Genomic DNA, 56,370 nt, shown 5'->3' with positions numbered 1-56,370 from the left:
CCGGCGACCTCGGTGTCGAAGGCGCGCTCGTAGTCGCCATCGTAATGGGCGACATCGGTGGAGGTGCCGCCCATGTCGAAGCCTATGACTTTGCCGAAACCGGCGAGTTTTGCCGTCTCAACCATGCCGACGACGCCGCCGGCCGGGCCGGACAACAGCGCGTCCTTGCCCTGGAACATGTCGGCGGCGGTGAGGCCGCCCGACGACATCATGAACATGAGGCGAGGAGATTGGCCGATCTCCCCCCTTGTGGGGGAGATGCCCGGCAGGGCAGAGGGGGGCGCCGTAGGGTGCTTTGTGTCATGATTGGCGTCACTAAGATGCTGAGATGCTGGCGGGACAGCGCCCCCCTCTGTCGGCTTCGCCGACATCTCCCCCACGAGGGGGGAGATTGGAGCCACGCCCAGCTCACCGGCAACCCTTTGCACATACCTAGCCAGGATCGGCGACAGATAGGCGTCGACCACCGTGGTGTCGCCACGGCCGACCAGCTTGATCAGCGGCGAGACCTCGTGACTGATCGAGACCTGCGAGAATCCGAGCTTTCGACAGACTTTGGAGACCGCCTTTTCGTGCTCGGGATGTTTCCAGGCATGCATGAAGACGATCGCGACCGCATCGATGCCATCCGCCTTGGCTTGCTCAATAGCCGGGCGTACCGAAGCAATGTCGAGCAGGCGCTCGACACTGCCGTCGGCGCGAACCCTTTCGTCGATCTCGACGACACGCTCATAGAGCTGTTCGGGAAGGATGATCTGCTTGGCAAAGATATCGGGCCTGGCCTGATAGGCAATCCTCAGCGCATCGCGGAAGCCTTTGGTGATGAGCAGCAGCACACGGTCGCCCTTGCGCTCGAGAAGCGCATTGGTGGCAACCGTGGTGCCCATCTTGACATCGCCGATCAGAGCGGAGGGGATTGGAGCGCCGGGTTGGACGCCGAGCAAATCGCGAATGCCCTGGATGGCAGCGTCGGCATAGGCTTCGGGATTTTCCGAAAGGAGTTTCCTTGGATGCAGCCCGCCTTGCGGGTCACGGCCGATGACATCGGTGAAGGTGCCGCCACGGTCGATCCAGAAATTCCATTTTGCAGTCACTGCGGCGGCTCCCGGGATTTTTCCCTGTTCGATCTGTTAGCTTGCGAGGCCCTAACCGGCAATCGTCAAATGATTGGAATATGTTACAGGCAGAAATGCAACGTTACGAAACTCATGCGCAGCTTACGCATTGTGTCCTCGACCGCCGCCGGTAACGGAGGCGTGATTAGAGGAGAGATATCATGAAGAAACTCATTCTTGCGTCGGTGTCGGCGCTTGCGTTGCTTGGCCTTGCCGCCTGCAGCAACAGCGGCACCGACAACACCACGACGCAGAGCACCAACCCGCCGGCATCCGACCAGACGATGAAGCCGGCTGCTCCTGACGCCAACAAGCCTGCCGAGCCGGCTCCGGCTCCGGCGCCTGCGCCGGCTGCTCCGGCTCAGTAGTCAATGTGACAACCAAGGAAAGGCTGGCCTCACAGGCCGGCCTTTCTGCTGCTTACGATACCAGCGCCTGGCGGTCGAGTGCGACGACGTGAGCGCTGGCGCCAGCCGCCTCAGGCATTGCGCCAAATCGATTGGGCCAGCCCCTGCGGCACTGTCTTGGCTTGATAGCGATGGGTGGTTGGTCCTATGAAGCCCCCATGTCGATTTGGGACCGCCTTGGCGACTTCGTCACACGCGTTTCATCTTCAGCGTCGTCAGGCGTCGCCGAAGTGGTCGAGGCCGTGCGCACGGTTTTCTCCGGCGATGCCGATCTGCGCCGGCGCGTCGCCTTCTCGGTGGCGATGATCGCCCTGTCGGCCAAGATGGCCAAGGCAGACGGCATCGTCACGCAAGACGAGGTGCGCGCCTTCCAGGAAATATTCGAGGTGCCGAAGGAACAGAGGCGCAATGTGGCGCGGCTCTACGATTTGGCCAAACGCGACATTGCCGGTTTCGAGACCTATGCCGAGCGGATGGCGCAGCTTTGCGGTTCGGGCCATTCGAACTGCCTGATGCTCGAGGATATACTCGACGGGCTGTTCCACATCGCCAAGGCCGACGGGCTGGTGCATGAGCGCGAGGGCGAATTCCTGCATCGCATCGCCGAGATATTCCGCATCGATGAGGCGCATTACCAGAGCATCCTGGCCCGGCATGTCGATCTGGGTGCCGCCGATCCCTATGTTGTGCTCGGCATCGAGCGCGGGAAGCCGTTCGAGGAGGTCCGCAGGCGCTACCGCAAGCTGGTCTCCGACAATCATCCGGACCGGCTGATCGCACGCGGCCTGCCGCAGGAATTCATCAAGATCGCGACGACCAGGCTGGCGGCGATCAACGCGGCCTATGAAATGATCGAGCGAGGCCTGCGGCACGCATGAGCGGCTTTCCGCCCGATGAGCCGAGCGCCGAGGTCAGGGTATCGCCGAATTTCGGACCACGGCGCGGGACGCTCGGACCCGATATGATCGTGCTGCACTACACCGGCATGGCTACCGGCGCCGGTGCCGAGGCATGGTTGTGCGATCCGGCAAGCGAGGTCTCGTCGCACTACCTGGTCCATGAGGACGGCCGCATTGTTCAGATGGTAAGGGAAAGCGACCGCGCCTGGCATGCCGGCAAGAGCTCGTGGTTCGGACAGAGCGACATCAACTCCTGTTCGATCGGCATCGAGATCGTCAATCCGGGGCATACGCTCGGCTATCGCAACTTTGCAAAACCGCAGATCGGTGCGGTGATCGGCCTGTGCGCCGGCATCATCGAGCGCCATTCCATTCCGGCGCAGCGGGTGCTTGCCCATTCCGACGTGGCACCGGGGCGCAAGGTCGATCCAGGCGAGAAATTTCCATGGAAGGCCTTGTTTGCCGTCGGTATCGGCCATGTTGTGCCGGCAGCACCGATCCGGCGCGGCGCCGTGCTGAAGCCAGGCGATACCGGCGCCGAGGTAGAGGCGCTGCAGTCGATGCTGGCGCTCTATGGTTATGGCGTCGAGATCACCGGCGCCTTCGATCGGCAGACCGAAATCGTGGTAGAGGCATTTCAGCGGCATTTCCGGCAGCGCCTGGTCGATGGCATGGCTGATGGATCGACGATCCGCACGCTGGAAAGGCTGCTCGCTTCCGTAAGGATAGCCTCTCTCAAATAATCTTTTGCCAGCTTAAAAATTACAATCTGTTACTCAAAGTGACTTGCGTCGCCTTCTTTGGCGCCAATTCCGTCGTCAAAGGCGATCCGTACAGATTGTCGGACGTCTATCCCCCCAAATGTTCCGATGTTGATTGAGGGTATCTGCGCGAAGTTCTTTGTGCAGATCAAACAGAACAGGATCACATGCAGAAATTGACCGTTTTAACGGCAGCCATTGCTGCCGGCGTAATGACTTTTGCCTTCAGTTCGGCAAACAGCGCACCGCTGAGCCAGCGGGCCGATCAGGGCTTCAGTGCCGCAGCCGGCAAAACCGCCGTGCCGAAAGCCACCCGTGGTGTAAAACGTGGTGTAAAAGTAGAGAAGACCGCCACCGCAAAAGTGGAACAAGCAACCGCGGTAAGGACGAAAAAGCCGGCCCCTGCGAAAAAGCCAACCGCTGCAAGAAAGACAATCTCAAAACACTATGTGAAGCGTAACCGCAAAAGCATCGACCACATGGCAACGGCGTCAGTCGCTCCGAAGAGCAGGCCAGCGCCTCAGGCGGTGGTAGTCGGCGCCAGCGGACAGTATTCGGCGATCATTGCGCGTTATGCCGCCAGCTATGGCGTCCCGGTGTCGCTCGCCAACGCCGTCATCAAGATCGAAAGCAACTACCAACCGAACCAGGTCGGCAGCGCCGGCGAGATCGGCCTGATGCAGATCAAGCCGGCGACGGCGCGGATGATGGGCTATAGCGGTTCGGTTCAGGGCCTCTATGATCCAGATACCAACATCAAATACGGCATGAAGTACCTCGCCATGGCGCGGGATCTCGGCGGCGGCACGACCTGCGGCACGATCCTGAAATACAATGCCGGCCATGCCGCCACACGGATGAACCCGGTGTCCGCAGCCTATTGCGGCAAGGTCAAGGTCCAGTTGGCTGCACTTGGAGCGCCCGCCTGACAAGCGACAACTTGCTTTTTCGTTTGCGTTTTCGGGCCTGAACCCCTTTATACGCCTTGCCAGCTGGCCGGGCGGCCGCACCCGCGAAGCCGAAAGGCTGCGGGTGAGGAAAGTCCGGGCTCCATGGAGACACGGTGCCGGTTAATGGCCGGCGGGGGCGACCCCAGGGAAAGTGCCACAGAAAGCAAACCGCCACGATCCAATCGTGGCAAGGGTGAAAGGGTGGGGTAAGAGCCCACCGCGCGACTGGCAACAGGAGCGGCACGGTAAACCCCACCGGGAGCAAGACCGAATAGGGGCGGTGCGAGGGGAAACCCTCGAGGGCTGTTTCCGGCTCACCGTCCGGGTAGGTTGCGTGAGGCGTATGGCAACATGCGCCCAAGATGAATGGCCGCCACGTTCTCGCCGTGTAAGCGGCGAGGGCCATACAGAACCCGGCTTACAGGCCAGCTGGCAGTTTTCCCCGATAAAAGGAAATCTCCTGATATCAGCAGGTTGCGTCTTCGGGCGCAGCCGTTGGTTCAGTTTTCGACCCGCAATTAAGCGCGGCATTCCTTGAAAATGGTGCGATTAAATCGTACCATTTGGATGACGGTATTCAGGAGCGCGTCATGGGACAGGTCGATAAACGCAGCATCACGCTGTCGCCGGAATTGGCGGCGGTGGTCGACGACGTGGTCGCCGCCGGCGAATATGCCTCGGCGAGCGAGGTGATCCGCGACGCGCTGCGGCAATGGAAGGACCGGCGCGACCTGCTCGGCTACACGGTCGAGGAATTGCGCAAGCTGGTGCAGGAAGGGATCGACAGCGGGCCGGGGCTGGACGGGCCGCCAATCATGGAACGGCTGCGCGCCAAATATCTGAAAATGGCCGGAACCAAAGGCCTTGAGGAGTGAAATACCGCCTGCTTCCTCAGGCATTGATCGACCTCGAAGCCATCGGCGACTACATTGCCGAACAGAATCCAAATGCGGCGGTTCGGCTCGTGGATCTCTTGCAAAGGCGGTGGGATTTGCTGACCCTGCACCCCTTCTCAGGTGCGCCGCGCGAAGACATCGCAACCGGAATCCGTCACCTGATCGTCGGCGAATACCTCACCCTGTACCGCGTCAGTGAAGAGGCGATCGAAATCGTTCGCGTGCTGCACGGCCGGCGCAAGATTGATGCCGACGATCTGAATTCGTGATTGCCGATTCAGCCACCGATTGCGTCTAGCGACGCCTCGATCGCCTGCCAAAGCTCTTCCACCGGCTCGCAGCCGACCGACAGGCGAACGAAGCCGGGCGGAACGGCATCTCCCCTTTTTGATCGCCGTTCGGCCGAGGTGTGTACGCCGCCGAACGACGTCGCTGCCTGCATCAAGGCGCAGTTGTTGATGAAATCCTCGGCCTTGTCCTCCGAGGCGAGCACGAACGAGATGAGAAATCCGAAGCGCTCCATCTGGGCGCGGGCAAGATTGTGCGATGGGTCACTCTCCAGTCCCGGAAAGCGCAAGCCGCTGATCGCGCGATGGTTTTTCAGCCGTCGCGCTATCATTTCGGCGGAAGCGCACATGCGGTCGAAGCGCACGTCCAGCGTTTCGAGGCCGCGATGCACCAGCCATGCCTCGAACGGCCCGGGGATAGCGCCCGACGTCTCGCGCCAGTCGGTCACCCTCGAGATAATGTCCGCGTCGCGGCTGGCGACATGGCCGAACAGCACATCGGAATGGCCGTTTGGTGCCTTGGTGTCGGCGGCAATGACGATGTCTGCGCCGAGATCGAGCGGGCGCTGGCCGAAAGGCGTCATCGTCGTGTTGTCGACCACAAGCCCCGCACCCGCTTTGTGCACGGCTTCGGCGACGGCTGCGATGTCGCATATGTCCAGTCCCGGGTTGGCGGGCGTTTCGACGAACGCAAGCCGATACCCATCGAAGCCGCCGTCGAGGAAGCTCGATGTTGGCCGGACATCATAAGCGACGCCGAAGGACTTCAGGAAGCGCTCTGCCAGCGCTCTCGTCGTGTGATAACCGTCGGACGGCAGCAGGATACGGTCGCCGGCTTTGAGCAGGCCGAAAAATACTGCCGAGATGGCAGCCATCCCCGAGGGAAAGGCGACGCATGGGGCGTCTTCCAGATGCGCCAGCATGTGCTCGACCGCATCCCAGGTTGGATTGCTGAAGCGGCCATATTGATCATAGCCGGTGGCGTCGCCGGGCGCATGAAAGATGGCGGCCATGGTCAGGGGCAAGGGGATCGGGTCGCCCTTGGCCAGCCCGCCGCGGCGCAGATGGGGAAGTGCCGCGGCGCGTGACTTGGCTGTTTCGGACATGGTTTCAACCTCGTTACTGACCGGAAAAGGACATGCCGAGGCTATGCGCGGCAGCGATCCGCAGCAAGCCGGCTCCGGTTGGGCCACACGGCTCTAAACGCTTCGTTAGGCTTAATAGACGATAAAGACGGGAGTGCCGTCAAAGCTGCTCTCCCCAGTCGTGGCAGGCGCGTTTTGAAGACTGTTCCCGTTGACGCCCATAACACCCCATGATATCCCATTCCGATACTCAAGCCTTCGTTTCGTGTCAGGGTGAAGCGTACGCCAATCGGGCAGCCGCGGCGGCTGCGCGTTTGCCTGCGTTCGCCCGTTATAACGAAGTGGGTTTTGGACGCCGACCGGGCTGGGGCGGCGCGGACAGGAAGATGCAGAGGGGTGCGGCGGCGCAAGCGGCCGTAACGCGTAATGGACCGGTTTCTGTCGAACGCGGTGAACAGGATCGATGCGAAGGGACGGGTGTCCGTGCCGGCGCATTTCCGTGCCGTTGTGCAGAAACGCGGCTATTCGGAACTTTATGCGCTACGCTGCCTGGATCGCCCGGCGATGGATGTCGGTGGGCTCGACCTGCTCGATCGCTACGAGCAGCGCATCGCCCAGGAAGACCCGTTCCTGCAGACGGCGGACGACATGTCGTTCTTCTGCCATGGCGATGGAACGTTTCTGAAGCTCGACCAGGACGGCCGTATCACGATGAGCGATTTCATTCGCGAGCATACCGGCATTTCAGCGGAAGTGGCCTTCGTTGGCCGCGGCAATTTCTTTCAGATCTGGGAGCCGGGACGGCTCAGCGCCTATGGGACGGAAGCACGCGCCCGGCTGTTGCAACTTCGGCAGGGGACGAAGCCCGCGGAGCGGCCGGAATGATGGCGGGCGACGGCGATGAAGTTCATGCCGCTGGCGGACCAGCCCGTCACATTCCGGTCCTCCTTGCCGAAGTTCTGGAGGCGCTGGCGCCGACAAAAGGCGAGGTGATCGTCGACGGCACGTTCGGTGCCGGCGGCTACACGAAGGCCATTCTGGCAAGCGGAGCCTCGGTCGTCGCCATCGACCGCGATCCGGATGCGATCGCGGCGGGGCGGGCCCTTGAACAGCAGTCCGGCGGCAAGCTCAGGCTTGTCCAGGCACCGTTCTCGACGCTCGACGAACAGGTTGAAAGTGCCGATGGCGTCGTGCTCGACATCGGCATCTCCTCCATGCAGATCGACCAGCCGGAGCGCGGCTTTTCGTTCCGGGCCGATGGGCCGCTCGACATGCGCATGGCGCAGGCGGGCCTGAGCGCCGCCGACGTCGTGAACACCTTCAAGGTGGGCGATCTTGCCCGCATCTTCGGTTTTCTCGGCGAGGAACGCCATGCCGGGCGCATCGCCCGCATGATCGAGAGCCGTCGCGAAAAACGCCCCTTCGAGCGCACGCTCGATCTTGCCGATGCCATCGAGACGCATATCGGTCGCGCGCCAAAGGACAAGATCCATCCGGCCACCCGCGTTTTCCAGGCGCTGCGCATCTTCGTCAATGACGAACTCGGCGAACTGGCCAAGGCACTGTTTGCCGCAGAGCGCGTGCTGAAACCGGGCGGGCGGCTTGTCGTGGTGACCTTCCATTCCCTGGAGGACCGCATCGTCAAGCGCTTCATCGCCGACAGAGCCGATTCAGCGACCGGATCGCGGCATCTGCCCGAGGCGCAGGCGCGCGCCGCCACCTTCACCAAGAAGGGCGGCGGCGTGACGCCTGGCGATGCCGAGATAACGGCAAATCCGCGGGCGCGCTCGGCAAGGCTGCGCGCTGCGATCCGTACAGAGGCGCCGGCGCGCGCCGGCGATTTTTCGATTTTCGGCCTGCCAAAACTGCCTGGCCCAAAGCTTCCCGGCGCCGATCGACCGGGAGAGAGGTGAGCACGTGTTTCGTACCAGCGACATAGTCCTGATCGCCGTGATGGTTTCGGCGGCCGCCCTGACCTACAAGACCAAGCGCGAGGCCGAGGAGCAACTGGCGGCAGTGCACAAGATCCAGGCGCAGATCCGTTATGAGGAGGACACGATCGACCTGCTCAAGGCGGACTGGAGCCTGCTTACCCAGCCGTCGCGCCTGCAGAAGCTCACCGAAATCTACAAATCGCAACTCGGACTCGAGCCGGTCAATGCGCGGCAGATCGTCGGGCTGGACGATCTGCCGGCGAAACCCGTCAATATCGAGGACCTTTCATCGCAGCGGCTGGGCGGCATGGCCGATATCGGCGGCAAGGATCCCGTGGTGACCGGAGGCGTCGTCCAATGATCACCGGATTTCCAATGGCTGCCAGATTTCCAAAGATTGGCAGGCTGCTGAAGCGCGGTTCGAAGCCCGGTGCAGGCGGATCAATCGTGGTCGAAGGTGCCCGCAAGGCGACCGGTGGCAAGGGCAGGACCCGCATCGTCATGACGATGGCAGTGTTCTTCGGCATCTATTCGACCATTGCCGGGCGGCTGGTCTATCTGGGTTTCCAGAATCCCGACCTGTCGGGCGGCCCGCAGAGCCGGGTGACGGCATCGCGACCCGACATCGTCGACCGTAACGGCGAAGTGCTGGCGACCGACATCAAGACCGCGTCGCTGTTTGCCGAACCGCGCCGCATCGTCGATGCCGACGAGGCGATCGAAAAGCTGTCGACGGTGCTTCCCGAGATCGACTACGAGCAGACATACAACAAGCTGAAGAGCGGCGCCGGGTTCGTCTGGCTGCAGCGGCAACTGACGCCGAAGCAGCAGGCCGACATCATGCAACTCGGCATCCCCGGATTCGGCTTTCGCACCGAAAAGCGCCGGTTCTATCCGGCCGGTGAAACCTCGTCCTACATTGTCGGCCTCACCAACATCGACAATCAGGGCATCTCCGGCATGGAGAAATACATCGACGAACAAGGCTTGAGCGACCTTCAGGCGTCGGGTCTGGCGGTGGCCAAGGATTTGAAGCCGGTGCAGCTCTCGATCGACCTGCGCGTCCAGCATATCGTGCGCGATGAGGTCGCCACCGGCATGGAAAAGTACCACGCGATCGCGGCGGGCGCCGTCGTGCTCAACGTCAAGACCGGCGAGGTGCTGGCGATGGCGTCGGTTCCGGATTTCGATCCGAACAACCCCTATAACGCGCAGGACAAGGACAGGCTCAACCGTATGTCGGCCGGCCTCTATGAAATGGGGTCGACCTTCAAGAGCTTCACCACCGCCATGGCGCTCGATTCCGGCAAGATAACGCTGCAAAGCCGTTTCGACGCGTCGCGCCCGATCAGGATCGGCCATCAAACCATCCATGATTTCCATGGCAAGGGCCGGGTACTGTCGGTGCCGGAAGTGTTCATCTACTCCTCCAATATCGGCTCTGCCAAGGAAGCCGAAGCGGTTGGCATCGACGGACACCGCGAATTCCTGCATCGCCTGGGAATCCTCGAGAAGATGCAGACCGAACTGCCGGAAGTCGCTCGGCCGACCGAGCCCAAGGTCTGGAAGCAGGTCAATTCGATCACCATCGCCTTCGGCCACGGTGTGTCGACGACGCCGCTGCAGACAGCGGTCGGCTGCGCCGCGCTGATGAATGGCGGCTATCTGATGGACCCGACCTTCCTGCCGCGCACGCAGGAGCAGGCGATGGCGGTGGCCAAGAAAGTGGTCAGCGACAAGACGGTCGAGGGCATGCGCTATCTCTATGCACTCAATGCCGAAAAGGGATCCGGCCGCAATGCACGGGTGCCAGGATACCGGGTGGGCGGCAAGACGGGAACGGCGGAGAAGGTTGTCAACGGCCGTTACTCGAAGGAAAAGAATTTCAACGCCTTCGTTGCGGCTTTTCCGATGGACGATCCGCAATACATAGTGCTTACGATCGCCGACGAACCGAAGCCGGAAAAGCCCGGCATGGGTGGTACGGCCGCCTCGAACGCGGGCATCATGGCTGCAAACATCATCCGACGTGCGGCTTCCATGCTTGGCGTGAAGCCAGATTTCAGCCATGAAAATGGTGCAACGCTGGTTTCCTATCAGTGATTCTTGGGGCGCGCCGGCAACTGCGCGCTATTTTGTTGCGATGAACGGGGTTCGATGAAGCTGAAAAATCTAGCCGGTATCCTGCCTGTCGAGGGGACAGCTTCCTTCGACATGGAGGTTACAGGGATTTCGTCGGATTCCCGCCAGGTAACACGGGGCGTCGTCTTTTTCGCGCTCACCGGCTCCAAGGCGGATGGCGCAGCCTACGCAGCCGATGCCGCAAGCCGCGGCGCTGCCGCGATCGTGGTCGGCAAAGGCAGTGCGGTCGCCGGGCTGCCAGTCCCGGTTCTTGTCGTAGACGATCCGCGCCTTGCACTGGCGCTGAGTGCTGCACGTTTTTTCGGCATGCAACCGCAAACCATGGTCGCGGTGACCGGAACCAGCGGCAAGACCTCGGTCGCCGCATTCACCCGGCAGATATGGGAGCAGGCGGGTTTTGCCGCCGCCTCGATCGGCACGACCGGCGTGGTGGCGCCGGGCCGCAACGAATATGGCTCGCTGACCACGCCGGATCCGGTGGCACTGCACAGGCTGCTCAAGGAGCTGGCGGAGGCCGGCGTCACCCACGCCTCGATGGAAGCGTCCAGCCATGGCCTCGACCAGCGCCGGCTCGACGGCGTCAAGCTCGCGGCCGGCGGCTTCACCAATCTCGGCCGCGACCATATGGACTATCATCCGACGGTCGAGGACTATCATCGCGCCAAATTGCGTCTGTTCGACGCGCTGCTGCCGAAGGGCGCGCCGGCGGTCATCTTTGCCGACGACCCGTGGTCGGAGCCGACGATCAAGGCGGCGGGGGCAGCGGGACTGAACGTGCTGACGGTCGGCCGCCACGGCGATTTCCTGCGGCTGAAGCGGGTCGAGCACGAGCGCCACCGCCAGCGCGCCGAGGTCGAAGCGGACGGCGTTCTCCACGAAGTCGACTTGCCGCTGGCCGGCGACTTCCAGATTGCAAATGCGCTGGTGTCGGCCGGCCTCGCCATTTCGACTGGAACATCTGTTGCCAAGGCGTTGATGGCGCTGGAGAAATTGAAGGGCGCGCCGGGACGGCTCGACCTTGTCGGGACGGCCGCCAACGGCGCGCCGGTCTATGTCGACTACGCGCATAAGCCGGATGCGCTGGAAAACGTGCTGGCTTCGGTGCGCCCCTTTACCACCGGCCGCGTCATCGTCGTATTCGGTTGCGGCGGCGACCGCGACCGGGGCAAGCGGCCGATCATGGGCGAGATCGCCACCAGGCTGGCCGAGGTGGTCATCGTCACCGACGACAATCCCCGCTCGGAAGTACCCGAGACGATCCGCGCCGCGATCCTGGAAGCCGCACCTGGCGCCATCGAGATCGGCGACCGGCGCAAGGCCATCCACGAGGCGGTCGGGATGCTTCACGCTGGCGACACGCTGATCGTGGCCGGCAAGGGCCATGAGGAAGGCCAGACCATCGGCACCGAGACGCTGCGTTTTTCCGATCATGAGGAAGTTCGCTCGGCGCTGCGGGAGCAAGCGGCGTGAGCTATCTGTGGACCTCCGAGGCGCTGGTTGCCGCCATGGATGGCCGGCCGCTCGGTCCGATGCCTGAAGCCATCGCCGGCATTTCCATCGACAGCCGCAGCCTGCAGCCGGGAGACGCTTTCTTCGCCATCAAGGGCGAGGCCATGGACGGCCATGATTTCGTCACCGCCGCCATCAAGGCGGGCGCCGGCGTGCTGGTCGTCGCCGAGGGCAAGCTGCCGTCGCTGGGGCGGCTGACTGCACCGATGATCGTCGTGGAGGACGTGCTTGTCGCTCTGGAAAAGCTCGGCGTTGCGGCGCGCGCACGCTCAAAGGCCAGGGTCATTGCCGTGACCGGATCGGCGGGCAAGACCACCACCAAGGAAGCGCTACGCCACGCTCTCTCCGCGGTCGGTACGGTGCATGCATCGGCCCAGTCGTTCAACAATCACTGGGGCGTGCCGCTGACGCTGGCGCGCATGCCCCAGGATTGCGACTATGCCGTCTTCGAGATCGGCATGAACCATCCCGACGAGATCCGGCCGCTGGTCAAGATGGTCCGGCCGCATGTCGCCATCGTCACGTTGATCGCGGCCGCTCACCTCGGCTTCTTCCGCAACCTGGACGAGATCGCCAAGGCCAAGGCAGAGGTTTTCGAGGGACTGGAACCCGGTGGCGCCGCCCTTCTCAACCGCGACGATGCGCGCTGGAAGCTGCTGGAGAAGATGGCCAAAGAGGCCGGCGTCGAGCATGTCTACGGGTTCGGCGAGAACGCCCGGGCGACCTTCAAACTGATCAAATGCGAGCTCAATGCCGATCACTCGGTCATCACCGCCAAGATTGGCGGGCACGAGATTGTCGCCAGGATCGGCGCGCCGGGCCGCCATATGGTGCAGAACGTGCTCGCGGTGCTTGGTGCCGCGCATCTGGTCGGCGCCGACGTTAACAGGGTTGCGCAGGCGCTGGCCGATCTTTCGCCCGAACGCGGACGCGGCAAGCGCTATGTGTTGCGTCACCCCAACGGGCCGATCACGCTGATCGACGAGAGCTACAACGCCAATCCGGCGTCGATGAGCGCTGCAATGGCACTGCTCAACACGACGCCGGTGTCGGGCGAGGGCAGGCGCATTGCCGTGCTCGGCGATATGCTCGAGCTCGGCAGCCATTCGGCGAAATTGCATGCCGCGCTTGCCGGTCTGATCGTCGGCACCGACACGCGCACGGTCTTTCTCGGCGGTCCGGAAATGCGGGCGCTGGCCGACGTTTTGCCCGACGAGATCAAGACGGAATACCGCGCCGGTGCGGAAGATCTGAAACCGGTTCTTCTATCGGAATTGAAGCCCGGCGACGTGGTCATGATCAAATCGTCGAAGGGCATAGGCTTTTCAAAGCTGGTCGAGGCGTTGCTCGGCAAGTTTCCGGCGGAAGCCACAACCAGCAGACAGACCTAGGATCGGTCCGGGGGACGCAAGCGCATGCTAACACTGCTCGTCGAATTTGCGGACAAGATCTCGGTCTTCAACGTCTTCCGCTACATAACCTTCCGCACCGGCGGAGCGCTGATCACAGCGGCGCTGATCGTGTTCATCTTCGGACCGACCATCATCAATTCGCTGCGGCTGCGGCAAGGCAAGGGCCAGCCGATCCGGGCCGACGGGCCGCAGACGCATTTCAAGAAGGCGGGAACGCCGACAATGGGCGGACTGATGATCCTGTCCGGCATCGTCGGTTCGTCGCTGCTGTGGGCGAACCTGTCGAGCATCTACGTCTGGGTGGTCCTGCTGGTGACGCTGGGATTCGGCTCGATCGGCTTTTACGACGATTATCTCAAAGTAACCAAGCAATCGCATCTCGGCTTTTCCGGCAAGGCGCGGCTGGGGCTCGAATTCGTTATCGCCGGCATCGCCGCCTGGGTGATCATGCATAACGGCCAGGCGCCGTTCTCGTCATCGCTGACATTCCCTTTCGCCAAGGAGTTTCTCGTCAATCTCGGCTGGTTCTTCATCCCGTTCTCGTGCTTCGTCATCGTCGGCGCCGGCAATGCGGTGAACCTGACCGACGGTCTCGACGGGCTGGCGATCGTGCCGATCATGATCGCGGCCGCATCCTTCGGCGTCATCGCCTATCTCTCTGGCAACGCGGTGTTCGCCGAATATCTGCAGATCCATTTCGTGCCCGGCACCGGCGAACTTGCGGTGGTCCTTGGAGCGGTGATCGGCGCCGGTCTCGGCTTCCTCTGGTTCAATGCGCCGCCGGCGGCGATCTTCATGGGCGACACCGGCTCGCTGGCGCTGGGTGGGCTGATCGGCACGGTCGCGGTGGCGACCAAGCACGAGATCGTGCTGGTCATCGTCGGCGGCCTGTTCGTCGTCGAGATATTCTCGGTCATCATCCAGGTCGGCTACTTCAAGATGACCGGCAAGCGCGTCTTCCTGATGGCGCCGATCCACCATCATTTCGAAAAGCTCGGCTGGACCGAAAGCCAGGTGGTGATCCGCTTCTGGATCATCGCCGTCATCCTGGCGCTGGTCGGCCTGTCGACCCTGAAGCTCAGATAGGAGGCCGCTTGATCCCCGCCGCATCCTTTTCAGGCAAGCGCGTTTCGCTCTTCGGGCTCGGTGGCTCGGGGATTGCCACGGCGCGCGCGCTGATCGAGGGCGGCGCGGATGTGCTGGCCTGGGACGACAATCCCGACAGCGTCGCCAAGGCCGGCGCGGTCGGCATCACGACAGCGGACCTGCGCGGTGCGGACTGGGCGAGGTTTTCCGCCTTCGTGCTGTCGCCCGGCGTGCCGCTGACGCATCCCAAGCCACACTGGACCGTCGAGTTGGCGCGGGGCTCAGGCGTGGAGATCATCGGCGACATCGAGCTTTTCTGCCGCGAGCGGATGCTGCTGGCACCGGCAGCACCTTTCATTGCCATTACCGGCACCAACGGCAAGTCGACGACCACGGCACTGACGGCGCACATCCTAAAATCGGCTGGGCGCGACACGCAGATGGGCGGGAATATCGGCCGCGCAGTGATGACGCTCGATCCGCCGCAGCCTGAACGGCATTATGTGGTTGAGTGCTCTTCCTACCAGATCGATCTTGCCCCTTCGATCAACCCGACGGCCGGTGTGCTGCTCAACCTGACGCCGGACCATCTCGACCGCCATGGCACGATGCAACACTACGCCTCGATCAAGGAGCGGCTGGTGGCCGGCAGCGAGACGGCAATCATCGGTGTCGACGATTCCTGGTGCGCCCAGATCGCCGATCGGCTGGAGCGGGCCGGCCGGCAGGTCATCCGCATCTCCAAGCGCCTGCCGCTGACCGACGGCTATTTCGCTGACGGCACCAACTTAATGGAAGCCGTGCACGGCCGCTACAGCCGTATCGCCTTCCTCGAAGGCATCGGCTCGTTGCGCGGCCAGCACAATGCGCAGAACGCGCTGGCCGCCGCCGCCGCCTGCCTCAAGGTCGGGCTCGAGCTCGGCGAGATCCAATCCGGACTGGAGAGTTTCCCTGGGCTGGCGCACCGCATGGAGCAGGTCGGCCGCAAAGGGCATGTGCTGTTCGTCAACGATTCCAAGGCGACCAATGCCGATGCCGCTGCACCGGCGCTGTCGAGCTTTGCGCGTATCTACTGGATTGCCGGCGGCCTGCCGAAAGAGGGCGGCATCGAGCCGTTACGCGGCTTCTTCCCGCGCATCGCCAAGGCCTATCTGATCGGCGAAGCCGCACCGGCCTTTTCGGCGACGCTGGGCGAAGCGGTGCCCTACGAGATATCAGGCACGTTGGCGGCGGCAGTCGAACACGCCGCCCGCGATGCGGCCGGGGATAGTAGCGGCGAGGCAGTGGTGCTGCTGTCGCCGGCCTGCGCCAGTTTCGACCAATTCAAGAATTTCGAAGTCCGCGGCGAGGCGTTCAGGCAAGCCGCAACCGCCATTGATGGCGTGAAGCCCATCGGAGGGACACGATAATGCAAAGCCGTCTCGACAAAAGCCCTGTGGCGACCTGGTGGTGGACGATCGATCGGTGGTTCCTGGCGGCGTTCCTGTCGCTGATGGGGCTCGGCATCGTTTTGTCCTTCGCCGCAAGCCCGGCGGTGGCCGAGCGCATCGGGCTAGACAGTTTCCACTTCGCGACGCGCCAGATTATCTTCACCATTCCGGCACTTGGGGTGATGCTGGCCGTCTCGTTCCTTGAATCCAGGCAGATCCGGCGCATGGCGCTGGTCATGCTGTGCATCATGCTGTTTTTGATGGTGGCGGTGCTCTATATCGGCGTCGAGGTGAAGGGCGCGCGGCGTTGGGTGTCGCTAGCCGGCCTCTCGATCCAGCCGTCCGAGTTCCTGAAACCGGCCTTCGTCATCATCTGCGCCTGGCTGTTCGCCGAGCACAAGCGCCAGCCCGACATTCCGGGCAATTTGTTCGCCATGTTGCTGCTTGCGCTGGTCATCTCGCTGCTGGTGGCGCAGCCTGACCTTGGGCAGACCATGCTGGTGCTCGGCACCTGGGGGGTGATGTTCTTCATGGCCGGGTTGCCGTGGCTGTGGATCGTCGCGCTGGGTGCTGCCGGCGTCGGCGGCGTGTTCGCTGCCTATGCGGTGTTCCCGCACGTTGCCGGCCGCATCGACCGCTTCATGACCGGCGAGGGCGACACGTTCCAGGTCGACATGGGCCGCGAGGCGCTGATCAATGGCGGCTGGTTCGGCGTCGGGCCGGGCGAGGGTACCGTCAAGCGGGTCATCCCCGACAGCCACGCCGACTTCGTCTTCTCCGTCGCCGGCGAGGAATTCGGGCTGATCATGTGTTTCTTCATCATGTCCATCTTCGGCTTCATCGTGCTGCGCGGCCTCAACACGGCACTCAAGGAGCAGGACGATTTCACACGCTATGCGGTTGGCGGCCTGGTCACGGTCTTCGGCCTGCAGTCGGTCATCAACATGGCCGTCAATCTGCAGCTGATGCCCGCCAAGGGCATGACGCTGCCGTTCATTTCCTACGGCGGTTCCTCGCAGATCGCGATCGCCATCTCGATGGGCATGGTGCTGGCGCTGACGCGCAAGCGCCCGGAAAAGCGCAAGCAGCTGGGCTTCATGCCGTCGCCGCGTGCGATGCCGGCGGAGTGAGATGGCGAAGGGGGTCATCCTGCTGGCGGCGGGCGGAACGGGCGGACATCTGTTCCCGGCCGAGGCACTGGCGCACGAACTGACCGGGCGCGGCTGGGCGGTGCACCTGGCGACGGACGAACGCGCCGAGCGCTTTGCCGGGCAGTTCCCGGCGGCCGCCATCCATCCGATCCAGTCGGCGACGATGGGGTCGAAGAATCCTTTTGCCGTGCTCGCCGCATTTTGGAAAATCTGGCGCGGGGTGCGGCAGGCATCGGCCGTCATCGCCAGCGTCAAGCCCGCTATCGTGGTCGGCTTCGGCGGCTATCCGACGCTGCCGCCGCTTTACGCGGCGACCCGGCGCAAGGTGCCGACGCTGATCCACGAGCAGAACGCGGTGATGGGCCGCGCCAACCGGGCGCTCGCCGGCCGCGTCGACGCTATTGCCGGTGGTTTCCTGCCGGAAGACACAAGTGCTACAGGCGTCAAGACGGTGACCACCGGCAATCCGGTCAGGCCGCAAGTGCTGGAAGCGGCGAAGACGCCTTATGCCGCATCGGCCGGTGAAGAGCCGTTCCGATTTCTGGTGTTTGGCGGCAGCCAGGGCGCGCAGTTCTTTTCCGATGCGGTGCCGGCGGCGATCGCCCGGCTTTCCGATGCACAGCGCAGGCGGCTGGCGATCACCCAGCAGGCGCGCGCCGACGATGTGCCGCGGGTGAAAGCGGCCTATGCCACGCTTGACATCGAGGCCGAGGTGTCGCCCTTCTTCACCGACATGGCGGCGCGGCTGGCGGCGGCGCATCTGGTGATGTCGCGCTCCGGCGCATCGACCGTATCGGAAATCGCGGTGATCGGCCGGCCGGCGCTGCTGGTGCCTTATCCGCACGCGCTCGACCACGACCAGGCGGCGAATGCGGCGGCCCTTGCGGCAGCGGGCGGCGCCGAGGTGCATCCGCAATCCACGCTTTCGGCGGAGCGGATCGCCGTGCTTGTCGGTGGGCTGATGGATGATCCAGGCAAGGCGGCGACAATGGCCGCGGCGGCGAAATCGTCCGGAAAACCGGATGCCGCGCGGTTGCTCGCCGATCTGACAGAGGCTATTGCGTCCAGGAAAACCGTTTCGGAATTCAGGAAGGAGACGCACGCATGAAGATGCCGCAGACGATCGGCCTCGTGCATTTCATCGGCATTGGCGGCATCGGCATGAGCGGCATCGCCGAGGTGCTGCACAATCTCGGCTACAAGGTACAAGGGTCCGACCAGGCCGAAAGCGCCAATGTGCAGCGGCTGCGCGACAAGGGCATCGAATGCTTCGTCGGCCATCAGGCCGAGAACCTAGGCGAGGCCGAAGTGGTCGTCGTCTCCACCGCAATCAAGAAATCCAATCCGGAACTGAAGGCCGCGCGGGAAAAATTGCTTCCCATTGTCCGCCGCGCGGAGATGCTGGCAGAGCTGATGCGTTTCCGCCAAGCGGTGGCGATCGGCGGCACGCATGGCAAGACGACGACGACTTCGATGGTGGCGACGCTACTCGAAGCCGGCGGGCTCGACCCGACGGTAATCAATGGCGGCATCATCAATGCCTATGGCACCAATGCCCGCATGGGAGACGGCGAATGGATGGTGGTCGAGGCCGACGAGAGCGACGGCACCTTCCTCAAGCTGCCGGCCGAGATTGCCGTCGTCACCAATATCGACCCCGAGCACCTCGACCATTACGGCTCCTTCGACAAAGTGCGCGAAGCGTTTCGTCAGTTCGTCGAGAATGTGCCGTTCTACGGCTTTGGTGTGATGTGCACCGACCATCCCGAGGTGCAGGCGCTGGTCGGCCGCATCGAGGACCGGCGCGTCATCACCTATGGCGAAAATGCGCAGGCCGACGTGCGCTTCACCAATCACCGCATGGACGGCCCGACCTCGGAATTCGACGTGGTGATCCGCGACCGCAAGACGCACGGCCAGATAACGATATCAGGCCTGCGGCTGCCTATGCCCGGGCGCCACAATGTTTCCAATGCGACGGCGGCGATTGCCGTCGCGCATGAGCTCGGCCTTTCGGCTGAGGCAATCAAGAAGGGCCTGTCGTCCTTCGCCGGCGTCAAGCGCCGTTTCACCCATACCGGTTCGTGGAACGGTGTCGATGTGTTCGACGATTACGGCCATCATCCGGTCGAGATCACGGCGGTACTAAAGGCTGCGCGCAGCGCTACCAAGGGTCGCATCATCGCCGTTACCCAACCGCATCGCTTCACCCGGCTGCGCGATCTGTTCGACGAGTTTTCCGTCTGCTTCAACGATGCCGATACGGTAATGGTGGCGCCCGTCTATGCGGCCGGCGAGGAGCCGATCGACGGCGTTACGTCCGACGCACTGGTGTCGCGCATCCGCTCCGGCGGCCATCGCGACGCACGCTACATCGAAGGTCCGGCGGCGATTGCGCCGATTGTGCGCGAGGTGGCGAAGCCGGGCGATTTCGTCGTCTTCCTCGGTGCCGGCAACATCACCCAATGGGCCTATGCGCTGCCCAGGGAACTCGGCGGGACCATCTCATGATGCGCGGCCAGGCGTTGATCGAGAAGCTTGGCGACCGGCTTGCCGGACTGCGCGGCCGCATCACGCCCAATGCCGAGATGGACAAGATCACCTGGTTTCGAGCCGGCGGGCTGGCGGACGCATTGTTCCAGCCGGCCGACGAGGACGATCTTGCCACGTTCCTGAAGGCGGTGCCGGAGGAAATTCCGCTGACCATCGTCGGCGTCGGCTCGAACCTGCTTGTCCGTGACGGCGGCATTGCGGGCTTTGTCATCCGGCTTTCGGCCAAAGGCTTTGGCGAGACCGAAGTGATTGCGCCGACCACGATCAAGGCGGGCGCCGCGACACCCGACAAGCGCCTTGCGGCCGTTGCCTACGAGGCCGGCATCGGTGGCTTTCATTTCTACCACGGCATTCCCGGCGCCATTGGCGGAGCGCTGAGGATGAACGCCGGCGCCAATGGCGTCGAGACGCGCGAGCGCGTGGTCGAGGTACGGGCACTCGACCGCAAGGGCAATGTTCATACGCTGAGCAATGCCGATATGGGCTATGCCTATCGCCATTCAGCGGCGCCGTCCGGGCTGATCTTCACGTCGGCGCTGCTCGAAGGCATTCCTGAGGACAAGGCGGCGATCAAGACCGCGATGGATGCTGTCCAGAACCATCGCGAGACCGTGCAGCCGATCCGCGAAAAGACCGGTGGCTCTACCTTCAAGAATCCTGAGGGCACCTCGGCCTGGAAGGAGATCGACAAGGCCGGCTGCCGCGGCCTGATGGTCGGCGGGGCGCAGATGTCGCCGATGCATTGCAACTTCATGATCAACACCGGAACCGCCACGGGCTACGAGCTTGAATATCTCGGTGAGACGGTGCGTGCGCGCGTGCTCGAAAGATCGGGCATCCGGCTGCAGTGGGAGATCAAGCGCATCGGTAATTTTCGGCCGGGCCATGCCGTCCAGGAATTTCTCGGGCAGTTGCTTTAGGCAAGCTGACCGCCGTTGCCTTTCGGACTCATGAATTCACATTTTGCTGCCGTTTTTGCGGAAAGTGAATCCATCGGAATCGTAAGCACTTGCCAGCGAATCAACTCTCTGATTCTCTGCCCTGAAGCGTTTCCTGATTTGAGTCGTTTCGACGCGTTACTCGCGTTTCCGTCTGGGGGGGCAACCTGCCGGGAGACTCGGACTCAATGTTGCGGAAACACGGGAGCGAAGTTGCTCGGGCGCATTTGAGTGCGCGCGATGCTTTTCGGGGCATGCACGATGGTGCAGGCCTGCTGTGAGAGGAAATGACGGGGAATGACAAGCAAGCATGTGGCCGTTCTTCTGGGGGGATTCTCGTCCGAGCGGCCCGTGTCCCTGTCGTCGGGTAAGGCCTGCGCCGATGCGCTCGAGGGAGAGGGCTACCAAGTCACCCGCGTCGACGTCTCGCGCGACATCGGCTCGGTGCTCAGCGCGCTCAAGCCTGACGTCGTCTTCAATGCGCTGCACGGCCCTTTCGGCGAGGACGGCACCATCCAGGGCATCCTCGAGTACCTCGCCATTCCGTACACCCATTCCGGCGTGCTTGCCTCGGCGCTCGCGATGAACAAGGAACAGGCCAAGAAGGTCGCCAAGGCGGGAGGCATTCCGGTGGCGGAATCGAAGGTAGCCAATCGCTTCGCCATTCAGAACAAGCACCCGATGAAGCCGCCCTATGTCGTCAAGCCGGTCAACGAAGGGTCGAGCTTCGGTGTCGTCATCGTCCATGAAGGCCAGTCGCATCCGCCGCAGATCATCGGCTCGTCCGAGTGGAGATATGGCGATACGGTGATGGTCGAGCGTTATGTGCACGGGCGGGAATTGACCTGCGCGGTGATGGGCGATGTGGCGCTCGGTGTCTGCGAGATCATCCCGACCGGCCATTCCTTCTACGACTATGATTCAAAATACGTCGCGGGAGGATCAAAACACGAATGCCCGGCAAAACTTTCACCGAATATTTACCAAAAAATACAGACACTGACGCTCAAGGCTCACCAAGCTATCGGCTGTCGGGGCGTTTCCCGGTCGGACTTCCGTTATGACGATCGTCACTCCGAAAACGGCGAAATTGTCTGGCTCGAGGTCAACACCCAGCCGGGCATGACGCCGACGTCTTTGGTGCCGGAAATCGCCGCGCAAGCGGGACACTCGTTCGGCGATTTGTTGAGTTGGATGGTGGAGGACGCTTCGTGTCTGCGTTGAAGTGGGGACAGGGCAAGGGGAAGGGCGCGGCCGGGCCGGCGCTGTTCGGCATGCCGTTGTCGTTCGACCATTTCGTGCTGCCGCGCCTGCTCCGCCGGCCGGTGCGCGTGCTGGCGCGCCTCGGCGAAGGCGACTTCGAAGCGCCGCCCTATTGCGCTGCCATGCTGTCGGCGACACTGCTTGTTTCGAGCAGTGCCTATGGCGCCTATCTCGGCGGATATTCCGACGCCATCGTCCAGAGTGTCACTGCCCGCACCGGCTTTGCCGTCGACCAGGTCAAGGTCGTCGGCAACCGCGAAACGTCCGAGATCGATATTCTCGACAGGCTGGAACTCGACGGCTGGACCTCGCTGATCGGCTTCGATGCCGAAGCCGCGCGCGAACGCATCACCACGCTGCCCTGGGTCGAAGCCGCGGCAGTGCGCAAGGTCTACCCGCATACGCTGGAAGTGCGCGTCGAGGAGCGCGAGCCGTTCGCGTTGTGGCAGCAAGGCAGCGCGCTTTCGGTCATCGAGAAATCCGGCACCGTCATTGCGCCGTTCTCCGGCGGCAAGCAGATATTGCTGCCGCTGATTATCGGCACCGGCGCACCGGCCAAAGCGCCGGATTTCCTGGCCAAGATCAAGAATTATCCGGAGCTCGCCGCGCGGATCAAGGGCTATATCCGCATCGGCGAACGGCGCTGGGATCTCAAGCTTGAAAACGGCATCACGATCAAGCTTCCCGAAGACGGTGAGGACCAGGCGATTGCCGACCTGGTCAGGATGGATCACGAGAACGGGCTTTTGACGCGCGACATCGCCGCCGTCGACATGCGCCTTTCCGATCGTCTGGTCGTCCAGTTGACGCCGGAAGCGGCGACACAGCGCCAAGCCGCGCTCGACGAAAAGCCCAAGATGCTGAAGCGCAAGCCGGAGACGAAGATATGAGCTGGCTTGGCGGCAATAGCGATGCCTCGTCGCGCCGGTCCGGCATCCTGACGGTGCTGGATGTCGGGTCCAGCAAGGTCTGCTGCGTGGTGGCCAAACTCAAGCCGCGCGAGGATGGCAAGCTGCTGCGCGGACGCTCGCATCGCGTCCAGGTGATCGGCATCGGCCACCAGAAATCGCAAGGCGTGAAATCCGGCGTCGTCATCGATCTCGACCGTGCCGAGCACGCCATCCGTCTTGCCGTCGACGCCGCCGAACGCATGGCGGGACTGACGGTCGATTCGCTGATCGTCAACATGACTGCCGGCCGGCTGAAGAGCGAGGCTTTTTCGGCCACCATCAATCTCGGCGGCCATGAGGCCGACGAGGCCGACATCAAGCGCGTGCTTGCCGCCGGCGCCAAGCAGGCGTTGCGGGCCGAGCGCGAGGTGATCCATTCGCTTCCCGTAGCCTTTTCGCTGGATGCCGAGCGCGGTGTGCGCGATCCGCGCGGCATGGTTGGCGACCAGCTTGGCGTCGACATGCACGTGCTGACAGGCGACGCAGCGCCCTTGCGCAATCTGGAGCTCTGCATCAACCGCTCGCATCTGTCGGTTGAACGCATGGTGGCGACGCCCTATGCCAGTGGGCTTGCTGCGCTCGTCGACGACGAGCTCGAAATGGGCGCGGCCTGCATCGACATGGGCGGCGGCACGACGACGATCTCGGTGTTTTCGGAAGGCAAGTTCGTCCATGGCGATGCCATCGCGATCGGCGGCAACCACGTCACGCTGGATATGGCCAAGGGCCTGTCGACCTCGCTCGATGCCGCCGAAAGGCTGAAAGTGATGCATGGCTCGGCGCTGCCTGGCAGTGCCGACGACCGCGACCTGGTTTCCATCCATCCGATCGGCGAGGACGGCGAGGTGCCGTTGCAGATCCCGCGCTCGGTGATGACGCGCATCATCCGCGCCCGCATCGACGAGACGCTGGAATTGTTGCGCGACCGGCTGAACAAATCCGGCTACGGCAACGCCGTCGGCAAGCGCGTGGTGCTGACCGGCGGTGCCAGCCAGCTTGCCGGCCTGCCAGAAGCTGCACGCCGCATTCTCGGCCGCAATGTGCGCATCGGACGCCCGCTTGGCGTGGCAGGCTTGCCCGAGGCGGCCAAGGGGCCGGCTTTCTCGACCCCGGTCGGACTTCTGATCTATCCACAGATGGCGAGCTTCGAGAGCCGGCCGGCGAAGGGAATTTCCGGTCTTCGGATGACCGGAACAGGCGGAAAACTGCATCGAATGAGTCAGTGGTTGAGAGACAGTTTTTAATTTTGACGGGGACAGCCCCATAGGCGGCCGCGGCGGCGAAGCGGCGGGAAAGGCAAAGGACGAAGACAATGACCATCAATCTGCAGAAGCCGGACATCACCGAGCTCAAGCCGCGCATCACCGTGTTCGGTGTCGGCGGCGGCGGCGGCAATGCCGTCAACAACATGATCACCGCCGGCTTGCGCGGCGTCGAGTTCGTGGTGGCCAACACCGACGCGCAGGCACTGACGATGTCGAAGGCCGAGCGGCTGATCCAGCTCGGCGCGCATGTCACCGAAGGTCTCGGCGCCGGATCGCAGCCTGAAGTCGGGCGCGCGGCGGCGGAGGAATGCATCGACGAGATCATCGATCATCTCTCCAACACGCATATGTGCTTCGTCACTGCCGGCATGGGCGGCGGCACCGGCACCGGGGCGGCTCCCGTCGTTGCCCGCGCTGCCCGCGAAAAGGGTATCCTCACCGTCGGCGTCGTCACCAAGCCGTTCCACTTCGAAGGCCAGCGCCGCATGAAGACGGCCGACATGGGTATCGAGGAACTGCAGAAATGCGTCGATACCCTGATCGTCATTCCCAACCAGAACCTGTTCCGGCTGGCCAATGACAAGACCACCTTCGCCGATGCCTTCGCGATGGCCGACCAGGTGCTCTATTCGGGCGTTGCCTGCATTACCGACCTGATGGTCAAGGAAGGCCTGATCAATCTCGACTTCGCCGACGTCCGCTCGGTCATGCGCGAAATGGGCAAGGCGATGATGGGAACCGGCGAGGCTTCGGGCGAGGGCCGCGCAATGGCCGCGGCGGAAGCCGCCATCGCCAACCCGCTGCTCGACGAGACCTCGATGAAGGGCGCCAAGGGCCTGCTGATCTCGATCACCGGCGGCCGTGACCTGACCCTGTTCGAAGTCGATGAGGCTGCAACCCGCATTCGCGAAGAGGTCGACCAGGACGCCAACATCATTCTGGGCGCCACCTTCGACGAGGAACTCGAAGGCGTCATCCGCGTGTCGGTGGTCGCCACCGGCATCGACAAATCGGCGGCCGAAATCGCTGCCGCGCCGATCGCCATCCGCGCGGCTCCGCCGAAGCCGGTCAGCCGCCCGGCGGCCCAGGTCACGGAAATGCGCCCGGCGCCTGTCCAGCAACCAATCTATGAACCACGTGCTGCCGACCCGGTCGCCGAGGCCATTCAGCTCGCCGAAGCGAATGCGGCAGCGATGGCGCAGGCCCGCCCGGCACCGGTCGCCCATGCGGAAGACTTCCGTCCGCAGAGCAAGATCTTCCAGGCGCCTCCGGCTCAGCCGCAGCCGATGATGCAGCCAGCGGTTCAGCAAGCGATGCAGCCTGCTCCGCATCGTGAAATGCCGCAGCCGGTTGCCGCAGCACCCCAGCGCATGCCGCGGGTCGAGGATTTCCCGCCGCAGGTGAAGGCCGAAGTGGAAGCCAAGGCGCGCCCGGCCGACCACGAAAACAGCGGCCCGATGGGCTTGCTCAAGCGCCTGACCAACGGCTTGACCCGCCGCGAAGAGGAGCCTGCAAGGCTGCAGCCGGCGCAGCCGCGCGAACCGAAACTGCGCCAGGCGCCGGCGGAAGTGCGCCGCCTTGCCAGCCAGGATCCGCAGCTTTACGCGCCGCGCCGCGGCCAGCTGGACGAGCAGGGCCGACTGACGCCGCAGAGCCGGGCTGTCCAGGAAGACGATCAGTTGGAGATTCCCGCCTTCCTGCGCCGACAGGCCAATTGATCTGTTGACGGTTCGTAACAGTTATTAACAGGCGAGCAGGAAACTGTTCGCCTGTTAACCTTAAAGTGATTGTAAAACAAGGACTTATGGGGCAATCCCGCGCTGGACCGCAGTTACAAAGAGTAAGAAACCGTGATTTGGAGTCTCCCCGCGGGACCATTATCTTCGCCACCGACCAAAGTCGGTTTGCTGGGAGTCTCGGGGAAGTGGCCCTGCCTGCCGATCAATCAAGAGCCGCGCCCTCAGGGCAGAAGCGGACCTAGGCAGCATGGGCTATGGGGATTGTTTTGCACGACTATCAGACGACACTTAAATCGCGCGCGACGCTGACTGGCATCGGCGTTCACAGTGGCAATCCGGTCACCGTCCATTTCCTGCCGGCGGATGCCGATACGGGTGTCGTCTTCCGGCTCTCGAATGCAAGCGGAAGCCACGAATTTCGCGCGCTCGTCTCCGAGGTCGGCGCCACCGATCTCTGCACCATGCTTGGCGATCCGCAAGGCGAGCACATTGCCACGGTCGAGCATCTGATGGCGACGCTTTTCGGGCTTGGAATCGACAATCTCGTCATCGAAATCGACGGCCATGAGGTGCCTATCCTCGACGGCAGCGCAGTGATGTTCGTCGAGGCCATTGACCAGGCAGGCATCGAAACGCTGCCGGTCAAGCGCCGCTATATCAGGGTGGTCAAGCCGGTTCGCATCGAGAACGGCGCCTGCTGGGCGGAGTTCCGGCCCTATGACGGCACGCGCTTCGAGATCGAGATCGATTTCGAAAGCCCGGCGATCGGGCGCCAGCTTTTTGCATCCGACATGAACGCCGACATTTTCCGGCATGACGTCGCGCGGGCCCGCACTTTCGGTTTCATGAAGGACGTCGAGCGGCTGTGGGCGGCCGGCTATGCGCTCGGCTCCTCGTTGGAAAACTCCCTGGTGATCGGCGACGACAACCGCGTGATCAATATGGGAGGCCTGCGCTATCCCAACGAGTTCGCGCGCCACAAGACGATGGATGCGATGGGCGACCTGGCGCTCGCCGGTGCCCGGTTCATCGGCTGCTTCCGCTCCTATCGTGGCGGCCACAGGCTGAACGCAGCTGCGCTGCGCCGTCTCTTGTCCGACCGTTCGGCTTTCGAGATCGTTGAGACGACGCGCCGCGAGCGCGGGCGTACCGCCGAGATGAGCGCCGTCAACGCACCCCTCTATGCGCCCTGGATGATCTGATTCTTAAGGTCTTGCGGCTCCCGTTGCGGTCAAGCTGTGTTGCATGGATGCATCACCGGCCTGCCAAATTACACAGCTTTCCAGGTAGCGCCAAAGCGCCACAAAAATGTGCGATTGGCCGGGGATAGCGTTGCCGGGCAAGGCAATTATGGTTTATGGCTGCTGCCGTCGACTGAAATGACGCCGAAAGGGCGGAATCCAAACATGTTTTTCAAGCGAGTTGGTCAATCGAAGGCGCCGCGGCGGGCTGTTTTCCTGGCGCTTTCGGTGGTCGTTCCATCGCTGTTTCTGTCGGCCTGCATGTCGTCCGAGAAGGACGTCGATCTGTCGACCTATGTCGATCAGACCGAGCCGGCCGACGTGCTCTACAATCAGGGTCTCGCCAATCTGAATGCCGGGCGACTGCAGGAGGCAAGCCGCAAGTTCGATGCCGTCGACCGCCAGCATCCATATTCCGAATTCGCCCGCAAATCGATGGTGATGGGTGCCTTTGCCGACTACCGTCAGGGCAATTACGATGAGGCGATCGGTTCGGCCAAGCGCTACCTGACCCTCTACCCGTCGACCGACGATGCGGCCTATGCCCAATATATTATCGGGCTGAGCTACTACCGCCAGATCAAGGACGTCACCCAGGACCAGAAGGAAGCGCGTCTTACCGCGCAGACGATGCAGGATCTGGTAACGCGCTGGCCGACTTCCGAATATGTTGATGATGCCAAGGAGAAGATCCGCTTCGCCAACGATCAGCTCGCCGGCAAGGAGATGCAGATCGGCCGCTACTATCTCGAGCGCCGCGAATATATCGCGGCCGTTAAACGGTTCCGCAACGTCGTGGAGAACTATTCCAACACACGTCATGTCGAGGAAGCGCTGGCGCGTCTGACCGAGAGCTACTATGCGATGGGGCTGACGTCGGAAGCCCAGACCGCTGCGGCCGTGCTCGGCACCAACTATCCCGACAGCCAGTGGTACAAGGACTCCTACAAGCTCCTGCAGAGTGGTGGGCTCGAGCCGCGCGAGAATGCCGGATCGTGGATCTCCAAGGCCGGGAAGCTGATCACCGGCGCCTGAGCGGCGCGTCACCATGCTCTCCAGACTGTCGATCCGCGATATCGTTCTGATCGAGAAGCTGGACATCGACTTCTCGTCCGGCCTTTCGGTCCTTACCGGCGAAACCGGCGCCGGAAAATCCATCCTGCTCGACGCCTTGTCGCTGGCGCTTGGCGCCCGCGGCGACGCTTCGCTGGTGCGGCATGGCGCGGCACAAGGCCAGATCATCGCCGTGTTCGACGTGCCGCGCAACCACGCGGCTCGCATGTTGCTTGCCGAGAATGCCATCGAGGACGACGGCGAAATCATCCTGCGCCGCGTCCAGACGGCTGACGGCCGCACGCGCGTGTTCGTCAACGACCAGCCGTCCAGCGTGACGCTGATGCGCGACATCGGCCGTGCGCTGGTCGAGATCCACGGCCAGCATGACGAGCGCGCTTTGGTCGATCCCGGCGCCCATCGCGAGTTGCTCGACAGTTTCGGCGGCCATCTCGGCGCTGCTCGGGCAACCGGCGAGGCGTGGCGGCATTGGCGTACCTGCGAGCAGGAATTTTCACGGCACCGGGCCAAAGTCGAAGCAGCTGCCCGTGAGGCCGATTATCTGCGTGCAGCGGTCGCCGAATTGACCAGGCTCGATCCGCAACCTGGCGAAGAGACCGAGCTGGCCGAATTGCGCGCCTTGATGATGCGTGCCGAAAAGATCGCCTCGGAAATCCACGATGCGCAGGATGTGCTCTCGGGTCCGTCCTCGCCCTTGCCGCAACTGGCCAGCCTGCTCAGGCGGCTGCAGCGCAAGGTCACCGAAGCGCCCGGGCTGCTCGAGGATGTCGTCAAGTCGCTCGACGAGGCGATGCTGTCGCTCGACGCGGCGCAGTCGGGCGTCGAAGCAGCACTTCGCGCCACCGAATATGATCCGCAGCGGCTGGAGAAGGCTGAGGAGCGGCTGTTTTCGCTGCGTGCCGCCTCGCGCAAGCACAGCGTCGCCGTCGATGACCTGGCGCAATTGCGTGACACCATGGCTGCCGACCTTGCCGATCTCGACGCCGGCGAAGAGCGCCTGCAGGCGCTGGAGAAACAGGCTGCGGCGGCGCGCCAGGCCTATGACACTACGGCGGCCCAGCTGTCGTCGCTTCGCCATGCGGCGGCTGTCGGGCTGAGCAAGGCGGTGATGGCCGAACTGCCGGCGCTGAAGCTCGAACGCGCCGAGTTCATCGTCGAGATCGCAAGCGATGCCGAGAGCCGCATGGAAGAAGGCATCGACCAGGTCGAGTTCTGGGTGCGCACCAATCCCGGCACCAGGCCCGGCCCAATGATGAGGGTCGCTTCCGGCGGCGAGCTTTCGCGCTTCCTGCTGGCGTTGAAGGTAGCACTCGCTGACCGGGGCTCGGCGCCGACCTTGGTATTTGATGAGATTGACACCGGCGTCGGCGGCGCGGTTGCCGACGCCATCGGCCAGCGGCTGGCGCGGCTGGCAAAACGCGTGCAGGTGCTTTCGGTCACGCATGCACCGCAAGTGGCGGCGCGCGCGGCGACGCATTTCCTGATCTCCAAATCAGGCGGTGCCGACCGGGTCTCGACCGGCATCGCCGAGATGGACCGGGCGGCACGGCAGGAGGAGATCGCACGCATGCTCGCCGGCGCCACCATCACCGACGAGGCGCGCGCGGCGGCCGAGCGGCTGCTACGGGAGAACACCGCGGCAGCGTAGAGCGGTTCATCGTTCCACGGAAACGCCGAACCGCTCTACTTCTTTGTTTTGCGCAATTCCGGACGGAAAACCGTTTCACACTTTTCCTGGAATTGCTCCAGGCGAGTTCGTTTCCGGCGCTCGCGACCTGAGTCAGGGTATGGCTCCATCCTGCTGTTCAGGCATGATTTTCCGTGTCTGGTCTCTCCCTCATGAGAGAATCCTGTTCTATTGTGTCGCGCCACCGTGAAGGGAGCCGTGCATGGACGAAAAACCAGTCGATTCGCTCAGCGAAAGCGAGGCGGCAAGCGAGTTGAAGCGGTTGGCGCAGGAGATCGCCGAGCACGACCGGCGCTACCACGGCGAGGACGCGCCGATAATCACGGATGCGGAATATGACGCGCTGACGCGGCGCAACCTCGCCATCGAGCAGCGATTCCCGCATCTTGTGCGCGAGGATTCGCCCTCGCGCAGGGTCGGCGCGCCGCCGGCGGAAGGTTTTGCCAAGGTGCGCCACGCGGTGCCGATGCTCAGCCTTGCCAAGGCCTATACCGACCAGGACGTCGCGGACTTCATAGAACGGGGCCGGCGATTCTTTGACCGCGACAAGGATCTGAACATCGCCTTCACGGCGGAGCCGAAGATCGACGGGCTATCGGCTTCCCTGCGGTATGAAGGCGGTGTGTTCGTGCAGGGAGCAACGCGCGGCGACGGCGTCGTCGGCGAGGACATCACCGCCAATCTCAAGACCATCGCCGATATTCCCAAGACCTTGAAGGGATCGGACTGGCCCGAGGTCATCGAAATACGAGGTGAGGTCTATATGACCTACGCGGAATTCGAGGCGCTGAAGCAACGTTCGGCGGCGATAGGCGGCCAGGATTACGTCAATCCGCGTAACACGGCGGCCGGGTCGCTCCGCCAAAAGGACCCGTTAGTTACCGCCAGCCGCAACCTTAAATTCTTTGCTTACGCCTGGGGCTATACTTCAAAGGATCCAGCTCCGACCCAATACGATTCCGTGCAGAAATTCGCCGAGTGGGGGTTCAAGGTCAGTCCGCTGATGGTCCGGGCAAAATCGGTCGAGGAACTGGTCGCGCATTATCACCTTATCGAGGCCCAGCGCTCATCGCTCGGCTACGACATCGACGGCGTCGTCTACAAGGTCGACCAATTGGAGTTGCAGCGCAGATGGGGCTTTGTCACCGGCGAACCACGCTGGGCGATCGCTCATAAATTTCCGGCCGAACAGGCGATGACGACCGTGCTCAGGATCGACATTCAGGTCGGCCGTACCGGTACGCTGGCGCCCGTTGCCCGGCTTGCGCCCGTCACGGTCGGCGGCGTCGTGGTCGAAAATGTCACGCTTCACAACGAAGACTACATCAAGGGTCTGGACAGCAACGGCCAGCCGATCCGCGACGGCAACGACATCCGTATCGGCGACACGGTGGTCATCCAGCGGGCGGGGGACGTCATTCCGCAGATCGTCAGCGTCGTCGTCGACAAGCGTCCGCCAGATGCCGTGCCCTACGAATTCCCGCACAAATGTCCGATCTGCGGCTCACCCGCAACGCGCGAGATCAACGAGAAGACCGGCAAGGAGGATTCCCGCCGACGGTGCACCGGCGAGCTGATCTGCCCCGCGCAGGCCGTGGAAGGATTACGCCACTTTGTGTCGCGCGGCGCCATGGATATCGAAGGCCTGGGCGCTGAAAACATAGACCTGTTCTTCAATGCCGGGTTGGTCAAGACAGCCGCCGATATCTTCACCCTCCGGGACCGCCGTCCCGCCGTCACCAAGGCGCTGGCGGAGCGACGGGAGGAGCAGGCCAGGCAGCGCGAGGCCGCATCGGGCAAAACGCGCAAGAATGTACGCAGCGTCGAGGAACGCAACTATGACGGCCTCGACAAGCTCTTCGCTGCCATCGACGCCCGCCGCGAACCGGAACTTGATCGCTTCATCTTTGCGCTGGGCATCCGCCATATCGGCGAAACGACGGCCGCTGTGCTTGCCCGAACCTTCTCGACGATCGAGGAGTTGATCCGCATTGGCAAGGAGACAGCAGCGGCAGCCGATCCACACACCGTTTTTCCTTCGATCAACGGCATCGGCGATACGGTGATAGGCGCGCTTCGCGATTTCTTCGGCAATGAACGCAACGACGCCGTGCTTGAAGCGCTGCTCACACAGGTCCACCCGAAGCCGTACATTGTGAACGTCTCAGCCGATAGTGCAGTCGCCGGCAAGACAATCGTGTTTACAGGCACGCTGGAAAAGATGACGCGCCCGGAGGCCAAGGCGATGGCCGAACGTCTCGGCGCGAAGGTCGCCGGCTCGGTTTCTGCGAAGACCGATCTCCTGGTGGCAGGGCCAGGCGCCGGTTCCAAGCTGAAGGATGCGACCAAATTCGGCATCGAGGTGATCGACGAGGACACCTGGCTGCAGCGGATTGGCAAGGGCGGGTGATGGCGGCTGCGTTCAACGGTTTTGGGCAAAAGGCCATTCCCTTCCTCAAGGCGCTGGATTTTCATCAGAGCCGGGAGTGGTTTTTGGAAAACCGCGACCTTTTCGAACGCGACCTGCGCGACCCCTTCGGCGATCTGGTCGAGACGCTCTCCGAGCGCTTCATGGCATTGGGGCTCGGCCTGCGCGGCGACCGCAAGAAGTCGCTGTTCCGGATTAATCGCGACGTGCGTTTCGCCAAGGACAAACGGCCTTATAACCGGCATTTGTCGGCGATCCTTTCGCCCGACGGCACCAAGATGGAACAGGGCGTGTTTTACGTCCATATCGGGCTCGAGCGATGCTTTGCCGCCATTGCCTGGTGGCAGCCCGGACCGGAGCTATTGCTGGCGCTGCGCAACGCGATCGCGAAGCGGCCCGCTGAATTCCGCAGCCTCGTCGCGGCGCTGAAGAAGAACGGCCTCGAGATCGACCCGGACGGCTGCATGAAGCGCACGCCGCGCGGCTTCGAGCATATCGCCGAGCCCGATCTCGCTGCCGCGATCCGCAACCGGCATTTTGCCGTCCGGCACGCAATCGAGCCGGCGGATATCTACGGAGCTGGATTGGTCGACGAACTCGTCGACTTCGTCATGCGGGCAAAACCGCTGCTTGACTGGGGCAGGGCGATCGAAGGCAAGGCTTCGCCGCGCTAGGCTCGGAAGCGAGCTTGCCGCGACGCTTCAGCCATCATTTCCGCTGATCGTTTGCCTCAAGCAAATTGGTGTGACAAGCCGGGCCGCTCTCTCTACATACGGCCGTTCCCAAGGAGCGATCGATGTCGGCGGAAGCAATCTCCGAAAACGGAGCGAAAAGCGATTTCTGGGACGGCGTGCGGCTCAGCATGCCCGTCGTGGTGGCGTCGGCGCCGTTTGCATTGCTGTTCGGTGCGCTCGCAGTCGACAACGGGTTTTCCGTGCTCGAAGCGTTCCTGATGAGCGCAACGGTGTTCGGCGGCGCCAGCCAGATGGTCGGCATCGAGCTGTTCGGCCAGCATGTCGCGCCGTGGCTGATCGTGCTGTCGATCTTCGCCGTGAATTTTCGCCACGTGCTCTATTCGGCTGGCATCGGCCGGCGCATTGCGCATTGGCCGCTGGTGCAGCAGGCGATAGGCTATTTTGTATTGACCGATCCGCAGTTCGCGGTGGCCGAGCGCAAGGCGGAGGCCGGCGAGACCGTCGGGTTCACCTGGTATATGGGCCTTGGGCTGCCGGTCTATGTGTTCTGGGTCATCGAAAGCGCGCTCGGCGCGATGTTCGGCAAGCTTATTCCCGACACCCATGCGTTGGGCATCGATTTCCTGCTGCCGATCTATTTTCTCGGCCTGGTCATGAGCTTCCGCAAGCGGCCGCTGTGGCTGCCGGTGGTCGTCGCCAGCGCTGCCGCCTCCATAATTGCATACAAAACGGTCGGCTCGCCCTGGCATGTCTCCATAGGTGCGCTGGCGGGCGTGCTGCTCGCCGTCATCCTGCCGCCCCGCCACAGCGGCGTGGGGGCACAGCCATGAGCACGACCTTGTGGATCATCATCGCCGCTTCGATCGCGACCTATCTGACCCGCATCGGCGGTCATCTGGTGATCTCCCGCTTCGATCATATCCATCCGCGCGTCGAAGCCGGGCTCAGCGCCGTTCCGGCGGCGGTGCTGACGACGCTGGTGGCGCCGGCGGCCGTGAGTGCCGGGCCGGCGGAATGGGCAGCCTTGATCGTCGCTGGCCTGGTCTCGCTGCGTGGCGGCCTGATGGCGATGTTCCTGGCGGGTGCTGCCGTGCTGATCCTCGCCCGGCAGCTCGTCGGCTGATCGACTTTTGCCTTGGCGGCGAGAGCACACATGCGCTTTACCGCAGCGACTATTGCCGCGCCGACCCGCGACAGGCTCAGCCGGACCGCCTCCGATCTCTCCTGGTGGGCGCGACGCACGGCGTCGGTATAGAGCGCTTCGCGCTGCTTCGGCGTCAATGCGCTTAGATCGGTCGGCTGGATGCCGAAGGGCTTACGCGACATTTCCATCTCCCCTGGTTTGCCGTGTTGAGCGGCAGCTACACCGGCGATTTACGGGAAAGGCATAATCAGTTAAAATGAATAATTAAGATCGTTATGTTCTCCAGGAGAGATGTATGGATTTGGCCGATCTGCGCATCTTCCGCACGGTGGTGCGCGAGGGCGGAATCACCAAGGCGGCGGAAAAACTGTTTCGCGTGCAGTCGAACGTGACCACACGCATCCGGCAGCTCGAGGAGGATCTCGGCGTGCAGCTGTTTATCCGGGAGGGCAAGCGCCTGCACGTATCGCCGGCCGGTCACAAATTGGTCGGCTATGCGGATCGGCTGCTGGCGCTTGCGGAGGAGGCGCGAATAGCGATGCTCGATCCACGCCCGCGCGGCACGCTTCGCCTAGGTGCCATGGAGAGCACGGCCGCGGCACGGCTTCCTTGTCTGCTCGCCGATTATCACGCACGTTATCCCGAAGTGGAAATCCAGTTGCGCACCGGCAATCCGCAGGTTCTCGCGACCGCCATGCTTGCCGGCGAACTCGATGCAGCCTTCGCCGCCGAGCCGATCGCCGACGTTCCGTTCGAAAAGCTGCCGGCATTCCACGAGCAGCTGGTCATTGTCTCGGCGGCATCGCGCGTTTCGGTCGAAGACCACCTGGACATGCCCAAAACCATGATAGCCTTCGAGCACGGCTGCCCGCACCGCAAGCGGCTGGAACAATGGTACGCGCGTAGAGGGTTCATGGCCGAGAAAACCATCGAGCTTGGTTCATACCATGCCATCCTTGGTTGCGTGGTGGCTGGCATGGGCATAGCGCTGATGCCGAAAAGCGTGCTTTCGGGTTTTCCGGAAAGCCGCTGGCTAAAGCTGCACGAACTGCCCGCTGACGAAGACAATGCCGTCACGGTGTTGTTCTGGCGCAAGGGAGCCGGTTCTCCCAACGTCACCGCTTTGCAGGGACTGCTTGCGGAGCAAAGCCTGTCAACCGGCGTTGCCGCCGCGGCTATTGCTTGAAGTCGTGCGGCAGCGGCGCGGTTGCCTTTTCCAGCCAGGCCAGCGTTTCGCCGTCGAGCATCGGTCCGATCTCGGCCAGTACGCGCGCATGGTATTCGTCAAGCCAATGCAACTCGTCGCGGGTTAAAAGGTCCGATCGGACCAGCCGCTTGTCGATCGGCGCCAGCGTCAGTGTCTCGAAGCCGTGCATGGCGATGTCGCCGCCCTCGATTGCCTCGGCCGGTGTCACCAGAATCAAGTTCTCGATGCGGATGCCGTAGGAACCTTCCTTGTAATAGCCGGGCTCGTTGGAGACGATCATGCCGGCCAGCAGCTTCTCGGTACCGGTCTTGGCGATACGCTGCGGGCCCTCATGCACGGCAAGATAGGAGCCGACACCGTGCCCGGTGCCATGGGCGAAATCGCAGCCGTGTCTCCATAGCGCCAGGCGCGCCACTGCATCGATTTCGGAGCCGCGCGTGCCCTGGGGGAAGCGCAGCATGGAGATGCCGATCATGCCTTTCAGCACCAGCGTGAAGCGCTCGCGCATCTCCTCGGTTGGCGCGCCAATCGGAACCGTGCGGGTAATGTCGGTGGTGCCGTCCTGGTACTGCCCGCCGGAATCGAGCAGGAACAGCTCGCCATCCCCCAGCTTGCGATTGGTGGCGCGGGAGACGCGGTAGTGCATGATAGCGCCGTTAGGACCAGCGCCGGAGATGGTATCGAACGATACGTCGCGCAGCGGCATCTGCGTTTCTTCGCCGGTCTGACGGCGCGTCTCCTCAAGCCTGGTGACAACGGCGATTTCGTCGAGCGTGCCGGGCTTCTGGCGGTCGAGCCAGCACAGCAGCTTGGCGACCGCGGCGCCGTCGCGGCGATGTGCGGCGCGTGCGCCGGCGATCTCAGCTTTGTTCTTTGTTGCGCGTGGAATGCGGGCCGGATCGGCCGTGGCAATGACGGTGCCGCCATTATCCTCGACCAGCATTCTGAGCTTGTCCGCCGCGAGAACCGGGTCCAGCGCGATTTTTGCGCCGCCCTTGGCCCGGGTGACGATTGCCCATTCGAATTCACCTGGTTCGTGCAATTCGGCGAGCTGCGTCAGGTAGGCCGCGACGGTGCGCGAAAACTTGCGCTGGTCCATGAAAAGCAGATGCGAGCCGTCGGCGGCGAGCACGGCAAAGCCGAGCGCCAGCGGTGTGTGCGGTACGTCGCCGCCACGAATGTCGAAGGCCCAGGCAATGGAGGAGGGGTCGGTCAGTACGGCATGGGTGGCGCCGTCCTTCTCGATGGCCGCCGCCAGCCGCACCAGCTTGTCCTTGGCCAGTTCGCCGGCAAAGCCGATCGGGTGGATCTCGACCGGCGCCAGTGGCGGCCCGGGCTGGTCCTGCCAGATCGCGTCGATCGGATTTTGTTCGAGCGGCACCAGTATCGCGCCGGATTTCTCGGCCGAGGCCTTCAGCGCCTTGACGTCACTGATCGTATGGAGCCACGGATCGAAGCCCAACCGCACGCCCTTGCCGAGATTGTCCTTGATCCAGTTGGCCGGCGGGTTGTCGACAAGGCTCTCGATCGAAAAGATGTCGAGGTCGACCTCCTGGCGCACCTGCAGCGTGTAGCGCCCGTCGACAAACATGACGGCGCGCTCGCCAAGCACAATGGCGACGCCGGCCGAGCCGCTGAAGCCGGTCAGCCATTTCAGCCGTGCCGAGCGGTCGGCGACATATTCGCCCTGGTGCTCGTCGGCACGGGGCACGATGAAGCCATCCAGCCCGTTCGCCGCCAACCATTGGCACAGCATTGCCACGCGCGGCTTGCCAACGGCCGGATCGCCGGCGGAATCGAAGGTCTGGAACATGTCGGCTCTCCTCGAATGCTGGTGCGACCGTAGCGCATGACTTCGAAAATCGGAATCGATTTTCGGACCGATCATTCCCGGTTGCTGCGTGTCTCTTTGCGCATGGACGCCATGCAGAATCGACGATTTCAAAAAGCGTCAGCGGAGCTTACCTTCTTAATGTGGAGGAAAAGTCCTGTTGCCCTGCAAAGGAGACCGTCATGTCCACGATTTCACCTAGACGCGGATTTTTCAAAAACGCTGTGAAAGCGCTGATCGAAGCTCGCCAGCGCGAAGCGAGCCGGTATGTAAGCGGCGTTCTGCTTGGCTTTGACGACGAAACGCTGAAAGCTCACGGCTACGATCGCGAACAGCTAAAGAAAGCGGCGAACTCGCGCTAAGTCCGAGCGGATTCCGGCTTGCGTTGAAGGCGTCGCGCCTCAGCGCTTGAGGTGAATCGTCACCCAGCCCTCGCGGTGCAAGGTGCGGACGTGCCGGAATTTCTGGCCGACATAGGCCGCGATTACCGCATCGCGCTGGCGCTCGAGGATGCCCGACAAAACAATCGAGCCACCGAGCGCGATATGCTCCGCCATTTGCGGCGCCAGGCGCATCAGCGGCCGCGCCAATATGTTGGCGACGATCAAGTCGAAGGGCGCGCGCGCGGCAAAGATCGGGTGGTGGAATCCGGGCGCCGTCACTGTTTCGACGAGCCCCTTGACGTGGTTCAGCCGCGCATTGGCGGCGGCCACCTTGACGGCGACCGGGTCGATGTCGGTCGCCAGCACCGGTATATGCGCGAGCCTGGCCGCTGCGATCGCGAGCACCGCGCTGCCGGTGCCAAGGTCGAGCGCGTTGCGTGGATGCTCGCGCCGTACGACCTGCTCCAGCATTTCGAGGCAGCCGGCGGTGGTGCCGTGATGACCGGTGCCGAAAGCAAGGCCGGCCTCGATCTCTATGGCGATTTCGCCGCTGTGGCGCTTCCTGCGGTCATGCGCGCCATGGACGAAGAAGCGCCCGGCCCGCACCGGCTTCAATCCCTCCAGCGAGCGCGCCACCCAGTCGATGTCGGGCAGCGTTTCGCGCGCTATAGGCTTCGACAGCGACAGTCCGGCAAGTACATCCCTGAGCCGCGCCTCGACCGCATCGACGTCGTCGCCGGCATAGAGCGATACTTCGTGGATGTCGCGGTCCTCGTCGACCTCGAGCACCGCAATCGGCAGGCCCTCATCGTCGAACGCCGCACCGAGCGCCGCGAAAATGTGATCAGCCTCGATCTTGCCCGCGGTGAAATACAAACGCGTCTGCGTCATTACCGGATGTATCAACCTTCCGCCGCCAGCCGTTTGAGCTTGGCGATGGCGGCGTCCGGGCTTTCGCCATAGGCAATAGTGCCGGCGAAATCGCCCTTGGCATTGAGCAGCAGCACCGAAGCGGTGTGGTCCATCGTGTAGTCGCCGTCGTTCGTGTCGACTTTCTTCCAGTAGATGCCGAAGGACTTGGCCATGGCGTGGACCTTATCCGGATCGCCTGATATGCCGAGGATGCGATCGGAGAAATTGCTGACATAGGTGTTCATGATTTCCGGCGTATCGCGCTCCGGGTCGACCGTAACGAAATAGGCACGCAGGTTCTTGCCGTCGTCGCCCATCGTCTTCAGCCAGCCGGCCAACTCGAAAAGCGTGGTCGGGCAGACTTCCGGACAATGCGTGAAGCCGAAGAAGACGACGCTGGGGTGGCCGCGAAACGCGGCTTCGGTGACCGGCGCGCCCTTCTGGTCGACCAGCGTGAACGGTGCTCCGAACGGCTCGCCGCCATAATGTCCGCGGTACCAGTCGAAGGTGAGCCAGCCGATTCCGGCGGCCATCAGGACGAGAATACCGACCAGAATTGAACGCATCATCAGTGAAAGTCCGTCGTTATTCCATCGGGCGCCGGGTTGGCGCCGTGAAGGCCCTGGCTTGGCGAACACTCTTAGCGGTTCGGTCGCGCCGACGCAAAGATGTCGCGTTGCCGCAACCGGCAATCCTGTGGGAGGCGATCTGCTTGCAAAGCGCTGCCGTTCGTCCCACCTGAGGTCGGCAAAATTTGAACCGCAGGAGGCCTCTTTGCGAAAACTGATTGGCGGCGCGTTAGCCGCATGCCTGGTCATTGGCGCCGGCGCGGCCGCCGCCGAGGAAGTCGGCAAGGTCGGCGTCGATTGGCTCGGCAACGATATCATCGTCGAGGCGATCAAGGATCCGAAGGTCGAGGGCGTGACCTGCCACGTCTCGTATTTCGACCGTGGCATGATCGACCGCCTGCAGAAAGGCAACTGGTTCGAGGACCCGTCCGATTCCTCGATCTCCTGCCGCCAGACCGGGCCGATCACCATTGGCGACATCGACATGAGCGAGGCCGGCGAGGAGGTGTTCAAGCAAGGCATCAGCCTGATCTGGAAAAAGCAGGTGGTGAACCGCATCTACGACAAGGCCAACGAGACGCTGATCTACCTGTCGCATTCGCGCCAGGTGCAGGATGGCTCGGCAAAAATGTCGGTCACCACCGTGCCGCTCTACGGCCAGAACGTAGTGTGGACCAGCGGCAAGCCGAAATAGAGACTGAAGGTGCTGCGGGGTCCTTGGCGCGTCCAAGCGGATGCGCGGCGCTGCACTCGGCTTGCGAGACTTTGCGCGCGGGCGTAAAGCGCCCGCATGGACCGTCCCGAACACCTTGTCCTGAAAGATCCCGAGCCGCGCATCCACCCGACGGCGGAGCTGAAGGCGTGCAAGCTTGGACGCTATGCGTCGATCGGCGAGCGCGTCATCTTACGTGAAGTCATGGTTGGCGACTTCTCCTACTTCGAGCGCCACGCCGAGGCGATCTATACGACGATCGGCAAATTCTGCTCGATCGCCGCCAACAGCCGCATCAATGCGCTGGAGCATCCGGTCGAGCGGCTGACGCAGCACAAAATCAGCTATCGGCCCAACGAGTACTTCCGCTGGCTGGGTGTCGATCAGGCATTCCGCGACCGGCGGCGGGCGAGAGCCGTCAGCATCGGCCACGATGTCTGGATCGGCCATGGCGCCGTGATCATGCCGGGCGTGGCGATCGGCAATGGCGCGATCGTCGGTGCCAACTCGGTGGTGACGCGCGACGTGCCGGCCTATGCAATCGTCGCCGGCGTTCCGGCCACGCCATTGCGGCAGCGCTTCAGCGCGGGAACTGCGGCCCGGATCGAACGTCTTGCCTGGTGGGACTGGCCGGTCGAGAAACTGGCCAGGGCAGTCCCCGATATGCAGGCCTTGCCCATCGAAGCTTTCCTCGACCGCTGGGAAAACGGCGCCCCCTGACTTCGGGCGTATCTGCAAGCGGTCCGACGGCCTGCGCGATCTGCTCCTCCAACAATGTACCCGCGATCTTCCGCCACGAGGGAACCAGGAGCGGCTGCCAACTGTTTCTGCAGACACAATGAACTCGGCTTCCGTCCGGGTTCGTCGCCCGGCTGTTGAGGGAGTTTGAATGATTGAGAAGCTTTTCACCAGGATCGCCAACAACGTCGCCCATTTTGCCGGCCTGCCGCCGACGTTTGCCGTCTGTTTCCTGATCATCGTCGTCTGGGCGGCAAGCGGGCCGATGTTCGGCTTTTCGGACACCTGGCAGCTCGTCATCAACACCGGCACGACGGTCGTCACCTTCCTGATGGTGTTTCTCATTCAGAACACCCAGAACCGCGATGGCGCCGCGATCCAGGCGAAGCTCGACGAATTGATCCGGGTCAGCACAGCCCAGAACACCTTCATCGGTATCGAACACCTGACTGAGACCGAGGTCGAAGAGATCCGCAAGAAATGCGAACAGGCAGCGAAGCGGCATGATCAGAAGCTTGCCGAGTTGGCAGCCGAGAAAGCCATGGCGAAGAAGCGGAACACGAAGAAGCACGCAGCGGCGTGATATAAAGGTCCGGCGCATACCTGCGAAGATCGGATCCGATTCTTTGCTCTGGTGATCTTCGGTTCGGGATCATGCGCTGCGTGTCATGAATGCCGCGAAAGCATCCTTGTAGTCCGGATGCCAGCGCGACAGAGCAGGACGGTTCTCAATGATATCGCCAATTGCCCAGGCCATGCGCTTTTCGTCCATGGGCCGGGTCGCCTCGTTATCGGGACACAGGATGTAGAAATCGCCACGCAGCAGCGAGGCCAGCATGAAGTCGATGACCTGCTCGCCGGTCCAGGCGCCGGCCGGCTTTTCGGTGGCGCCTTCGGTCAGGCCGGTAAAAGTAAACCCGGGAATGAGCAAATGCGCCGCGACATTGGCGCCGGGCTCGTTGCGCAGCGCGTGTGCAAGGCCCTCGGTATAGGTCTTCACGCCAGCCTTGGAGACGTTGTAGGCGAGGTTGCTAGGCGGCGTCGTAATGCCTTGCTTGGAGCCGGTGTTGACGATCAGGCCGGGCTTTCCCGCCGCCAGCATGCGCGGCGCGAAGGCCTCGACGCCATGGACGACACCCCAGAAATTGATGTCCAGCAGTCGCTTCCAGGCGTCACGGTTCTCCCAGGGCTTGCCGGGGTTGTTGCCGACGCCGGCATTGTTCATCAGCAGCGAGACGTCGCCGAAAGTGCCGGATGTCCGTTCGGCCAGCCGGTCGAGGTCTTGGGCCTTCGAGACATCGGTGGCGACGGCAAGTACGGCGCTCTGCCCGCCGATAGCAGCGACGGCGCGGGCAGCCTCATCAAGGCGTTCGCCGCCGATATCGGCCAGCACGATCTTCATGCCCATCGCCGCCAGCCGTTTGGCGGCGGCAAGGCCGATGCCGCTGGCCGCGCCGGTAATGACGGCGACATTGCCGGAGGCAAGTGCAGGCAGGGCGGTCTGGATCTCGGCGTCGGTGGTCATGATTTTCTCCTGTTCTGGCCGCGGCGAACTTAGCGCGGAAAAAGGCTCGCGCAAGCCGGTGCCGGCATCTTCGGGTTGACCGCATCGGCGGGCGCTGCGCATGCTGATATCGAAAAAGGAGACCTGACGATTGACCGACTGGATCGAGATCCTGAAAGAACAGACCGCCACCGGCGACCAGATGAGCCGCGAGGTACCGCAGATGCTCGCCAATCCCGACATCAGCGAAGCGCAAGTTATGACGCTGTTTTCGGCGCTCGAAAAACAGGCCGAATTCGTCGAAAAGCTGCGTATGGCGCTGGAAAAATTCGGCCATGATTTTTCAGTGATCAAGGCGGCCGAGCGGCTGGAGGAGCGCTACGCCGACCTTGCCGCGTCGGTAGCGGAAAAGCTGAAAGCAATGCGAGGCTAGACGGGGCCTATTTCTCGATCAGCCGCTCGAAGCGCCTGTCCGGCACGAACCAGATCATCGCCACCAGGACATAGATCGAGACACCGATCCAGTGATTGACGAAGGTCAGCGCGATGGCGGAAAGATAGAGGACCAGCGAGATCTTTCCCTTGAGGTCATTGCCCAACGCCCTGGCGAAAAGGGTCTCGTTGCCGTGCAGTCGATGCAGGGCCATGGTGAGGATGTTGAAGCCGATGGCGCAGAGCGCCAGGTCGACGCCATAGACGGCAACCGGCACCGGCGCGAAATGGTTCTCACCCATGAAGGCTGTCGTCGCCGGCATCAGCGATAGCCAGAACAGCAGGTTGAGGTTCGCCCACAGCACGCGGCCGTCGACCCGCTGCACGGTATGGAACATGTTGTGCAAATTGTTCCAGTAGATGCCGACATTGATGAAGGACAGCACATAGCTGAGGAAGATCGGCCAGAGTGGTGCCAGCGCGGAAAAATCCTCGCCATGCGGCACCTTCAATTCCAGCACCATGATGGTGATGATGATGGCGACCACGCCATCGGTGAATGCCTCGACTCGTCCCTTGCCCATGAATCTCCCCTGACAATCCGCTGAAGTTAAAAGAGGATCTCGCTCAGCGCCATCGGCAAAGCTGCCAAACTTGTCAGGAGCAAGCCGGGGAGGGGGAACGGCTGACGCGAAAAAGGCGTTAGGATGTCAGATCCCGAACAGCAAAAGGTCGAAAAAATGACCGCTCACGCTCAAGTCATGACGCGCGATTACGAACTCGGCGGCCGCGCTGCAGCGGCCACCGTGGCCGCTATGATCGCGGCTCTTTTCGCCGGCAGCACGGCGCTGACGCCGCTTTACATCATCTACAAGCAGGTCTTCGGCTTCTCACAGATCACTTTGACGCTGGTCTACGCCGTCTATGTCATCGGCAATCTGGCGGCGCTGCTGATGTTGGGGCGTGTGTCCGATGTCATCGGGCGCCGTCCAATGGCATTGGCCGGGATGGCGGTGGCCGTGGTCAGCGCGGTGGTTTTCCTGTTCGCCGAAAATGTCGCATGGCTCGACATCGCCCGAATTCTGAGCGGACTGGGAATCGGCGTCGGCGCGGGCACCGGCACCGCCTGGCTCGCCGAATTGCTCCCGACCGACGACAAGTCACAGGCGGCGACGATTGCCACCAGCACCAATTTTCTCGGCCTCGGCCTCGGTGCGCTGGGAGCGGGGTTGCTCGCCGAATACGCGCCTTGGCCGCTCAGGCTGACATTCGTCGTCTACCTGGCGATGCTCGCGACTGTAACCCTGCTGGTCTGGCGCACGCGGGAAACCGTTTCGCGGCCGGGGAAACTGGCTGACGTTTCGATGCGGCCGCGCCTTTCCGTGCCCGATGCCATCCGTGCAAATTTCGTTGCGCCGGCGGTGACCGGCTTTGGCGCAATGGCGCTGGTCGGCTTTTATGCAGCACTCGCACCGAGCATTTTGGCGCAGCAACTGCAGGTAACCAACCATGCCGAAGCCGGCGCTCTGTTCTTTGAATTGGCGATCGTGACGGCCGCCACCATTGTAGCGACGGCACGTCTTTCGAGCCGAGCCGCGATGTTCGCGGCGCTTGCGCTGATGATCCCAACCGTCGCGCTGATTGTTGCGGCGCAGGTCTTCGCCTCGATGACCATAATGATTGCCGGCACCGCCTTGTGCGGCGTGGCGGCAGCGCTCGGCTATCGCGGCGGCTTGCAAGTGGTGAACGAGATCGCGCCGGCGGACCGGCGCGCCGAAGTCGTCTCGGCCTTCTTCATCTGCTGTTTTTGCGGCAACGCGCTGCCGGTCATCGGCATCGGCGTTCTGTCGACGGTGGCAGGTGCGACCGCGGCAAGCGTGGCCTTTGCCGGCATGATTGTCGTCTTTTCCCTGGTCGCTCTCGGGTTTGGCGCGAAATACGCGCGCTGAGCCGACCTTTCAGCCGTTCGGTGTCTCGGGCGAAAGGTGCGCGCGCTGGCGCGGTACGCCGAGGCCGGTATCCGGCGGTTCGCCGGCAGCCGGCCGGCTCTCGATCATGTGCAGGCTGCGCCAGCGGCCGAAGCGATAATAGGCCGCGGCCAGCACGAGCGAGGTCATAGAGCCAGCCGGAAAGCTCCACCACAGAGCTTCCTCGCCGATCACGCTTCGGAAGAAATAGGCGAAGCTGGTGCGCACCAGCAGCACCGAGATCACCAGGATGATCAGCGGCGGCATCACCGCGCCGGTGGCACGCACGGTGGCGAAGAGCACGATGGTGATGCCGAACAGGATGAAGGACCACGACGCGATCTTGTTGATGTGAGTGGCGATGTCGATTGCTGCACTGTCGCTGCCAAGGAAGAGGCTGAGCACCGCGCGATCGAATACGAACAGCAGCGCGACGAGCATCCCGGTGAGCACAAGGTTGAAGCCGACGCCGGAGGTGGCGATGCGTCCAATCCGGTCCCAGCGCCTGGCGCCGACATTTTGCGCCGCCATGGACGACACCGCGGCGCCGATGGCGAGCGCCGGCATCTGGATATAGGTCCAGAGCTGTGCGGCTATGCCGTAGGCAGCCGCGACCTGCGAGCCGTACGAGTTGACCATGCCCATCACCGTCAGCGCCGCGGCCGAAACGACGATCATCTGCAGGCCCATCGGCACGCCCTTGAAGACGACGATGCGCAGCAGCGCCGGGTCCGGCCGCAGCAGAGCGAGATTAGGGCCGGCCAGCCGCAGCGGGTGCTTGCGCGCATAAAGCACGATCAGGATGGCAACCACGCTTACCGTCTGGCCGATCAGCGTCGAGGTGGCCGAGCCGGCGATGCCGAGTTCGGGGAACGGGCCGATGCCGAGGATGAGCAACGGGTTCAAAACGACGTCGAGCATGACGGCCAGCGCCATGAACAGGAAAGGCGTGCGCGAATCGCCGGCGCCGCGCAGCACCGTCATGACGAAGGACAGCAGGTTCATCATCGGCACGGCGAGGAAGATGATGCGCAGATAGGAGCGCGCCAGCGGCAACGCGTCGGCCGGCGTGCCGAGCGCATCGAGGATCGCATCGACCCAGATCCAGCCGCAGACCGCGAACACCACCGAGACGAGGAAGAAGAAGGTGGCGCTGGTTCCGACGATGCGCCGGGCTTCGGGCAGGTCACGAGCGCCGACGGATTGTGCGACCAGGATGGTCGCCGCCATGCCGATGCCGAAGACGGTGCCGAGGATGAGAAACAGCACGAGGTTGGCATTGGACGTGGCGGTCAGCGCCGCTTCACCGAGGAAACGGCCGACCCACACGGCATTTATCGAGCCGTTGAGCGACTGCAGCACATTGGAGCCGAGCACCGGCAGGGCAAACAGCAACAGGGTGCGCGGGATAGGCCCACTGGTGAGGTCGCCGGTCTGCCGGCGCGGGGGCATGTTGTCGTCCATGGCAGGCAACTCGGCGAAGGCTTGTCTTGAGTCCGCAATGATTGCCGATTTAACGGGAGAGGTCGATGCGGCGCTGTAAATTCCGCCTGGCGTGCCTTGATCTAAGCATTTCTCAACCTTCCGGAATCGTATATTGATCCCGCACGCGTGGGGCCGCATTTTCCTGGATCTCATGGGTAGGCCGGGGGGCTCATGTCCGATATTCCGTTGTTTTTTGAGCGCCTGAACCGGCGCGCCTTTCTTGGTGCATCCGCTCTGGGCGCGGCCTCCGTGGCTCTTTCGTCGTGCACTACGACGGACGTGGCGGCGCCGGTGCCCGCGGCACCAAGCGATCCGGCTTTCGGCGATGCCGCAAGCATGTATGCCGCGCGCATCGACGAGGGCTATCAACTGCCGGCAATCCCGGTAGCCAAGGTCGATCCGAAATTCGTGCGTCAAATCGTGGCCGACCCCACTGGAGAAAAACCCGGCACGATCGTCGTCGATACTTCCGAGCACTTCCTCTATCTGGTGCGCGACGGCGGCAAGGCAATTCGCTATGGCGTCAGCCTCGGCAAGGCCGGTTTCGGATGGACCGGCAGCGCCGTGGTTCAGGCGAGGAAGAAGTGGCCGGTCTGGACGCCGCCGCCGGAAATGATCCAACGCCGGCCGGAACTGGCGAAATACAAGGACGGCATGCCGCCCGGCCCGCAGAGCCCGCTTGGTGCCCGCGCGCTGTATCTCTTCCGTGACGGCAAGGACACGATGTATAGGCTGCACGGCACGCCGGAGTGGGATTCCATTGGGAAGAACGCTTCCTCCGGCTGTGTGCGCTTCATGAATCAGGACATTATCGACCTCTACAGCCGCGTCGACGGCGTCGCGCCGGTCTTCGTGCGCCCGAACCTGTCGGCCGCCGGGAAGATCGCCGCCGTGTCGAACAGGACGGCCGAGCCGATCGATGCCGGCGTGCCAAAGGACGCGGAGATGTTGAGGTAAGTGCCTTCGACTGGATCGTCAGTCGCAGGTTTTGCAACGCACCAGGACACCGTCCTTGCGCGGGCGAGCCGCAACTGAAGGGCACGACCGCTCAATCGCGCCAGCTCAGGCGGACGCGTTCCGCGCGTCCGCCTGTATGGGTGCCGCTACTTCTTGGCGAGGCCTGGGAGCGTGACCTGATAGACCAGGAACATGGTGTCGACATCGGCGCCATCCTCGGCCTTGTAGGCCGCGCCTACCTGGAAGCCGTCCTGCGTGAGGAAGTCATTGTCATTGGCGACGAACAGGAAATAGTCGTCGGGCAGTGTCGGATCGAGGACGCTCACCACCGACATCGCCTCCCACTTCTCCGAAAGGTTGTTGCGGTCGTTGGGCGCGCCATTGTGCAGCCCGAAGCGGCCGAGCTCGGTCTTGTCGTTGATGTCAATGAGCGGCGTCAGCTTGGCCGGCGTCACCGATGGATCGAGCTCACCCTTGGGCGCCAGCGGCTTGTCCTTGTCGAATTCTGTGCCGGCGACATCGGTTGCCGCAGACAGATCGACGACGCTGATCTCGCGGTGGAGCGAGGTGTCGCCCTTCAGCCCCTGGCCATTGCCGCTGTCGCGCGCCAGCATCAGGAAGGTCTTGTCCGACAGCGCCACGATTTCGCTCTGCGCGGCGATCTTGGTTTTGCCCTTTGCATCGGTGAACACCGGCAGCGGCACGACATATTCATGCGCGAGCTTGAGCTGGCCGGGATCCGAGGCATCGTAGACCAGCGCGCGCGTGTTCTGACGCGTCGAGGCGGAATCGCCGCCATCCTGCCTTGGGGCCGACTGCAGCACGGCAATCAGGAACTTCCCGTCCGGCGTCAGCGCCATGCCTTCGAGGCCCTGGTTGTTCTGACGGCCGGTTTCGGGATCCTTCGGATCTGGGTCTGCCGCGCCAAGTCCCGGATTGTTGGAAGCAAAGTTTGGCGTCCCGTGACGCATCGGGACAAGCGCCGCCGGCGGCTGCGTTGCCGACATCAGACGCCCATCGGCGGAGAAGCGGTAGATGTTCGGACCGTATTCGTCCGAGATGAACAGCGTGCCGTCGGGCAGCCGCGCGATCGCTTCGTTATCGAGCGCGAGCTTGCCGTTGGCTTCGGGCAGGATCGGCATGTCGTCGGTCGCGGCACGCACGCCGTTGAGCGGATCGAGGCCGGTTGCGTCGGTACCCTTGTCGTCGGTCAAAAGCATGGTGTCTGCAAGCGTCGCCTTGAGGCCCGATTGTTCCTGGCCGGTGGCCGGTGCCGCACCCGGCGCGATCGGGGCGAACTCGAGGGCAATCGTGTTGAGGCGTGGGCGGTAATCGGTGGTACCGACTACATTGTAGCCGCGGTCCGGCAACAGCCATAACGAGCCCTTGTAGCCATCGGCGCCATGCGTCCAGCCGGCAGCGTTGATCGACATGCCTGAGCCGGAGCCAAACGTCTCGCCGAACTTGTCCTTCTGGCTGGCCGGGATGCGGCCGACACCGACCAGGCCCTTGTTGACGAAGCTGACGCCGCCGACGGTCGCGGCGTTTTCAGCCAAGGCCGGGGTCAAGGCGGTGAACATCGCCAGCGCGACGGCGAGGGACGCGGTTCGGTGCAGGTTTTTCATGGATATCCTCTTTTGAAACAAAGCTGCCGGGATCTGAAAAAGCGCCGCGTCGCATCGAGGATTGCCGCGAAAGCCTTCGGAGAAGCGATCTAGGACGCGAACATGATACTTGCGTGACAGTGCCGCGCTTGCTTGTCCCCCATGGTCGCAACTGGCCTGGGTATGGCGAATTCGTCGTCGCCGAGCGAGCAATTAACGACTTTACAAATAGTCGTTATAATGTAAAGTTATGACAATGAAAGGTCCCCGATGACTGCCTATCGTTTCGCCACCCGCCTCAATTCCTTTGCCTCGCGGCCACAGTCCGAGTGGCCCGATCTTGTCGGCAAACCGTCCATGCTGCAAATGGCGGCACGTGCGGCGAAGGTTGCGGAGTTGACCGATCTCGACCTCAACTTCCCCGACCATGTCGATGAAAAGCCTGCGGAAATAGCGCGCAAACTCGGCGATATCGGGCTTTCCATCAATGGTTTCGCCATGCGCTACTATTCCAATCCGGCTTTCAAGCTCGGCGCCTTCACCAACCCGGATCCTGCCATTCGCCGCGAAGCCATCGACCTGACCAAGGCCGGCATCGACGCCACCCGCGAGGCGGGCGCCAGCCTGATGACCTTGTGGCTCGGGCAGGATGGCTTCGATTATGCTTTCCAGGCCGACTACTCGGCGCTCTGGCAACACGAAATCGACGGAATTCGTGAAGTTGCGGCGCATGATCCGGGCTGCCAAATCAGCCTGGAATACAAACCCAACGAGCCGCGCTCCTACAGCCTGATGCCGGACGCGGCGACGACGTTGCTGGCGATCCGCGAGATCGGCCTGCCCAATCTCGGCGTGACGCTCGATTTCGCCCATGTGCTCTATGCCGACGAGCAGCCGGCCTTTGCCGCAGCACTCGTGGCGCGACACAGCAAGCTGCTCGGCGTGCATCTCAACGACGGCTACGCCAAGCGCGACGACGGCCTGATGGTCGGGGCCGTGCATACGCTGCAGACGATCGAGCTGCTCAGGCAGATCCGTCGAGACGGCTATGCCGGCGCCATCTACTTCGACACGTTCCCCGACATGACCGGGCTCGACCCGGTCCACGAATGCGAAGTCAACATCGCGACTGTCAAGCGCATGCTGCGCTTCGTCGATCGGCTGGAAAAGGACAATCGCCTGTCCACTGCCGTCGACCGTCAGGACGCGGTCGCCTCGCAGGCCATCATCCAGGAAGCCATGCTCGGGCCGGACAGCTGAGGCCGGCGGCATAGACCGTTTTTCAACAAGGGAGGAAGATCATGAAATTTCTACTTGCCACCGCTGCCGCTGCCCTGATGGCGCTGTCCATCGGCTCGGCTTTTTCCGCGGACCTCGCGCCGCTCAATTCCGACACCGAGAAGGATCGCATCGACTGGTCGCAGCTCGAGGCCAGGTTCGGTGCGTTCCCCAAGCTGCCCGAGGGTACCAAGGCGGGTGCGGTCTCCAAGACGCTGACCAATGAATACTGGCGCTCGCTGGGAGAGGGCTACAAGTCGTTCGGCGACCGCACCGGCGTGCCCGTCGTCTACCAGGCAGCGCAGAGCGAGGGCGACCAGCTCGGTCAGCTCACCATCGCCGAAGGCCTGGTCACACAGGGCTACAACGTGCTGCTCGTCTCGCCGCAGACCGACTCCAACCTGCAGCCGAGCATGGAACAGGCCAAGGCGGCCAACGTGCCGGTGGTCAACGTCAACGACGCGGTCATCCCGCAGGCCGAGCATTATGTCGGTAATGTCCAGCGCGACAACGGCGTGCGCGTCGCCAAATGGTTCATCAAGAACCGGCCGGACGGCGGCAAGGTCGCCATCGTCGAAGGCCAGGCCGGCGTCTACGCCGCCGTCCAGCGCACCGATGGTTTCAAGACAACGATCACCGCGGCCGGCAAGTTCGACGTCGTCGCCAGCGTCCCCGGTAACTGGGATCGCCAGACCTCCTACGACGCGGCCACCAACATCCTGCAACAGCACCCCGATCTGATCGGCTTCTATGCCAATAATGACGGCATGGCGCTGGGCATCGTCGAGGCGGTCAAGGCTGCCGGGCTGCAGGACAAGGTTGCGGTCTTCGGCACCGACGGGATCTCCGACGCCTATGCCTCGATCCGCGCCGGCGAGCTGACTGGCACCGTCGATTCATTCCCGGTGCTGACCGGCGAGGTGGCGCTGGAATCTGCGCTGCGGCTGGTGGCCGGGCAGAAGCTGCCGCGCGTCGTCGCCACGCCGCAGGCGCTGATCACCAAGGACAATGCCGACCGTTACTCTGGCGCCGGCGACGCCGTGCGCAAGGCGCTGCTCGAGGACGCGGCAGCGGGCCAGTAGAGCAGGGCCGGCAGGTGCCGGCCTTGGGTCGGCACCTTGCCTGGAGAACCGAAGCAATGTCAGCGCGGCTGCAATTCGAGGGCATTTCCAAAGAGTTTCCGGCTGTGCGGGCGCTGAGCGACGTGTCGTTTTCGGTCGGCGCCGGCGAGATCCATGGCCTGCTCGGTGAAAACGGCGCCGGCAAATCGACGCTGCTGCGCATACTGTCAGGCGTCTACCGACCGACGGCGGGAAGCGTGCTGATCGACGGCAAGCCGGTGACGCTGAACAATCCGGTCGCCGCACGCGCCGCGGGCGTGGCGATGATCCATCAGGAATTACAGCAGGTGCCACGCCTCAGCGTCGCCCAGAACATGTTCCTCGGCCATCCGTTGACGCGCGGCGGCGTCTTCGTCGCACGGCGCGAGCAGGAGAGCCGCGCTGCGGAAGCGCTGGCCGCCATCGACCCGACCATCGATCCGGCAGCCCCGCTTGGCAGCCTGAAGGTGGCGCAGCGGCAGATCGTCGAGATCGCGCGGGCGCTGCTCGACCGCGCCAGGATCGTGGCGATGGACGAGCCGACGTCGAGCCTCACGCCGAGCGAGTTCGAACGGCTGGCGGAAGTCATTGCCGGTCTGGCACGCGACGGTGTCGCGGTCGTCTATGTCTCGCACAAGCTGGACGAGGTGTTCGGCATCTGCCAGCGCGCCACTGTCATGCGCGACGGCGTTGTGGTCGAAACCGTCGATCTCGCGCAGGTGTCGGAAAAGGCCGTCGTTTCGATGATGGTCGGCCGCGAGCTTGCCCAGGAACAACACCGCTCGCATGCTTCTCCCGAGATCAGGCTGAGCGTGCGTGGCCTCGCCTCGGCAACCAAGGTCCGTGACGTTTCGTTCGACCTGCATCGCGGCGAGGTGCTGGGCGTTGCCGGCCTGGTCGGCTCGGGCCGCACCGAACTGCTGCGGCTGCTGGCCGGCGCCGACCGGGCCTCATCAGGCGCAATAGAGATCGACGGCAAGGCGGTAAAGCTTTCCAGTCCGCGCGACGCGATCGCGGCCGGCATCGGCCTGGTGCCGGAGGAGCGCAAGCGCGAAGGCATCGTGCCGTTGCGGTCGATCTCCAGCAACATGGCGCTGGCCTCGATGGGCGTGTTCGCGCCGCGCGGCGTCATCGATCACAAAAGGCTGAAACGGGTCGCGGCCGAGAAGATGAAGCGGGTCAATCTCAGGCCGTTCCTGCTCGACCGGCCGATCCGCCTGTTCAGCGGCGGCAACCAGCAGAAAGCGATCATCGGCCGCTGGCTGGCGGCGGGAACGCGGATCCTTCTGTTCGACGAGCCGACGCGCGGCATCGATGTCGGCGCCAAGGCGGAGATCTACCACCTGATCGAGGAACTCGCCGCCGAAGGCCATTCGGTAATCGTCGTGTCGTCCGAACTCCCCGAGGTGATCCGGCTCGCCGACCGCGTGCTGGTCATGCGCGACGGCACGGTCGCCGCCGAACTGGGCCGCGCAAGTCTCAGCGAACAGGCGATCGCCGCGTACGCCATACCCCAAACGGAGATTGAGGCCGGCAAGGCGCAAGGCCATCGGGCCGGTGCATAACGGACAGGACCAGCCGATGACCGATATAACCCAACACACAGCAGCGCGCCCAAGGGCAGATTTCCTGCACCGGTTTTCCGTGCGCGACGCCGGCACGCTGATCGGCCTGGTGGTGATCCTCGCCGTCTTCGGGGCGCTGGTCCCCGGCTTTTTTGCCGAGCGTAACCTGATCAACATCCTGCAGCAATCGAGCATCAATGCGTGCCTGGCGTTGGGCATGACGCTGGTCATCATCTCGGGCGGCATCGACCTGTCCGTCGGGCCGACGGCAGCCCTTTCGGCGGTCATCTCGGCCTCGATGCTGGTTGCCGGAGTGCCGTTTCCGCTGGCCATCGCCGCCGGCTTCGCCATCGGCCTCGCCTGCGGACTGCTCAACGGCGTGCTGGTTGCCTATGTCGGGCTGCAGCCCTTCATCGTCACGCTGGGAACGCTCAGCACCTACCGGGCGCTGGCGCTGATCTATACCGGCGGCAATCCGGTGCTCGGCCTGCCTGCCGGCTTCCGTGCCATCTTCAACGGCTCGCTGTTCGGATTGCCGTTGGCGGTCATCATCGTGGCCGTGGTCGCGCTGATTGCCTGGATCATCCTCAAGAAGACACCGTTTGGCGAATATCTGCTCGCCGTCGGCGGCAATGAGGAGGCGGCCTACATAGCCGGCGTGCCGATCGCCCGCACCAAGATCGCCGCCTATATGATCTCGGGCCTGCTGGCAGCGCTTGCAGCGCAGATCCTGATCGGCCGGCTGGGTGCGGCCGAACCCATTCTCGGCAATCTCTGGGAGCTCGACGCCATAGCGGCGGCGGCGATTGGCGGTGCCTCGCTGATGGGCGGCAAGGGCAGCGTCGTCGGCACCATCCTGGGTGCCGTCATCCTTGGCAGCATGCGCAACGGCCTGACGCTGATGAACGTGCAGTCCTTCTATCAGCTCCTGGCAACTGGCCTTATAATCCTCGCCGCGATGCTTATCGATCGCGTGACGAGGGGACGTGGATGACCTTGACCGGGCTGGACCTGAAAGCAGTAGGACCGCGCATTCGCATGATGATGCCGCATCTGACGCCGCTCGAGGCGAAGGTGGTTGAAACCGTATTCGGACGGCGCGGCTTCGACGAGACCATACCGCTCAAGCAGATCGCCGAGGAGGCCGGTGTGTCGGAGGCGATGGTGGTCAAGATCGCCAAGAAGCTGGGTTTTTCCGGCTATCGCGACTTTCGCACGGCGGTCTATGAATACAGTCGCCTGCCGACCGCCGAGATGCATCAGGAGCTGTCGGTGGACGACAGTTCGGCCGAGATCGTGCAGAAGGTGTTCCGCACCTCTATCCAGGCGCTGGAGGAGACGCTCGCCATCCTCGACATGGACGATTTCGACCGTGCCGCCGATCTGCTTTACCGCGCCAGGAATCGCGATTTCTACGGCGTCGGCGGCTCGGCGCAGATCGCACGCGACGTTTCGCACAAATTCCTGCGCATCGGCATCCGCACCTCTGTCTACGACGATTCGCACCTGATGCTGATGTCGGCCTCGCTGCTCGGCGCCGACGACATCGCCGTCGGCTTCTCGCATTCCGGCAACACGAGCGCCGTCATCGACGCCATCCAACTTGCGCGCAAAAGCGGCGCGCGCACGCTGGCCATCACCAACTATGACAACTCGCCATTGGCAGCCGTCGCCGACATCGTGCTCTGCTCGACCGCGCAAGGCTCGCCGTTGATGGGTGAGAACGCGGCGGCGCGCATTGCCCAGCTCAACATTCTCGACGCGCTGTTCGTCGCGGTCGCGCAACGCGACTACCAGGCGGCGGAGCGCAATCTCGGCCGCACCATGTCTGCCGTGACGTCGAAACGGAAAGACAAGAACTCATGAAAGGCAAGCGGCTCATGAAGGTGTGGGGCACATGACGGCTCCCCCGCCGCTGGTGACCGTATTCGGCAGCCTGCATTACGACATCATGGTCGAAGCCCCCGATCGCCCACGCAAGGGCGAAACGGTGACCGGCCATGCCTGGCATCCGAAATGCGGCGGCAAGGGCGGCAACCAGGCGGTGTCGGCAGCGCGGGCCGGCGTGCGTGCGGCAATGATCGGAGCTGTCGGCGACGATGATTTCGGCCGCGCGCTTCTCGACAATCTCGATCGCAACGGCGTCGACCAGCGCTTCGTGGGAGTGGCTTCGGGCGCCGGCTCGGGCATGAGCGTAGCGATTTTCGACGACCGCGGCGACTATGGCGCGGTGATCGTCTCGGGCAGCAATCTCACTCTCGGCGAAAAGGACATTACTGAGGCGGCCGAGCTGATCGCGCAAACGGCGGTTCTGCTGCTGCAAAACGAGGTACCGGAAGCCGCCAACATTGCCGCGGCGCGAGCGGTGAAGGCGTTTGGCGGCCGCGTGGTTCTCAATGCGGCGCCGGCGCGACAGCTGACAGCCGAACTGATCGCGCTGACCGACATCGTCATCGTCAACGCCATCGAGGCGGAGTTCCTGGCCGGCGTTCCGGTCGTCGACACGCTCGAGGGTGCTGCGAAGGCGGCCGGCATACTCGTCGGTTCCTATCCGGCTGCAATCGTCACGGCCGGCGGCGAGGGCGTTGCCTATCGCGACCGCGACGGCCAGGCATTCGCCTTGCCGGCGATGCCGGTGGAGGTGGTCAGCACCCACGGTGCCGGTGATGAATTCGTCGGCGCCTTTGCGGCGTGGCTTGCGCGTAGAGAGCCCGTCGAGGCGGCACTTGGCGCCGCCAACGCCGCCGCTGCCTCGCTGGTCGCAACGCCGGAGCGCGAGCGCGGGGGTCTTGATCAATCTGAGCCTGCTCAGTGAGCGCCGCGATTCAATCGCTGTCGCGCGCGATCAGTTCCAGCGGCCAGACTTCACGGATGATGCGTGCGCCTTCGGCGCCGGCGTAAGCCGGGATCGATGCCAGCAGCATTTCGGCCAACCGCTCGCCCATCGGCTCGAGCGCCGGGCGGAAGCCGGTCAGCGCCGGCGAAAAATAGCGGCAGAGCGGGGTGTCGACGATGACGATCACCGCAACGTCGTGGCCGGGCCTGATGCCCGCCTCGGCCAGAGCCTTGCAGCCGCCAAGCGCCATCGCGTCGTTGTTGAAGATGATGGCCGTCGGCGGGTCCTTGGAGTGCATGACCTTCGGCATCACCGCGTAGCCGCCGGCCTCGTTGATGAAGCCGTCGGCGATCAACTCGGGGTCGAATTCGATGCCGTGCCGCCGCAACGCCTTGCGATAGCCGGCGAGGAACAGATAGCCGAAATTGAGGTCGAGCGACGGGCGGATGGCGGCGATGCGGCGGTGACCGCGCGCGACGAGACGATCGACCGCGTCAGCCCCGGCTTTTTCGAAATCGAGGTCGAGCGAGGGATAGGAATCGCCGCCGGAGCGGCTGCGGCCGAGCGTCGCGAACGGGAAACCGGCCTGGGTCAGATAGTCGATGCGCTCGTCCTCGCGCCGCGTCCAGGCCAGCACCACGGCATCGGCCCGCCGCGTCTCGACGACACGGCGCAGGCGCTCCTGCTGATAGTCGCCCGGCGCGCCCATCACCACGATCAGGTCGAGGCCGCTTTCGGCGAGCTTGGCCTGCAACCCGGTCAGGAACGGAATGAAGAACGGCTCGCCATATTCCTGGTCGCCCGGATGCGGCTGCAGCATGAAGGCGATCGAATGGGTGGCGCCGCGCCGCAGGCTGCGGCCGGACTGGTTCGGCGAATAATTCAGCTTCTTGGCCGCATCGAGCACGCGCTGGCGTGTGTCGGCATTGACGTCGGCGCGGCCGTTGAGCGCGCGCGACACCGTGCCGATCGAAATATTCAGGTGACGCGCAAGGTCGTGAATGCTGGACGCCAAAGGACAGTACTCCCCCTTGCTTGGCTAGCACCGGCTGCTCTCCGGGCCAAGCCGACGCCACGATTTTTCACAGCCGGCCAATTGACATTCTACGCCATCGGGTGTGTTCTCGTAAACGTTTACGGAAGAAACGTTTGCGGCCATGCCGTGAACGCCGTGACGATCGGTCTGGAGGGGCCGAGAGGGAGGAGTGCTGGATGATCAATGTCGTCCTGGTCGGCTGCGGAGCGATGA

General features: G+C 63.3%; 54 protein-coding genes and 1 other RNA gene (2 of these 55 only partly in view). 45 read left to right on the top strand and 10 right to left on the bottom strand.

The annotated features are described in order from the left end of the window. Window positions 1-1,094 carry the 5' portion of a hydantoinase B/oxoprolinase family protein gene (locus NKI41_RS05475; protein WP_352681814.1) on the bottom strand. 2,821 nt of this gene lie to the left of the window's left edge, so only the first 1,094 of its 3,915 coding nucleotides appear in the window; the start codon lies at window positions 1,092-1,094; its stop codon lies beyond the left edge, outside the window. 182 nt (window positions 1,095-1,276) lie between these two features. On the opposite strand from NKI41_RS05475, the gene NKI41_RS05470 reads away from it, so the two are divergent. The 7 genes from NKI41_RS05470 to NKI41_RS05440 all read left to right on the top strand — a co-directional run bounded on the left by NKI41_RS05470 (window position 1,277) and on the right by NKI41_RS05440 (window position 5,297). Then, complete coding sequence (locus NKI41_RS05470; protein ID WP_023676780.1) at window positions 1,277-1,483, top strand: hypothetical protein; 207 nt, start codon at window positions 1,277-1,279, stop codon at window positions 1,481-1,483. 197 nt (window positions 1,484-1,680) lie between these two features. Beyond that, window positions 1,681-2,400 carry a TerB family tellurite resistance protein gene (locus tag NKI41_RS05465; protein WP_352471547.1) on the top strand — a complete coding sequence of 240 codons (720 nt, stop codon included), beginning with the start codon at window positions 1,681-1,683 and terminating at the stop codon, window positions 2,398-2,400. Next, window positions 2,397-3,164: an N-acetylmuramoyl-L-alanine amidase gene (locus NKI41_RS05460; RefSeq protein WP_352471548.1), complete on the top strand. Its 768-nt coding sequence runs from the start codon at window positions 2,397-2,399 to the stop codon at window positions 3,162-3,164. The genes NKI41_RS05465 and NKI41_RS05460 overlap by 4 nt, the downstream gene beginning before the upstream one ends. Window positions 3,165-3,349: 185 nt before the next feature. Then, window positions 3,350-4,111, top strand: a complete 762-nt coding sequence (locus tag NKI41_RS05455; protein WP_352681811.1) for a lytic transglycosylase domain-containing protein — start codon at window positions 3,350-3,352, stop codon at window positions 4,109-4,111. A gap of 59 nt (window positions 4,112-4,170) precedes the next feature. After that, window positions 4,171-4,569, top strand: an RNA gene (gene rnpB, locus NKI41_RS05450) — RNase P RNA component class A. A gap of 153 nt (window positions 4,570-4,722) precedes the next feature. Then, on the top strand, window positions 4,723-5,007 hold the full coding sequence (locus NKI41_RS05445) for a type II toxin-antitoxin system ParD family antitoxin (protein WP_352501068.1): 285 nt from the start codon (window positions 4,723-4,725) through the stop codon (window positions 5,005-5,007). After that, window positions 5,004-5,297, top strand: coding sequence for a type II toxin-antitoxin system RelE/ParE family toxin (locus tag NKI41_RS05440; protein WP_352501067.1), 294 nt, complete (start codon window positions 5,004-5,006; stop codon window positions 5,295-5,297). Before NKI41_RS05445 ends, NKI41_RS05440 begins: the two co-directional genes overlap by 4 nt. An 8-nt stretch (window positions 5,298-5,305) precedes the next feature. Here NKI41_RS05440 and NKI41_RS05435 read toward each other — a convergent pair whose 3' ends face one another. After that, window positions 5,306-6,421 carry a cystathionine gamma-lyase gene (locus NKI41_RS05435; RefSeq protein WP_352501066.1) on the bottom strand — a complete coding sequence of 372 codons (1,116 nt, stop codon included), beginning with the start codon at window positions 6,419-6,421 and terminating at the stop codon, window positions 5,306-5,308. Between the two features lie 405 nt (window positions 6,422-6,826). Between NKI41_RS05435 and mraZ the strand changes: the two genes are divergently transcribed. From mraZ to NKI41_RS05315, 24 genes are all read left to right on the top strand, one after another. Further along, window positions 6,827-7,285: a division/cell wall cluster transcriptional repressor MraZ gene (gene mraZ / locus NKI41_RS05430; protein ID WP_352471553.1), complete on the top strand. Its 459-nt coding sequence runs from the start codon at window positions 6,827-6,829 to the stop codon at window positions 7,283-7,285. Then, window positions 7,282-8,313, top strand: coding sequence for a 16S rRNA (cytosine(1402)-N(4))-methyltransferase RsmH (gene rsmH / locus NKI41_RS05425; RefSeq protein ID WP_352681808.1), 1,032 nt, complete (start codon window positions 7,282-7,284; stop codon window positions 8,311-8,313). The genes mraZ and rsmH overlap by 4 nt, the downstream gene beginning before the upstream one ends. Before the next feature lie 4 nt (window positions 8,314-8,317). After that, complete coding sequence (gene ftsL, locus NKI41_RS05420) at window positions 8,318-8,695, top strand: cell division protein FtsL (protein ID WP_352501064.1); 378 nt, start codon at window positions 8,318-8,320, stop codon at window positions 8,693-8,695. A gap of 14 nt (window positions 8,696-8,709) precedes the next feature. Then, window positions 8,710-10,437: a peptidoglycan D,D-transpeptidase FtsI family protein gene (locus NKI41_RS05415; RefSeq protein ID WP_352471555.1), complete on the top strand. Its 1,728-nt coding sequence runs from the start codon at window positions 8,710-8,712 to the stop codon at window positions 10,435-10,437. A 54-nt stretch (window positions 10,438-10,491) separates the two neighbouring features. Continuing rightward, window positions 10,492-11,946 (top strand): UDP-N-acetylmuramoyl-L-alanyl-D-glutamate--2,6-diaminopimelate ligase, encoded by a 1,455-nt coding sequence (locus NKI41_RS05410; protein ID WP_352681806.1) that lies wholly within the window; start codon window positions 10,492-10,494, stop codon window positions 11,944-11,946. After that, window positions 11,943-13,376, top strand: coding sequence for a UDP-N-acetylmuramoylalanyl-D-glutamyl-2,6-diaminopimelate--D-alanyl-D-alanine ligase (locus NKI41_RS05405; protein WP_352471557.1), 1,434 nt, complete (start codon window positions 11,943-11,945; stop codon window positions 13,374-13,376). The genes NKI41_RS05410 and NKI41_RS05405 overlap by 4 nt, the downstream gene beginning before the upstream one ends. Before the next feature lie 24 nt (window positions 13,377-13,400). Next, window positions 13,401-14,483 (top strand): phospho-N-acetylmuramoyl-pentapeptide-transferase, encoded by a 1,083-nt coding sequence (mraY, locus tag NKI41_RS05400; RefSeq protein WP_023676767.1) that lies wholly within the window; start codon window positions 13,401-13,403, stop codon window positions 14,481-14,483. Between the two features lie 8 nt (window positions 14,484-14,491). Then, complete coding sequence (murD, locus tag NKI41_RS05395) at window positions 14,492-15,892, top strand: UDP-N-acetylmuramoyl-L-alanine--D-glutamate ligase (protein WP_352681804.1); 1,401 nt, start codon at window positions 14,492-14,494, stop codon at window positions 15,890-15,892. Beyond that, window positions 15,892-17,043, top strand: a complete 1,152-nt coding sequence (gene ftsW / locus NKI41_RS05390; protein ID WP_023676765.1) for a putative lipid II flippase FtsW — start codon at window positions 15,892-15,894, stop codon at window positions 17,041-17,043. The genes murD and ftsW overlap by 1 nt, the downstream gene beginning before the upstream one ends. Before the next feature lies 1 nt (window position 17,044). Then, window positions 17,045-18,172 carry an undecaprenyldiphospho-muramoylpentapeptide beta-N-acetylglucosaminyltransferase gene (gene murG, locus NKI41_RS05385; RefSeq protein WP_023676764.1) on the top strand — a complete coding sequence of 376 codons (1,128 nt, stop codon included), beginning with the start codon at window positions 17,045-17,047 and terminating at the stop codon, window positions 18,170-18,172. After that, entirely contained in the window at window positions 18,169-19,575 is a 1,407-nt protein-coding gene (gene murC, locus NKI41_RS05380; protein WP_352681802.1) for a UDP-N-acetylmuramate--L-alanine ligase, read from the top strand. Before murG ends, murC begins: the two co-directional genes overlap by 4 nt. Beyond that, window positions 19,572-20,537 (top strand): UDP-N-acetylmuramate dehydrogenase, encoded by a 966-nt coding sequence (gene murB / locus NKI41_RS05375; RefSeq protein WP_352681800.1) that lies wholly within the window; start codon window positions 19,572-19,574, stop codon window positions 20,535-20,537. The genes murC and murB overlap by 4 nt, the downstream gene beginning before the upstream one ends. 315 nt (window positions 20,538-20,852) lie before the next feature. Beyond that, window positions 20,853-21,779 (top strand): D-alanine--D-alanine ligase, encoded by a 927-nt coding sequence (locus tag NKI41_RS05370; protein ID WP_352471563.1) that lies wholly within the window; start codon window positions 20,853-20,855, stop codon window positions 21,777-21,779. After that, complete coding sequence (locus NKI41_RS05365; protein ID WP_352681798.1) at window positions 21,767-22,708, top strand: cell division protein FtsQ/DivIB; 942 nt, start codon at window positions 21,767-21,769, stop codon at window positions 22,706-22,708. The genes NKI41_RS05370 and NKI41_RS05365 overlap by 13 nt, the downstream gene beginning before the upstream one ends. Continuing rightward, window positions 22,705-24,012, top strand: coding sequence for a cell division protein FtsA (ftsA, locus tag NKI41_RS05360; protein WP_352471565.1), 1,308 nt, complete (start codon window positions 22,705-22,707; stop codon window positions 24,010-24,012). The genes NKI41_RS05365 and ftsA overlap by 4 nt, the downstream gene beginning before the upstream one ends. Before the next feature lie 68 nt (window positions 24,013-24,080). After that, a complete protein-coding gene (gene ftsZ / locus NKI41_RS05355; protein ID WP_254818983.1) occupies window positions 24,081-25,751 on the top strand; it encodes a cell division protein FtsZ in 1,671 nt (556 codons plus the stop codon). 275 nt (window positions 25,752-26,026) lie between these two features. Continuing rightward, window positions 26,027-26,974, top strand: coding sequence for a UDP-3-O-acyl-N-acetylglucosamine deacetylase (gene lpxC / locus NKI41_RS05350; RefSeq protein WP_352681796.1), 948 nt, complete (start codon window positions 26,027-26,029; stop codon window positions 26,972-26,974). Between the two features lie 204 nt (window positions 26,975-27,178). Beyond that, window positions 27,179-28,048: an outer membrane protein assembly factor BamD gene (locus NKI41_RS05345; RefSeq protein ID WP_352501057.1), complete on the top strand. Its 870-nt coding sequence runs from the start codon at window positions 27,179-27,181 to the stop codon at window positions 28,046-28,048. Window positions 28,049-28,061: 13 nt separating this feature from the next. Further along, window positions 28,062-29,735 carry a DNA repair protein RecN gene (recN, locus tag NKI41_RS05340; RefSeq protein ID WP_352681793.1) on the top strand — a complete coding sequence of 558 codons (1,674 nt, stop codon included), beginning with the start codon at window positions 28,062-28,064 and terminating at the stop codon, window positions 29,733-29,735. Between the two features lie 241 nt (window positions 29,736-29,976). Further along, the gene (gene ligA, locus NKI41_RS05335) at window positions 29,977-32,184 is read left to right on the top strand and encodes an NAD-dependent DNA ligase LigA (protein WP_352681791.1); all 2,208 of its coding nucleotides are present in this window, start codon (window positions 29,977-29,979) and stop codon (window positions 32,182-32,184) included. After that, on the top strand, window positions 32,184-32,876 hold the full coding sequence (locus NKI41_RS05330) for a DUF2461 domain-containing protein (RefSeq protein ID WP_352681789.1): 693 nt from the start codon (window positions 32,184-32,186) through the stop codon (window positions 32,874-32,876). Before ligA ends, NKI41_RS05330 begins: the two co-directional genes overlap by 1 nt. A gap of 122 nt (window positions 32,877-32,998) precedes the next feature. Further along, window positions 32,999-33,727 carry an AzlC family ABC transporter permease gene (locus tag NKI41_RS05325; protein WP_352681787.1) on the top strand — a complete coding sequence of 243 codons (729 nt, stop codon included), beginning with the start codon at window positions 32,999-33,001 and terminating at the stop codon, window positions 33,725-33,727. After that, on the top strand, window positions 33,724-34,020 hold the full coding sequence (locus tag NKI41_RS05320) for an AzlD family protein (RefSeq protein WP_352501052.1): 297 nt from the start codon (window positions 33,724-33,726) through the stop codon (window positions 34,018-34,020). Before NKI41_RS05325 ends, NKI41_RS05320 begins: the two co-directional genes overlap by 4 nt. 316 nt (window positions 34,021-34,336) lie before the next feature. Further along, window positions 34,337-35,227 carry a LysR family transcriptional regulator gene (locus NKI41_RS05315; protein WP_352501051.1) on the top strand — a complete coding sequence of 297 codons (891 nt, stop codon included), beginning with the start codon at window positions 34,337-34,339 and terminating at the stop codon, window positions 35,225-35,227. Here the strand turns inward: NKI41_RS05315 and NKI41_RS05310 are convergent. After that, window positions 35,217-37,061, bottom strand: a complete 1,845-nt coding sequence (locus NKI41_RS05310) for an aminopeptidase P family protein (protein WP_352681785.1) — start codon at window positions 37,059-37,061, stop codon at window positions 35,217-35,219. The genes NKI41_RS05315 and NKI41_RS05310 overlap by 11 nt on opposite strands. Before the next feature lie 200 nt (window positions 37,062-37,261). Here NKI41_RS05310 and NKI41_RS05305 point away from each other — a divergent pair, with 200 nt between their 5' ends. Beyond that, window positions 37,262-37,441: a hypothetical protein gene (locus tag NKI41_RS05305; protein WP_352450114.1), complete on the top strand. Its 180-nt coding sequence runs from the start codon at window positions 37,262-37,264 to the stop codon at window positions 37,439-37,441. Window positions 37,442-37,480: 39 nt separating this feature from the next. Here the strand turns inward: NKI41_RS05305 and NKI41_RS05300 are convergent, their stop codons facing one another. Next, entirely contained in the window at window positions 37,481-38,353 is an 873-nt protein-coding gene (locus NKI41_RS05300) for a 50S ribosomal protein L11 methyltransferase (RefSeq protein ID WP_352681783.1), read from the bottom strand. Between the two features lie 11 nt (window positions 38,354-38,364). Continuing rightward, window positions 38,365-38,943, bottom strand: a complete 579-nt coding sequence (locus tag NKI41_RS05295; protein ID WP_352450110.1) for an SCO family protein — start codon at window positions 38,941-38,943, stop codon at window positions 38,365-38,367. 205 nt (window positions 38,944-39,148) lie between these two features. Between NKI41_RS05295 and NKI41_RS05290 the strand changes: the two genes are divergently transcribed. From NKI41_RS05290 to NKI41_RS05280, 3 genes are all read left to right on the top strand, one after another. Beyond that, window positions 39,149-39,637, top strand: a complete 489-nt coding sequence (locus tag NKI41_RS05290; RefSeq protein ID WP_254818969.1) for a CreA family protein — start codon at window positions 39,149-39,151, stop codon at window positions 39,635-39,637. A gap of 96 nt (window positions 39,638-39,733) precedes the next feature. After that, window positions 39,734-40,375 carry a DapH/DapD/GlmU-related protein gene (locus NKI41_RS05285; protein ID WP_352471576.1) on the top strand — a complete coding sequence of 214 codons (642 nt, stop codon included), beginning with the start codon at window positions 39,734-39,736 and terminating at the stop codon, window positions 40,373-40,375. A gap of 169 nt (window positions 40,376-40,544) precedes the next feature. Beyond that, on the top strand, window positions 40,545-40,976 hold the full coding sequence (locus NKI41_RS05280) for a low affinity iron permease family protein (RefSeq protein WP_031211766.1): 432 nt from the start codon (window positions 40,545-40,547) through the stop codon (window positions 40,974-40,976). A 69-nt stretch (window positions 40,977-41,045) separates the two neighbouring features. Here the strand turns inward: NKI41_RS05280 and NKI41_RS05275 are convergent, their stop codons facing one another. Further along, the gene (locus NKI41_RS05275) at window positions 41,046-41,918 is read right to left on the bottom strand and encodes an SDR family NAD(P)-dependent oxidoreductase (protein WP_352681781.1); all 873 of its coding nucleotides are present in this window, start codon (window positions 41,916-41,918) and stop codon (window positions 41,046-41,048) included. A gap of 130 nt (window positions 41,919-42,048) precedes the next feature. Between NKI41_RS05275 and NKI41_RS05270 the strand changes: the two genes are divergently transcribed. Beyond that, window positions 42,049-42,330 (top strand): hypothetical protein, encoded by a 282-nt coding sequence (locus tag NKI41_RS05270; RefSeq protein WP_023676741.1) that lies wholly within the window; start codon window positions 42,049-42,051, stop codon window positions 42,328-42,330. Window positions 42,331-42,337: 7 nt separating this feature from the next. On the opposite strand, the gene NKI41_RS05265 is transcribed toward NKI41_RS05270, so the two are convergent. Continuing rightward, complete coding sequence (locus NKI41_RS05265) at window positions 42,338-42,913, bottom strand: TMEM175 family protein (RefSeq protein ID WP_023676740.1); 576 nt, start codon at window positions 42,911-42,913, stop codon at window positions 42,338-42,340. 156 nt (window positions 42,914-43,069) lie between these two features. On the opposite strand from NKI41_RS05265, the gene NKI41_RS05260 reads away from it, so the two are divergent. Beyond that, window positions 43,070-44,278: an MFS transporter gene (locus tag NKI41_RS05260; protein WP_352471579.1), complete on the top strand. Its 1,209-nt coding sequence runs from the start codon at window positions 43,070-43,072 to the stop codon at window positions 44,276-44,278. A 9-nt stretch (window positions 44,279-44,287) separates the two neighbouring features. Here the strand turns inward: NKI41_RS05260 and NKI41_RS05255 are convergent, their stop codons facing one another. Next, window positions 44,288-45,760 carry an MATE family efflux transporter gene (locus NKI41_RS05255; RefSeq protein ID WP_352471580.1) on the bottom strand — a complete coding sequence of 491 codons (1,473 nt, stop codon included), beginning with the start codon at window positions 45,758-45,760 and terminating at the stop codon, window positions 44,288-44,290. A gap of 192 nt (window positions 45,761-45,952) precedes the next feature. On the opposite strand from NKI41_RS05255, the gene NKI41_RS05250 reads away from it, so the two are divergent. Beyond that, window positions 45,953-46,738, top strand: coding sequence for a L,D-transpeptidase (locus NKI41_RS05250; RefSeq protein ID WP_352471581.1), 786 nt, complete (start codon window positions 45,953-45,955; stop codon window positions 46,736-46,738). 146 nt (window positions 46,739-46,884) lie between these two features. Here the strand turns inward: NKI41_RS05250 and NKI41_RS05245 are convergent, their stop codons facing one another. Continuing rightward, window positions 46,885-48,363 (bottom strand): esterase-like activity of phytase family protein, encoded by a 1,479-nt coding sequence (locus NKI41_RS05245; protein WP_352681778.1) that lies wholly within the window; start codon window positions 48,361-48,363, stop codon window positions 46,885-46,887. A 249-nt stretch (window positions 48,364-48,612) separates the two neighbouring features. Here NKI41_RS05245 and NKI41_RS05240 point away from each other — a divergent pair, with 249 nt between their 5' ends. From NKI41_RS05240 to NKI41_RS05215, 6 genes are read left to right on the top strand one after another with little or no spacing between them, the layout of a single operon-like run. Beyond that, window positions 48,613-49,602: a TIM barrel protein gene (locus tag NKI41_RS05240; protein ID WP_352681776.1), complete on the top strand. Its 990-nt coding sequence runs from the start codon at window positions 48,613-48,615 to the stop codon at window positions 49,600-49,602. A gap of 41 nt (window positions 49,603-49,643) precedes the next feature. Further along, window positions 49,644-50,702: a sugar ABC transporter substrate-binding protein gene (locus NKI41_RS05235; RefSeq protein ID WP_352681774.1), complete on the top strand. Its 1,059-nt coding sequence runs from the start codon at window positions 49,644-49,646 to the stop codon at window positions 50,700-50,702. A gap of 56 nt (window positions 50,703-50,758) precedes the next feature. After that, window positions 50,759-52,285, top strand: coding sequence for a sugar ABC transporter ATP-binding protein (locus NKI41_RS05230; RefSeq protein ID WP_352681772.1), 1,527 nt, complete (start codon window positions 50,759-50,761; stop codon window positions 52,283-52,285). Window positions 52,286-52,301: 16 nt separating this feature from the next. Continuing rightward, window positions 52,302-53,279 (top strand): ABC transporter permease, encoded by a 978-nt coding sequence (locus tag NKI41_RS05225; protein ID WP_352456543.1) that lies wholly within the window; start codon window positions 52,302-52,304, stop codon window positions 53,277-53,279. Continuing rightward, window positions 53,276-54,151, top strand: coding sequence for a MurR/RpiR family transcriptional regulator (locus NKI41_RS05220; RefSeq protein ID WP_352681770.1), 876 nt, complete (start codon window positions 53,276-53,278; stop codon window positions 54,149-54,151). The genes NKI41_RS05225 and NKI41_RS05220 overlap by 4 nt, the downstream gene beginning before the upstream one ends. A gap of 31 nt (window positions 54,152-54,182) precedes the next feature. Then, window positions 54,183-55,100 carry a ribokinase gene (locus NKI41_RS05215; RefSeq protein WP_352681768.1) on the top strand — a complete coding sequence of 306 codons (918 nt, stop codon included), beginning with the start codon at window positions 54,183-54,185 and terminating at the stop codon, window positions 55,098-55,100. A 10-nt stretch (window positions 55,101-55,110) separates the two neighbouring features. On the opposite strand, the gene NKI41_RS05210 is transcribed toward NKI41_RS05215, so the two are convergent. Beyond that, window positions 55,111-56,136 (bottom strand): LacI family DNA-binding transcriptional regulator, encoded by a 1,026-nt coding sequence (locus NKI41_RS05210; protein ID WP_352681767.1) that lies wholly within the window; start codon window positions 56,134-56,136, stop codon window positions 55,111-55,113. A gap of 197 nt (window positions 56,137-56,333) precedes the next feature. On the opposite strand from NKI41_RS05210, the gene NKI41_RS05205 reads away from it, so the two are divergent. After that, window positions 56,334-56,370, top strand: partial view of a Gfo/Idh/MocA family protein gene (locus tag NKI41_RS05205; protein WP_352681765.1) — the beginning only. It continues 998 nt past the right edge of the window; 37 of the gene's 1,035 nt are visible here — the first part of the coding sequence; it begins with the start codon at window positions 56,334-56,336; the stop codon falls past the right edge of the window.

The sequence above is a fragment of the Mesorhizobium sp. M0601 genome (genome assembly GCF_040320845.1).
Classification (GTDB): Bacteria; Pseudomonadota; Alphaproteobacteria; order Rhizobiales; family Rhizobiaceae; genus Mesorhizobium.
Note: the sequence above shows the minus strand (reverse complement) of the source record. Positions and strands in the feature narration are given on the sequence as shown.

What these genes read in the sequence shown, in the direction of transcription:
- NKI41_RS05230 (WP_352681772.1), top strand. Translation starts at nt 50,759, where the DNA reads ATGTCAGCGCGGCTGCAATTCGAGGGCATTTCCAAAGAGTTTCCGGCT.
- NKI41_RS05280 (WP_031211766.1), top strand. Translation starts at nt 40,545, where the DNA reads ATGATTGAGAAGCTTTTCACCAGGATCGCCAACAACGTCGCCCATTTT.
- NKI41_RS05245 (WP_352681778.1), bottom strand. Translation starts at nt 48,363, where the DNA reads ATGAAAAACCTGCACCGAACCGCGTCCCTCGCCGTCGCGCTGGCGATG.
- NKI41_RS05345 (WP_352501057.1), top strand. Translation starts at nt 27,179, where the DNA reads ATGTTTTTCAAGCGAGTTGGTCAATCGAAGGCGCCGCGGCGGGCTGTT.
- murB (WP_352681800.1), top strand. Translation starts at nt 19,572, where the DNA reads ATGATGCGCGGCCAGGCGTTGATCGAGAAGCTTGGCGACCGGCTTGCC.
- ftsW (WP_023676765.1), top strand. Translation starts at nt 15,892, where the DNA reads ATGCAAAGCCGTCTCGACAAAAGCCCTGTGGCGACCTGGTGGTGGACG.
- ftsA (WP_352471565.1), top strand. Translation starts at nt 22,705, where the DNA reads ATGAGCTGGCTTGGCGGCAATAGCGATGCCTCGTCGCGCCGGTCCGGC.
- ftsZ (WP_254818983.1), top strand. Translation starts at nt 24,081, where the DNA reads ATGACCATCAATCTGCAGAAGCCGGACATCACCGAGCTCAAGCCGCGC.
- NKI41_RS05265 (WP_023676740.1), bottom strand. Translation starts at nt 42,913, where the DNA reads ATGGGCAAGGGACGAGTCGAGGCATTCACCGATGGCGTGGTCGCCATC.
- NKI41_RS05470 (WP_023676780.1), top strand. Translation starts at nt 1,277, where the DNA reads ATGAAGAAACTCATTCTTGCGTCGGTGTCGGCGCTTGCGTTGCTTGGC.
- NKI41_RS05295 (WP_352450110.1), bottom strand. Translation starts at nt 38,943, where the DNA reads ATGATGCGTTCAATTCTGGTCGGTATTCTCGTCCTGATGGCCGCCGGA.
- NKI41_RS05455 (WP_352681811.1), top strand. Translation starts at nt 3,350, where the DNA reads ATGCAGAAATTGACCGTTTTAACGGCAGCCATTGCTGCCGGCGTAATG.
- recN (WP_352681793.1), top strand. Translation starts at nt 28,062, where the DNA reads ATGCTCTCCAGACTGTCGATCCGCGATATCGTTCTGATCGAGAAGCTG.
- NKI41_RS05330 (WP_352681789.1), top strand. Translation starts at nt 32,184, where the DNA reads ATGGCGGCTGCGTTCAACGGTTTTGGGCAAAAGGCCATTCCCTTCCTC.
- NKI41_RS05305 (WP_352450114.1), top strand. Translation starts at nt 37,262, where the DNA reads ATGTCCACGATTTCACCTAGACGCGGATTTTTCAAAAACGCTGTGAAA.
- NKI41_RS05215 (WP_352681768.1), top strand. Translation starts at nt 54,183, where the DNA reads ATGACGGCTCCCCCGCCGCTGGTGACCGTATTCGGCAGCCTGCATTAC.
- NKI41_RS05415 (WP_352471555.1), top strand. Translation starts at nt 8,710, where the DNA reads ATGGCTGCCAGATTTCCAAAGATTGGCAGGCTGCTGAAGCGCGGTTCG.
- NKI41_RS05310 (WP_352681785.1), bottom strand. Translation starts at nt 37,061, where the DNA reads ATGTTCCAGACCTTCGATTCCGCCGGCGATCCGGCCGTTGGCAAGCCG.
- mraZ (WP_352471553.1), top strand. Translation starts at nt 6,827, where the DNA reads ATGGACCGGTTTCTGTCGAACGCGGTGAACAGGATCGATGCGAAGGGA.
- lpxC (WP_352681796.1), top strand. Translation starts at nt 26,027, where the DNA reads ATGGGGATTGTTTTGCACGACTATCAGACGACACTTAAATCGCGCGCG.
- murG (WP_023676764.1), top strand. Translation starts at nt 17,045, where the DNA reads ATGGCGAAGGGGGTCATCCTGCTGGCGGCGGGCGGAACGGGCGGACAT.
- murC (WP_352681802.1), top strand. Translation starts at nt 18,169, where the DNA reads ATGAAGATGCCGCAGACGATCGGCCTCGTGCATTTCATCGGCATTGGC.
- NKI41_RS05285 (WP_352471576.1), top strand. Translation starts at nt 39,734, where the DNA reads ATGGACCGTCCCGAACACCTTGTCCTGAAAGATCCCGAGCCGCGCATC.
- NKI41_RS05240 (WP_352681776.1), top strand. Translation starts at nt 48,613, where the DNA reads ATGACTGCCTATCGTTTCGCCACCCGCCTCAATTCCTTTGCCTCGCGG.
- NKI41_RS05320 (WP_352501052.1), top strand. Translation starts at nt 33,724, where the DNA reads ATGAGCACGACCTTGTGGATCATCATCGCCGCTTCGATCGCGACCTAT.
- NKI41_RS05220 (WP_352681770.1), top strand. Translation starts at nt 53,276, where the DNA reads ATGACCTTGACCGGGCTGGACCTGAAAGCAGTAGGACCGCGCATTCGC.
- NKI41_RS05325 (WP_352681787.1), top strand. Translation starts at nt 32,999, where the DNA reads ATGTCGGCGGAAGCAATCTCCGAAAACGGAGCGAAAAGCGATTTCTGG.
- NKI41_RS05300 (WP_352681783.1), bottom strand. Translation starts at nt 38,353, where the DNA reads ATGACGCAGACGCGTTTGTATTTCACCGCGGGCAAGATCGAGGCTGAT.
- NKI41_RS05250 (WP_352471581.1), top strand. Translation starts at nt 45,953, where the DNA reads ATGTCCGATATTCCGTTGTTTTTTGAGCGCCTGAACCGGCGCGCCTTT.
- NKI41_RS05445 (WP_352501068.1), top strand. Translation starts at nt 4,723, where the DNA reads ATGGGACAGGTCGATAAACGCAGCATCACGCTGTCGCCGGAATTGGCG.
- NKI41_RS05260 (WP_352471579.1), top strand. Translation starts at nt 43,070, where the DNA reads ATGACCGCTCACGCTCAAGTCATGACGCGCGATTACGAACTCGGCGGC.
- NKI41_RS05315 (WP_352501051.1), top strand. Translation starts at nt 34,337, where the DNA reads ATGGATTTGGCCGATCTGCGCATCTTCCGCACGGTGGTGCGCGAGGGC.
- ligA (WP_352681791.1), top strand. Translation starts at nt 29,977, where the DNA reads ATGGACGAAAAACCAGTCGATTCGCTCAGCGAAAGCGAGGCGGCAAGC.
- NKI41_RS05235 (WP_352681774.1), top strand. Translation starts at nt 49,644, where the DNA reads ATGAAATTTCTACTTGCCACCGCTGCCGCTGCCCTGATGGCGCTGTCC.
- NKI41_RS05225 (WP_352456543.1), top strand. Translation starts at nt 52,302, where the DNA reads ATGACCGATATAACCCAACACACAGCAGCGCGCCCAAGGGCAGATTTC.
- NKI41_RS05255 (WP_352471580.1), bottom strand. Translation starts at nt 45,760, where the DNA reads ATGGACGACAACATGCCCCCGCGCCGGCAGACCGGCGACCTCACCAGT.
- NKI41_RS05435 (WP_352501066.1), bottom strand. Translation starts at nt 6,421, where the DNA reads ATGTCCGAAACAGCCAAGTCACGCGCCGCGGCACTTCCCCATCTGCGC.
- mraY (WP_023676767.1), top strand. Translation starts at nt 13,401, where the DNA reads ATGCTAACACTGCTCGTCGAATTTGCGGACAAGATCTCGGTCTTCAAC.
- rsmH (WP_352681808.1), top strand. Translation starts at nt 7,282, where the DNA reads ATGATGGCGGGCGACGGCGATGAAGTTCATGCCGCTGGCGGACCAGCC.
- NKI41_RS05460 (WP_352471548.1), top strand. Translation starts at nt 2,397, where the DNA reads ATGAGCGGCTTTCCGCCCGATGAGCCGAGCGCCGAGGTCAGGGTATCG.
- NKI41_RS05410 (WP_352681806.1), top strand. Translation starts at nt 10,492, where the DNA reads ATGAAGCTGAAAAATCTAGCCGGTATCCTGCCTGTCGAGGGGACAGCT.
- NKI41_RS05275 (WP_352681781.1), bottom strand. Translation starts at nt 41,918, where the DNA reads ATGACCACCGACGCCGAGATCCAGACCGCCCTGCCTGCACTTGCCTCC.
- NKI41_RS05370 (WP_352471563.1), top strand. Translation starts at nt 20,853, where the DNA reads ATGACAAGCAAGCATGTGGCCGTTCTTCTGGGGGGATTCTCGTCCGAG.
- NKI41_RS05465 (WP_352471547.1), top strand. Translation starts at nt 1,681, where the DNA reads ATGTCGATTTGGGACCGCCTTGGCGACTTCGTCACACGCGTTTCATCT.